The sequence below is a fragment of the Paraburkholderia sp. EG287B genome, from assembly GCF_040965595.1.
GTDB lineage: Bacteria > Pseudomonadota > Gammaproteobacteria > Burkholderiales > Burkholderiaceae > Paraburkholderia.
In genome coordinates, this window is the sequence record NZ_JBFRCG010000008.1 from 166,672 (window position 1) to 221,985 (window position 55,314).

The window sequence follows — 55,314 nt, forward strand, 5'->3', positions numbered from 1 at the left end:
TCACAAGTGCGATCTTCGCGCAATATCCAGCCTGCATATTTTCCAGAAACCAACGGTGTGTCCCACCGTCTGCACTCGTAACATCTTAGTTACACATTGCCCTGTTACAGGTCGTCAGGGTCGAAACATCTGTTACAAACTCAATAGTCATAGGTATTAATCCGCAGAGCCGTATTTTTTACCTGTCAACCCAACTCCTTTCTAAACGTTTATTCCACCGGGCGGCGTTTTTCGTCCTTCGGCGATTCGTTGCGCAGGCCCCGTCGATCTGGCGAAAACCCTGATAAACCAAGGTGCTACGGCCTGTTTGAGCGCCCCCGCCAGTGTCGCGAGGGCGCGTCGCCAGCCTGGTATCAAATTGCAGCAAAACTTACCGAAAATAATTTACAACAGTACGATTATTTTTGATCCGAGGGATTGATTTCTGAGATAAGCCCTCATACAATTCCCTCCAAGGTTGTTACGAGATGTAACAACCTGTATCAAAGAGTCAGATCGAGCCAAAGAGCGAAGATCGACCACAAGACCAGAAAAGATACAACGGCGAAAAAGCCGGGGGGTTAAATTCGGGGCTTCGGAAACTAGAGAAATGGACCGCAGCAGCGAGACGCTGGAATCTATCCGCGAAATTAATTTGTCGTATCTGATGCTCGCACAGCGCATGCTGCGCGAGGACAAGCCAGTCGGCATGTTCCGACTGGGACTGTCGTCGGAACTGGCCGATCTGCTTGGCGCTCTGTCGCTCGCGCAGATCGTCAGGTTGGCCTCTTCCGACCAACTTCTCTGTTTTTTCCGCTTCGACGATCATGCGATGTTGTCCGCGCTCACGCAGACTTCCAGGCATGCCGACGTGGCGGCTACCCATGCGGCCATCCTGCTTGCGGGACAGCCGGCTGGTCAATACGCCTGAGGGTGACGTCCATGACTACGCGGCGCAGCCTCACCGAAGACGCTCAGGAAGTATTCCGCGCGATCGCACTGATCGAGCTGGGCGCACGCATGCAGGTGCTCGAAAGCGAACTCACGCTCTCGCGCGACCGCATGATCCGCCTGTATCGCGAGATCCGTGGCGTATCGCCGCCCAAAGGTATGCTGCCGTTCTCGGCGGACTGGTACATGACGTGGCTGGCCAACATCCACGCCTCGCTGTTCTATAACACGTACCTGTTCCTCAAGAACGAAGCGCGTTGCTCGCATCTCGACGCGCTCACCAAGGGGTTCCGGCTGTATCTGGAACACTGCCGCCACAGCGGGGCCGAGCCGGCGCTCGACCTCACGCGTGCGTGGACCCTGGTGCGATTTTTCGATGCCGATATTCTGCAGTTGACGCCTTGCTGCCGTTGCGGCGGTAAGTTCGTCGCGCATCGCCACGACCTTCAGCACAACGTCGTGTGCGGCGCATGCCAGCCTCCTTCGCGAGCCGGCAAGACGAAAAAGGCGGCTGCAGCGCGACGGGGCGCCGAGCAGACCGAGAGCGACCTTCCGGTAGTTGTAACATCGGATGGCATTGCCGAGGCTGCGTAAGCGTAGGAGAGCAGATCCGGACTAACCGGACGCGAGACCAAGACGCGAACCCGTCCGGTGCCTGAGCGCACCGGACGGCGAAGCGCTTTCTGATTGCCGCCTTTGCTTGCCGCCTGCATGGCGCGCGCCTGTTACATCTTTCCCTTCTTTAGCTTCCGCTGAACGTCTGCCAGACGAGCCACAGGTTCGCCGCCGAGATCACGACGAACAGGAACCACGCCAGCAACCGCGTGGGCAGCCGGTTCACGAACTCGCCCATCAGCGCACGATCGTTCGTCATGCGAATGAGCGGCCAGAGCGCGAACGGCAGCTGCAGACTCAGCACCACCTGGCTTGCCACCAGCAGCTTGCCCACCGCGCCGTTGCCGAGCAGCGCGACGCCCGCGAAGGCGGGAATCAGCGCGAGCACGCGCGTAATGAGTCGCCGCTGGTAGCACGGAATCTTCATCCTTAGGAAGCCTTCCATGATGACCTGGCCCGCCACGGTGCCCGTGAAGGTCGAGCTTTGCCCGGAGGCAAGCAGCGTGATCGCGAACAGCACCGCCGCCGCGCCCGTGCCGACGATCGGGGCGAGCAGCTTGTAGGCCTGTTCGATATCGGTGACCTGGGTGTGCCCGTTGGCGTGAAAGGCCGCCGCGGCCAGTATCAGGATGGCCGCGTTGATGAGCAGCGCGATCAGCAGCGAGACGATCGTGTCGAGGCGCGACAGGCCGATGGCCTGTGCGAGGCTCGCACGGTCGCGCTTGACGGCGCGCGTCTGCACGATCGACGAATGCAGGTAGAGGTTGTGCGGCATGATGGTCGCGCCGAGAATGCCGATCGCCAGATACAGCGGCTCCGCCGAGGAAATGGCGTGCCACGACGGCACCGCGCCCGCGAACACCGACGGCCAGTGCGGCTTCACGAGCGCGAGCTGGATCACGTAGCCCAAGCCTATCGTGGCGATGAGTCCGGCCATGATCGCCTCGAGCGAGCGGAAGTTCTTGCCCTTCAAGCCCAGCACGATGAGCGTGTCAAACGCCGTGAGCACCACGCCCACCATCAGCGAGCAGCCCAGCAGCAGGTGGAACGCGAGCGCGCCGCCCAGCACCTCGGCAAGATCGCAGGCGATGATCGAAAGCTCGGCGAGCACCCACTGGCCGAGCACCACGGGCCTTGAATAGCGCTCGCGCGAAAGCTCCGCGAGATCGCGCTGCGTGACGATGCCAAGACGCATGGAAAGGCATTGCAGCGCGATCGCCGCGAGGCTCGAGAGCACGACCACGAACAACAGGCTGTAACCGAAGCGCGAGCCCGCCTCGATGTCGGTGGCCCAGTTGCCCGGGTCCATGTAGCCGATCGACACCAGCAGGCCGGGGCCCGCGAATTGCCAGAACTTCTTCCAGAACGGCGCGCGCGGCGAAAACTCGATGCTGCCCTGCACTTCGGACGGGCAGAACGGCGCCGTCGCCGTAGTCGGTAGTCGGAATTCCAACGCTTCGATCCTCAAGGGTTGACGCGTCGCGGCACGTGACGCGATCGGGCCCTCAAGTGTACAGCGTCGGCTGCGGCACTTCTCTCAAGAGCGTATAGCGGCCCACGTCGCGCAGGCGATAGTCGAGCGGATCGTGCAGCGTATGCACGCGCGCATTGCGCCAGAAACGGTCGAGTGCGAGCGCCGCGCCCGTGGCGCGCGCGCCGCACGCCTCGAAGAGCTGCTCGCCGCCCTGGAGCGCGGCGCGGTGCGCGACGATCTTCGCCTCCGAAATCGCGAGCGAGACTTCGGCGCGCGTAATCGTGCTCAACGCCTCGCCTTCGTCCCACGCGGCGTCGAGCAGTGCGCCCGCACGATCGGCCAGCACCGCCGCCGCGAGCGACTGCACGCGCATTTCGCCGAAGCGCTGCTGCAGAAACGGGTCGTCGGCCACGTGCTGCACGCCCGAATTGACCCACGGGCGGCCGTTCGCGAGCACGTAGGCGCGCGCTTCCTCGAGCGCGCCTTCGGCGAGGCCCACGAACAGATTCGTCAGCACGCCTTGCGAGACCAGCGTGCGCAGCGTGGCGCGCGGCGTGTCGGGGCGCTGCAGCACTTCGGCGGCGCGCACTTCCACATTCTCGAACGACACCGTGCCGCTATCGGTCTGACGCTGGCCAATCGGGTCCCAGTCGTCGTGCACCGTGATCCCGGCGCGCGTGGTGGGCACGACCGCGAACACCGGGCTGCCCGTGGCAGGATCGTGCGCGCTCACGGTCATCATCTGCGAACCGTAGGTCCCCGAACAGAATCCCTTCCTGCCATGCAGACGCCAGCCGCCTTCCCTGTCCGGCTGCGCGACGAGCCGCGTGTCGATGGGATTCACGGCATTGCCCCACCACCAGCGATGCTCGACGGTGCCTTGTAGCCAGGTCGCGCGCTGCGCGGCGCTGCCCCACAATGCGACGCTCGCCACCTGCAGGCACTGAAAGCCGAGCAGATGCGCAAGCGCACTGTCGACGCGAGCGAGCGCGCGGATCGTCGCGTAGATCTCGCTCCAGCGCACGCCATCCTGGCCGAACGGCCCGCCGAATTCGCGCGGCACGGCGAGCGTGAGCAGCCCGGCATCGGCAATGCGCTGCTTTTCGGCGGCTGCGTGGCCGCCTGCGAGATCGCGTTGCGCCGCGTTCGCGCGCAGCGCTTCGAGTAGCGCGGCGAAACGCGCGTCCTGTTCCTGCCCGCGTGGGCGCTGTGCTTCGTTCATACCCATAGTTCCCGAATGTGATGCCCGAAAAGCGAAGCGCGCAGCAAGCGGGCTGCGCGCGTCATGTCGAACGGCTCGCGCCGCTCAAGTTCGCCGCAAAAGACGCCGCACCAGCGCGTCGCCCGTGAACTGCACTACCGCGACGATCGCGATCAGCAGCACGATCACGGTGACCATGACCGTCGTGTCGAAGCGCTGATAGCCGTAGCGTATCGCGAGATCGCCGAGACCACCCGCGCCGACGGCGCCCGCCATCGCCGAGGAGCCGATCATCGCCACCACGGTGATCGTGAAGCCGCCGAGCATGCCGGGCAGCGCCTCGGGCAACAGCACATGCCAGACGATATGGCGGCGCTGCGCGCCCATGGCCTGGGCCGCCTCGATCAAACCGCGATCGACTTCGCGCAAGCTCACCTCGGCCACGCGCGCGAAGAACGGAATGGCCGCAATGGAAAGCGGCACCACGGCGGCCCACACGCCGATCGTCGTACCCACGAGCAAGCGCGTGAGCGGCAGCAGCGCGACCAGCAGGATGATGAAAGGCGTGGAGCGGAACGCATTGACGAGCGCCCCCAGCGTGGTGTTGAGCGCGGGCCGCTCCAGGATGCCGCCGCGCGCGGTCGTGACGAGCAGCAACGCGATGGGAATACCGATCAGGAGTGCGAATATCGCCGATACGCCGACCATCAGCAATGTGTCGCGTATTCCTGCGAGGAGTTCGGTGATCCACACGTCAGACATAGCCCAGCACCTCCACGCGGCTCGCATGACCACGCGCGCGCTCGGCAAGCGAAGCGGCCTCGGCGGCGTTCTGCGCCGGCGCGCTGATAACTAGCCGCCCTTGCGCACGCCCCTGGATCCGCTCGATACCGCCATGCACGAAGCGCACGCCCTGCGCGCCGAACGCCTGTGCGAGCGTGGCGAGGTCGGGCTCTTGCGCCTCGTCGCCGGTGAAGCGCACGTCGAACAGTGCGTGCGCGCCCGCTTGCGGTTCAGCGTGAATACGCGCCGCCAGATCGTCGGGCAACTCGTGGCCGGGCGTGTGCAGGAGCGCGCGCGTCGCTTCGTGCCGGGGATCGCCGAACACGCGCCACACGGGCCCCTGCTCCACCACCTCGCCGCGCTCGATCACCGCAACCGTGTCGCAAACGTCGCGTATCACCTCCATCTCGTGCGTGATGAGCACGATCGTGACGCCGAGCCGCCGGTTGATGTCGCGCAGCAGCGCGAGAATGGCGCGCGTGGTTTCCGGGTCGAGCGCCGACGTCGCCTCATCGCAGAGCAGGATATCGGGCTCGTGCACGAGCGCGCGTGCAATGCCCACGCGCTGCTTCTGGCCACCGGAAAGGCGCGCGGGCCACGCGTCGCGTCGTTCGCTCAAGCCGACGAGATCGAGCAGCACGTTCACGCGCGCCTCGATGTCGACCTTCGGCACACCCGCGATTTTCAGCGGCAGTGCGATGTTGTCGTGCACGGTCTTGGCGGAAAGCAGATTGAAGTGCTGGAACACCATGCCGATGCGCCGCCGCAGCGCCACCAGAGCACGCTCGTCGAGCGCACCTACGTCCACGCCGTTCACCCGTACGCCGCCGCTCGTGGGCTTTTCGAGCCCGTTCACGAGCCGCAGCAGCGTGGACTTGCCCGCGCCGCTGCGCCCGATGATGCCGAAAACTTCGCCGCGCACCACCTGCAAGCCGACGCCCGCTAGCGCCGCCTGCACGCCTGGCGCATAAGTCTTGCCGACGTTTTCGAACACCACCGCAGGCTGCGATGCATCGGCATTGCTCTGCCCCTCCCCCGCCGCCGGCCCCGCCTCGATAAAGCGCGCCGCTCCGAACCATTTCATCATCGCTGCTCCTCTTGCGTGAATTGCGCGCGTTACCAGGCGACCGCGTAGAGGTTGCCGAAGGCCTTGTCGAGTTCCTTGCGCACGGCCGGCGAATGCTGATAGATGTCGATGAACTTGCGGATGCGCGGATCGTTCACGCTCTCGGGCCGCACCACGAACTGGATCGCGAACGCCTTGTTCTCCACGCCATCGAACAGCAGCGCGCTATTCGGATCGGTGGTGCCCGCGAGCTTGATGAAGCTCGGGTAGCCTTGCGCGAGATCGACGTCGTCGAGCGAGCGCACCAGTTGCGACGCTTCGAGCTGCACGATCTTGAGGTGTTTGGGATTGGCAACGATGTCGAGCGTCGTGGCGCGATAGTCCACGCCCGGCTTGAGCTTGATGAGGCCCGCGCGCTGCAGCAGCAGGAGGCCGCGGCCGCCGTTCACGGGATCGTTCGCGATGGCGACCGTCGCGCCATCCTTCAGGCCTTCGAAGCGTTTCACCTTCTTCGAATACAGGCCGATCTTCATGATCGTGCCCGGCGCGATGGCGACGAACCTGTAGCCGCCCTGCTGTTCGGCGTTTTCCAGAAACGGCTTGTGCTGGAAGTAGTTGGCGTCGATATCCTTGTTCGCCAGCGCGGCGTTGGGCGTATTCCAGTCGGTGAATTCGATGATCTTCACGTCTACACCCTGCGCCTTCGCCTCGCGCGCCGCTTCCTGGAGCGCGGGCGTTTGCGGCGTGGTGGCAATGCCGATCTTGAGCGTCGCAGTGTCGGCGTGCGCGTCGAGCGCCGCTGCCGCAAGCGACACGGCGATTGCCGTCAGCAGACCGAAGCGCTGGAAAAAGGAAGGGCGCCCCACGGCGCGCACGGCACGGATCATCGCTTTCCCCGGATGGAAGTTGGACTTCGTTCAGTGAGGAGCGACGCGATGAGGGCCCATCGCGTTGGCTCCAGATGGGTCCAGACGATGATAGGGGCGCGGCGGGGCCGGGTCTACGAAGCGATTGCGCAAAGGAAATCGCCGCCTGCGATATGCACAGGCGGCGAGCGTTTTGGCTTCTTACCGGGGGTTAGCGCGCGGTTCAACGCGGTTTAACGCGCCGCGAGCGGCGCCGGCGGTGTCGGCGTACCGTCGCCGGGCTTCGCGTCGCCCCAGCCGCCGCCCAGCGCGCGGATCAGGTTGACGGTCGCCACGGCCTGCGAACCCTGCAGATGGCTGGCCTGCAATTGCGACACGAGCACCGTCCGTTCGCTGTCGATCACGTTCAGATAGCTGACCTCGCCTTCTTCATACTGCGTACGCGAAAGCGACGCCGACTGCTGCGAGGCGCTCACCGCGTCGTTCTGCTCGCGGATCTGGTCGTCGAGCAGGCGCAGGTCGGATAGATTGTCCTCGACATCGCGGAACGCCACGAGCACCTGTTGCCGGTATTGCGCAACGTCTTCGTCGTACTTGGCGCGCGCCTGTGCAAGATTCGCCTTGCGCCGGCCACCGTCGAACAGCGGCAGCGTGAGCGCCGTGCCCGCGAGCGGCCCGAGCAGGAACGCGCGGCTCGACCACATGAACAGGTCGCCGAGCGTGGCCGACTCGAAGCCAGCTGCACCCGTGATGTTGAGCTGCGGGAAGAACGCCGACTTTGCGAGACCCACGCGCGCGTTTGCGGCCGCCATCGCACGCTCGGCCGCGGCAACGTCAGGGCGGCGTTCCAGCAACGTGGAAGGCAGGCCCGGCGGCACTTGCACGAGCACGGGCGCGAGCGGCGTTTCGGGGAACGTGAAGTCGGCGGGCGCCTTGCCGAGCAGGATTGCGAGGCTGTGCTCCGAAGCCGCGCGCTGACGCGCGACGCCCACCGCGTCGGCACGCGCGCTCGCGAGTTCGTTGCGCGCCTGTGCCACGTCCAGCGCGCTGATGTCGCCTTCCTTGAAGCGGCGCTCGACGAGCTTGAGCGCGTCTTCACGCAGCGTCACCGTGCGGCGGTACAGATCGACGTCCGAGTCGAACTGGCGCAGCTGGAAGTAGTTCTGTGCAACGTCGGCCTGCAACGCGAGCAGCACTGAGAGGTACAAGGCTTCGCTCTGCTGGGCGTCTGCCTGGGAGGCGTGAACGTTCGAACTCACGCGGCCGAACAAGTCGACTTCATAGCTTGCCGTAGCCTGTGCGCGCCACAGCGTTTGAGCGGGCACGTTGTAGTTTTGCGGGAAATACAGCGAAGCCGGCGAGGCACGCTGATACGTCGGGCCGAAGCCCGCATCGATCGACGGGAACCACGAGGCGCGCGCGGCCTGCGTCACGGCGCGCGCCTGCTGCACGCGCGCGGCGGCCGCCTTGAGGTCCTGGTTCGCTTCGAGCGCCTGTTGCTCGAGCTTGTCGAGCGTCGCGTCGCCGAACACCGTCCACCATTCGCCGCGATGGGTGTCGTCGGCGGGCTGCGCGGGCGTCCACGCGCCCACGTCGTGCGGATTCGTGCTCTGCGTTTGCTGCGGCGTTTCCTTGTAGGCCGCTGGCACGGCGGCGTCGGGCACTTTGTAGGTCGGCTCGACCGAGCATGCCGCGAGCCAGGCAAAGAGCGCGACGCTCGCCGCGATTCGGGTGATACGCGCGAGATGCCCGCCTCCCGGCGCGGCATTCGCGCTAGAGCGCAAGATGGATTCGTTAGTCATGTTGATCATTTTCCCTTGTCGCTTTACGCGTCGACCATCGACTGCGGCTTGCGCGCATTGTCCTTCTGCGCGACGTGAATCTTGCCGCCCGCGAGCGTGCGCAGCACCACATAGAACACCGGCGTCAGCAACAGGCCGAACGCGGTCACGCCGAGCATGCCGAAGAACACGGCCACGCCCATTGCATGACGCATTTCCGAACCCGCGCCGCTCGAGAGCACGAGCGGCACCACGCCCATGATGAACGCGATGGACGTCATCAGGATCGGGCGCAGACGCAGACGGCTCGCCTCGATGGCAGCGGTAAGCGGCGTGTGTCCGTCATGCTCCAGCTCGCGCGCAAACTCGACGATCAGGATCGCGTTCTTCGAAGCGAGCCCCACCAGCACCATCAGGCCGATCTGCGTGAAGATGTTGTTGTCGCCCTGCGTGAGCCACACGCCCGTCAATGCACACAGCACGCTCATCGGCACGATCAGGATCACGGCGAGCGGCAGCGTCAGGCTCTCGTAGAGCGCCGCCAGCACGAGGAACACGAGCAGCACGCTGATCGGGAACACCCAGATGCCCGCATTGCCCGCCAGCACCTGCTGGTACGTGAGGTCGGTCCACTCGAACTTCACGCCGCGCGGCAGCACTTCAGCCGCGATGCGTTCCGCCGCTGCCTGCGCCTGGCCCGACGAATAACCGGGCGCCGGGCCGCCGTTGATGTCGGCCGCGGTGTAGCCGTTGTAGCGCACCACCATCTCGGGGCCATACGTGGGCGTGACCGTGACGAGCGACGAGAGCGGCACCATTTCGCCTGCGGCGTTGCGCGTCTTCAGTTGCAGGATGTCGTCGGCCCGCTGGCGGAACGGCGCATCGGCCTGCACGCGCACCTGATACACGCGCCCGAAGCGGTTGAAGTCGTTCACGTAGAGCGAACCCAGATAGATCTGCATCGTGTCGAACACGTCCGTGACCGGCACGCCGAGCTGCTTCGCCTTCGTGCGGTCGAGATCGACGTTCAGCTGCGGCACGTTGATCTGATAGTTCGTGAACGTCGGGCCCAGCTCCCGCGTTTGCGCCGCGCGCTTGACGAAGTCCTGGGTCGCACGGTTGAGCGCCTCATAGCCGAGCGCACCATGATCCTCCAACTGCATCTTGAAGCCGCCCAGCGTACCGAGGCCGAGCACCGGCGGCGGTGGGAACACGGCGATGAACGAATCCTTGATGCCGGCGTACTGCTGGTTCAGCGCACCCGCAATCGCACCTGCGGAAAGCGCCTTGCCCTTGCGCTCCTTGAACGGCTTGAGCGTGACGAACACGATGCCCGCACTCGAACTATTCGTGAAGCCGTTCACCGAAAGGCCCGGGAACGCCACGGCGCTTTCCACGCCGGGCTGCTTGAGCGCGATGGCGCTCATGTCGCGAATCACGTTCTCGGTGCGGTCGAGCGCGGCGCCGTTGGGCAGTTGCGCGAACGCGATCAGATACTCCTTGTCCTGCGCGGGCACGAAACCGCCCGGCACCACACGCGCCATCAGCACCGTGGCGGCGATCAGCACCACATAGACCGCGAGCATCGCGCCCTTGTGGCGCAGCACGCCGTTCACGCCGCGCCCATAGCTTTCCGAGCCGCGATGGAACACCTGGTTGAAGCGGCGGAAAAAGCCGCCCAGCACGAGGTTCATCCCACGCGTGAGCCAGTCTTCCTTCTCGCCGTGACCGCGCAGCAGCAGCGCCGAAAGCGCGGGCGAAAGCGTGAGCGAGTTGAACGCCGAGATCACCGTGGAAATCGCGATGGTCATCGCGAACTGCTTGTAGAACTGGCCCGTGAGACCGCTCATGAACGCGAGCGGCACGAACACGGCCACGAGCGTGAGCGCAATGGCGATGATCGGTCCGCTCACCTCCTGCATGGCCTTGTACGTCGCGTCGCGCGCGGATAACCCGCTGGCGATATTGCGCTCCACGTTTTCCACCACCACGATCGCATCGTCGACCACGATCCCGATGGCGAGCACCATCCCGAACAGCGATAGCGCGTTGATCGAGAACCCGAACGCGAGCAGCAGCGAGAACGTCCCGACGATCGACACCGGCACCGCGATCAACGGAATGATCGAGGCACGCCATGTTTGCAGGAACACGATCACCACGATCACCACGAGCGCGATCGCTTCGAGCAGCGTATGCACCACGGCTTCGATACTGGAGCGCACGAACTGCGTGGGGTCGTAGACAATCTTGTAATCCACGCCCGCCGGCATGTCCTGCTTGAGCTCCTTCATCGCCGCGCGCACCTGGTCCGAAATCGCGAGCGAGTTCGCACCAGGCGCCTGGTTGATGGCGAGCGCTACGGCCGGCTTGTTGTCGAGCAGCGAGCGCAGGCCGTATTCGGAGGCCGCCAGCTCGATACGCGCAATATCGCGCAAGTAGGTCACGCCGCCATCGGGATTCGTCTTGACGATGATGTTGCCGAACTCGCTTTCCGTGCGCAGACGGCCGCGCGCATTGACGTTGAGCTGGAACGGCGTGCCGGGGACGCTCGGCGACGCGCCGATCACGCCCGCCGCCACCTGCACGTTCTGCTCGCGAATCGCGTTGACCACGTCGTTCGCGGTGAGGTTGCGCTGCGCCACCTTCTGCGGATCGAGCCAGATGCGCATCGCGTAGTCGCCCGAGCCCCACAGCTGCACCTCGCCCACGCCCTGGATGTTCGAGAGGCGGTCCTTCACGTTGAGCAGCGCGTAATTGCGCAGGTACGTCATGTCGTACCGGTTGTCCGGCGAGATCAGGTGCACCACCATCGTGAGCGTAGGCGAGCTCTTGATGGTCGTGATGCCGAGACGCTGCACGTCTTCCGGCAGGCGCGGCAGCGCCTGGTTCACGCGGTTCTGCACGAGCTGCGTGGCCTTGTCCGGGTCGGTGCCGAGACGAAACGTGACCGTGAGCGTGAGATTGCCGTCGCTATTGGCTTGCGACTGCATGTACAGCATGTTCTCGACGCCGTTGATCTGCTCTTCGAGCGGCGCGGCGACGGCTTCGGCGATCACCTTCGGGTTCGCACCCGGATACTGCGCGTGGACCACCACCGAAGGCGGCACGACCTCGGGATACTCGGAGATCGGCAACTGGAACAGCGCGATCACGCCGGCCAGCAGGATCAGCACGGACAGCACGCCCGCGAAGATCGGCCGGTCGATGAAGAATTTCGATATGTTCATGGGTTGCTCTTGTTCATGACGCTCAATTTGACGCGAATCTTGCTGCTTAGGCCTCCTGATGGACGTACAGGCGCAGGCTGCGATCGCCTGCGCCCGCCGCCCGTCAGGACGTTTTCGCTGCCTTGGCGCCGGGGTTCGCTGCCGTATTGGTCGAATCGGCGTCGGGGTCGCCGTTCATCGGCACCATGTGCGAGCGCACGGCTTCACCGGGGCGTACGCGCTGTGTGCCGTTCACCACTACGTGGTCGCCCGCCTTCAGGCCGTCCAGAATCACGCGCAGGTTGCCCTGCTGGCCCCCCGTTTGCACCGTGCGGTAAGCGATCTTGCCGCTGTTATCCACGACGTAAACAAACTTCTTGTCCTGGTCGGTGCCGATGGCGGCGTCGTCCACGAGCAGCGCCGGGTGCGGGGCGCTGCCGCTCACCTTGATGCGTGCGTAAAGCCCCGGCACCAGCGCGCCGTCGGCGTTGTCGAAGCGCGCGCGCACGCGGATCGTGCCCGAGGTGGTGTCGAGACGGTTGTCCACCGACTCGATCGTGCCCGTGCGCGAATAGCCCGATTCGTTCGCCAGACCCAGTTCCACCGGCACCTTCGAGCCATTCTTCATGTGGCTGATGTAGTCGAGATAGGTCTGCTCGTCGGCGTCGAACTCGGCGTAGATGGGCGAAACGGAAACGAGCGTCGTGAGCGGCGCGGCGCTCGCACCGGCGGATACGACGTTGCCCACCGTGATCTCGGCGCGCGACACACGCCCGGCAACCGGCGCGACGATGCGCGTGTAGCCCAGGTTGATCTGCGCGGCTTCGAGCGCGGCCTGCGCGGCCTTGAGATTAGCGTTTGCTTCGCGCGAGGCGTTCTGCTTCTCGTCGTAATCGCGCTTGGCGATGGCGTTGTCGCCAATCAGACGCTGCGCGCGCTCCCAGTCGCTTTGCGCGTAGCCCGTGCGCGCCTGGGCGGCGGCAAGCTGCGCCGCGGCCTGATCGACGGCCGCCTGGTACGGCCGCGGGTCGATCACGAACAGGGTCTCGCCCTGCTTCACGAGCGCGCCGTCACGGAAGTTCACGGAGACGATCGTGCCGGAAACCTGCGGACGTATCTCCACTTTCTCGACGGCGGCCATGCGGCCCGAGTAGGTCTGCCAGTCGGTGATCGTGCGGTTGAGCACGGGTGCGACATCGACCTCCGGTGCGGGCGGCGCTTCAGCGGCAACGGCAGGGTGCGAGTCGAGGCGGATGGCACCGAGGGTGCCGAGGCCCGCGACCACCAGCACGCCAATGACCGCTAGCGCGATACGGGTTCGGGATTGCGAAAAAAGTGACATGTCGGACTCCAGAAATAATGGTTGATTGTTCTTCACTGGTTCGGCAGCACCGCCGCAAGGGTGCTTCGTCTATGACGCCCCCGCGTCGAAGCAACATTGGAAAAACCGTACGGCTTCGCTGAGCGCGGCCGGATGCGCCGCGAGGTTCGCGTGCGAAACGCTCGGGTAGCGCACCACCTGGGTGCGCACGCCCGCGTCGATCAGGCGGCTCGCGTACTTCTCCGCTTCGATGTGCAGCACGTCGTTCTGTGCGGTCACGATGAGCGTGGGCGGCAAGCCGCCAAGACGCAGCGATTCGAGCGGCGCGGCGTACGGATGCATGCGCTGCGTCGCATCGGGCAGATACGCGCGATAACACGCCGCGCATTCGCTTGCGGTGATATCCGAGCCAAGGCGCGCCTCATCGCCAAGACGCGTGAGGCTCGGGTCGAGCATCGGCGCAAACAGGGCCTGCGCCGCGAGCTTTACGTCGCCGCGATCGCGGCCCATGAAGGCGAGCACGTTGGCGATCTGGCCGCCCGCGTCGTGGCCCGCCGCGATCACGCGCTTCGGACTGCCGCCGAACGCGCGGGCCCGCGTGAGCGCCCACAGCGCCGCGCGATGCGCATCTTCGGGTGCGGCGGGAAACGGGTGCTTCGGCGCGAGCGAATACCCCACGCTCACCACGAGCGCTGGTAAGCGTTCTGCGAGAAACCGGCCCACCGCATCCGCTTCCTCGATGGACCCGCGCACGAAGCCGCCGCCGTGGAAATACAGCAACACCGGCAGGCCATTCGCGGCTTCGGGGCGGTACAGGCGCAGCGGAATCTGCTGGGCGTAGCCTTCGATCACGACGTCGGTCGTGAGCAGCGCGCGCACCTTGCCAGGCTTGGCGGACGCGGTATCGGGCAGGGCCGCTGGCACTTCGGCCAGCGGCGCTTCCTCCGCGGAGGTCCAAGACGTTGGGCGTTTAAAGACATCCATGTCAAATCGGCGCAATGCGCGAGAGTAGATTCGAATGAGGCGAATTGTGGGTTCGGCAGACTTGCAAATAAATGCCTATAATCCGGCAACACAATTCGGCGCACCTGAACAATCTGTCTCCTCTTTCTGCGCGGGCGTTTCTTTCGAATGCCGCGCGCCGTGCGACCGAAGCTTTTTGGAGAGTGGCAATGGACCGCCTTCAGGCCATGCAGGTGTTCACCCGCGTCGTCGATACCAACAGCTTCACGCGTGCTGCCGAAACGCTCGACATGCCGCGTGCTTCGGTCACGACGATCATTCAGAATCTCGAAGCGTTTCTCGGCGTGCGCCTCATGCATCGCACCACGCGCCGTCTGTCGCTCACGCCCGATGGCGCGGCGTACTACGAGCGCTGCGTGCGCATTCTCGCGGACGTCGAAGAAACGGAAACCACATTCCAGGATCGCAACCGCAAACCGCACGGCAAACTGCGCATCGACATGCCCGGCTCGATCGGGCGGCTCATCGTAATTCCGTCGCTGTGCGAATTCCACGGCCGCTATCCGGACATCGACCTGCAACTCGGGCTATCCGATCGCCCCGTGGACTTGCTGCAGGAAGGCGTGGACTGCGTGGTGCGCGTGGGGGCGCTGCAGGATTCGTCGCTGGTCGCGCGGCGCATCGGCATTTTCGAAGGCGTGTCGTGCGCGTCGCCGTCGTATCTGGAGCGCCACGGCACGCCGCAAACGCTCGAAGAACTGGCCGAGCATCGCGCCGTGAACTACTTCTCGTCGCGCACGGGACGCGTGATGGACTGGGCGTTTCTCGTCGACGGCAAGGAAGTGGAGGTCAAGCTCAAGAGCATGGTCTCGGTGAACGACGCGGACGCTTACGTGACCTGCGGCATCGAAGGCTTCGGCCTGATTCAGGGGCCGCGCTACATGGTGCTGCCGCACCTGAAGTCGGGCGCGCTCGTCGAGGTGCTGCCCGATTACAAGCCGCTGCCCATGCCGATCTCGGCCGTCTATCCGCACAGCCGCCATCTGTCACCCAAAGTGCGCGTGTTCGTGGACTGGATCGCAGAAGTGTTCGACCGCTGCCCGCTCCTGAGCGGCCGCGCCTCGCTCGACAAGGCCTGCACGATGCGCACGCTCGAAGAGCGCGAAAACGCGCCGTCACTCGAAACGCCCGTTATCTCCGAGTGGGCCGCATAGGCCGGGTCGCGTAACGCCGTCGCGCTGCGCCAACCCTCGAAGCCGCGCCCGCAAAGGCTTGCGCGGGCGCGGCGCAGCGATTGTTCCGGATTTTCGACAATTGCTTTCGCGTTCGAGCCGTTTATCGCAAACGGCTGCGCAACTACATTTGCTCCTGTCGCCGCGACCCACGTGGCACCAGTACAAAAGGAGCAGATCATGAAACGCACTCTCGCAACCGCCATTGGCGCCACGCTCGTTCTCTCGCTCGCCGCCAGCGCTTCGGTCTTCGCCCAGGACAACAGCGCCCCGAAAACCCGCGCCGAAGTGAAGGCGGAAATCGCCGCCGCGTACCGCGACGGCACGCTGCCCTCGCTGAACAAGACGAGCTACCCCGAGCAAAGCCTGATCGGCCGCACGCAAGCGCAACGCATCGCGCTGCAGGAAAGCCGCGCGAACAACGCCCAGCGCGTTGCGCAGACTGGCGAATAAGCCCGCAAGACGCATCGGCATTTCGATTGCAAGACGAAAAACGTAGGAGTCCAACATGAATCCCAGCGTACCTTCCGAACTCGAGCAGTGGGGCAACACCACGCCCGTGTGGACGCCGTTTCGGCATTGAAATGTGAAGCGCGCGTGAAGATGTGAAATGTGTGCAAGGGCCCGGCGGTTTATGCAACCGCCGGGCCCTTGCATTACCGGTTCACGAAATCCGGCTCGAAAAACACCCAGCGCACGAGGGGAAAGCGCGCCTGCAGATCGGCTTCGATCTCGTTGATCGCTTCGACCATGGTGCGGCTGTGGTCGTACTCGAGCATTTCGCACTGCACCGCCACCATCACCTCCTTGCCCCATTGCAGGGTAATGAGGCTGATGATGCTGCGAATCTCGGGCCGCGCGCGCAGGAACGATTCGATATCGCGCCGCATTTCCGGGCTGGCCGATTCGCCGACGATCATCGACTTCACTTCGCGCGCGATGAACCACGCGATCAGCATGAGCAGAATGCCCACGCCGATCGAGCCGCAGGCATCCCATACGGGATTGCCCGTGATGACCGTGAGCAGCACGGCGGCGAATGCAATGGCGAGACCCGCCAGCGCTGCGATGTCCTCGCCCGCCACGACGAGCAGGTCGGAATCGCGCGTTTCTCGCGCCCAGCGCCACAGCGATTTGGTGGGCGCGCCCTTGCGAATCTCGCGCATCGCGCCGTAAAGCGAAAACGCTTCGAGCACCACCGAAATGCCGAGGACGACGAGCGCCACATAAACGAATCGCAACGGCTCGCGAGCGATCAGCCGATGCACGCCCTCGTAGACCGAGAACGCGCCGCCCACGAAAAACAGCAGCAGCGCCACGAGCAGCGAATAGAAGTTGATCGCGCGGCCCGTGCCCATGGGATGCAGCGGCGTGGGCGGCTCGCGCGACTGGCGCAGGCCGAACAGCAAAAGCAGCTGGTTGCCGCAGTCGGCCGTGGAGTGAATCGCCTCCGCGAACATCGATCCCGAGCCCGTGAACGCCGCGGCAGCGTACTTGCAGACCGCTATGCCGAAGTTCGCAGCGAGCGCGTAGAAGATGGCTTTCGGCGATTCTCCGCTCATACGGCCCTCACGCGACGTCCACGCGTGCCGGGCCTTCGCTCAGTTCGCCGATCACGCGCGCGTCGCCAAAGCCTTCCGTGCGGAAGATCGCCAGCACGTCGTCGACGCTTGCCGGCGCGCAGGCCACGAGCAGGCCGCCTGAGGTTTGCGGGTCGGTGAGCAGCGTGCGCGCGCTTTCGGGCAGGCTGGACGCGAGCGTGACGGCGTCGCCGTACGAGGCCCAGTTGCGGCCCGAGGCGCCCGTGTACACGCCGTCATCGACGAACTTCTGCACGCCCGGCAGCCACGGCAGCTCGGCGTAATGCACGCGCGCGGTGAGATTCGCGCCGCGCGCAATTTCGAGCGTGTGGCCGAGTAGGCCGAAGCCCGTCACGTCGGTCATGGCGTGCACGCCCGGCAGTTCCGCCAGCGTCGCTCCCGGCTTGTTGAGCAGGGTCGCGGCGGCCACCATCGCCTTGTAGCCCGCGTCGCCGAGCATTTCCTTCTTGAGCGCGGCGGACAGCACGCCCACGCCCAGAGGCTTGCCGAGCACGAGCACGTCGCCGGCTTGTGCCGACGCGTTGCGCTTCACGCGCTCGGGATGCACCACGCCGAGCGCCGCAAGGCCGTAGATGGGCTCCACCGAGTCGATCGAATGGCCGCCCGCCACGGGAATGCCCGCGGCTGCGCACACGTCTTCGCCGCCGCGCAGCACCTGCGCGATCACGTCGTGCGGCAGCACGTTGATCGGCATGCCCACGAGCGCCAGCGCGAGGATCGGCTTGCCGCCCATGGCGTAGACGTCCGAGAGCGCGTTGGTCGCGGCGATGCGGCCGAAGTCGTACGGGTCGTCGACGATCGGCATGAAAAAGTCCGTCGTCGCGACGATGGCCTGCTCGTCGTTGAGCTTGTAGACGGCAGCGTCGTCGGCGGTCTCGGTGCCGACCAGCAGGTTCGGAAACGCGGTGGTGAGCGGCGTGCTGCGGGCGAGCAGCGCGGAAAGCACGCCCGGCGCGATCTTGCAGCCGCAGCCGCCGCCGTGCGAAAGGCTCGTGAGGCGCGGCACGGCGGCGCCAATGGCGGGTTTGTCGTTCATGTCTGGAAATCGTCCTGAAAGTGCCGGATGAGTTTTCGTATTATGGGGCAATCGCCGGACTGGCGATGCGGGCGGCGCGCACGCGCCGCGGCACCGCTCAGCCGCGGCCGGCGGCCCGGCTCGCGGGATTCGCGGCGACGTCGCCCGCGTGGAGCGTATCGACGAGCCATTGCGGATCGTCGTGCGGCAGATCGTGCCCCGCCCACGGATGCGCCACGTGCGGCGCACCCCAGGCCCGCGCGAGCCGCGCCGAGCACACCGGGTTCACGAGCCGGTCGCCGCGCGACGACACCACGAGCACCGCACAGCGCGGCACGGCGCGCGCCTTGAAGCGCGCGGCGGCGGCCAGCTGGCGCAGCGCGTTCACGCGGCTCACGTGGGCGCTCGCGCGGATCGCGCCCCACGCTTCGAGGTCGGCCGCGAGCGTGTCGCGACGCGCGCAGGTGAGCCCGTGGATCAGCGTCTCGGCAATGTTGCCGCTGTCGCCGCCATCCCAATGCCGCGCCACGCGCAGGAGCGCGGGCCACGCCGAGGGCCGCAAGCGCTCGTCCACGCGGCTATGCGGCCGCATGCTCGTGTTCACGAGCACCAGCCGCCCGACTTCTTCGGGGTATCGCAGCGCCCACGCCGTCGCCACCATGCCGCCGAGCGACATTGCCAGCACGCGGTAAGGCGCGCGTGCGCCGTGCCGCTGCGCCTCGGCACGCAGCGCGTCCACGTAGTCGTCCACCGCGAGCGGCGAGCGTACGTGCGCCGCCGTGCCGTTGCCCGGCAGGTCGATGGGCAGCACGCCGTCGCGCGCCGCGAGCAGCGTGGCGAACGCGCCCCAGTGGCGCGATTCGCGCGTGAGGCCGCGCAGCAGGATCCACGGTTCGCTCATGTGCCCGGCTTGCGATACCAGTGCCCGATCGCGCTTTTCAGCACCTCGTCGCGGATCACGCCCTCGGGCAGCCAGCGCTGCGAGGAATACGCGGCGCGCGTCAGAAACTCGAACAAGTTCGCGTGACGCCGCAATACACGCGCGGTGCGATGCTGCAGGAGCGGATTGAACATGCCCTGGCGCGAAAAGATCTGGCGCGGGTTCTTCTTGATCCACAGCCACGAGCCCAGTTCGAGTGTGAGCGGCAGGAAGATGTTGCTGTCGGGCGCGCGATCGTACGCGCAATCCCACAAGTCGCCGTGCAGCAGATATTGATGGCTCTGCGGTTCGAAGGTGTAGCCGTGGTGCGGATGCGCGCGCTCGAACATCGTCTTGAGCACGTACATTTCGGGCAGATGGCGGATGAGACGGCGCGTGCGCGCGTACGGAAACCAGATGCTGTCGGTCCAGCCGTAACCGGAATGGCAGTCGAGCGCGAAGGAAAGCGGGCGCCGCGTGAGTTCTTCGTCGACGATCTTCAGGAGCGCCTGCGCCTCGATCTCCATGGCCGCGCCGCGCCGCCCCCGATACCACGGCAGCCACGAGCCGACGCGCTGGCCGCCCGCGAGAAAGGGCACGCGCTCGTCGGCGTCCTGCGGCGCGTTGCGCATGAGGTCCACGCCGTTCGGATTCGCGCGCGTCGCAAGCCACATGCCGCCGGGATTGAGGATCGGCGCGAACACGATGCGCACGGACTCGAGCTGGCGCAGGAGCAGTTCGTCCCAGGCGAGACGCCCCACCAGCGCGCGCATGTAGTCGAGCACGAGCTGCGAGCCAATGCGCTCGAGCCCATGGATGCCGCCGAAAAAACCAATGCCGGGCGCGGCCGGATCGCGCGAGCCGATTGCCGCCACATAGAGCGGAAACGTGCGGCCGCGCACCTCGACTTCGCCCTCGCTGCGAATGTCGAGCCAGCGTGCGCCGGCATCGAGGATCATCTTGAGGTCCTCGTATTCCTCGAAGCTGTCGGGTAGGAAGCTATACATAAGGCGATTTACACCCACGGCGAGGTAGGGTTGATAGGCCTTAAAGCCAAGCCCCGTGGGGCTTGGCCGGATTCTCGCACAACCTTGTGACACCGGCGCTTTTCGTTCCATAACGTGTTGCTGGTGCGTGGAACCCCCGATTGGCAGGCCAGCAGGAGCCTTGCGCGCCTCTTGCCTTGCCTGCGCACACAACGACCCTCTCCTGCCCCGTAGCGGGCCGAATTGCCCTGCTGGCATCGATCCTCCTGTGTTGCGCTTGCCTCCCGATCTGGAGGCGCATCGGCAAAAAGCAGCAGGCAGGAAGGCATGGGGCGCTGGCAGATGTCTCAGGATCGCGCTCGGAGGGTTTAGCACTCTGGAAGCCGCTGGAAGCGGTCTACCCCTTGTTTGGGGCACCAGGAAGCCTGTGAGCGCCGTGCGAACGCGGCGGAGCGGCGCAGGGCGTGCCGTTCGGGAACAGTGCTAGGATGGCGGCCACGAATCGAGTTCGGTGCTTTCAACGAAGAAAAATTCCATGATCGATCAGACATTGCCCTACAAACCGAAGGCACCGGATATTTTGTTGCACGAGCATTGGCTGGCCGTCCGTGAACGATTCCTCGCGCGTCACGAGAAAGCCCTCGCAGATGTCGGAACGCTTTATCACTACACAACGGCGGATGGTCTTAAGTCAATACTGGCTAGCCGAGATTTTTGGGCGACGAGCATCACGCATCTAAACGATTCGTCGGAGCTAGAGTATGGTTTGAAGCTGTTCCTTCATCGCGTAGCTAGACTCAAGGACGAGCGGAAAAATGAGGCGATATCGCAATTTGCAGCAGCGATAGATGAACGCTTCAAGTTCCCAACCGGGCTGCTATTTCCGGCTTACGTCGTGTGCTTCTGCGAAAACGGAAACCTACTGAGCCAGTGGCGGGGCTACGGAAGCGGCGGCGGCGGTTATTCGATCGGTCTGTCGCCGACCGTCGGGGCATCGCTTGAGGGAAAGTCGATGACTCTCGACCAGGGAATCCTTCATCTCCGGCAAGTGATTTACGACACCTCAGAGCAAACAGCGTTATTGGACGAACTACTGCACGGACTAGTGCCAGTTTTGGAGCAATGTGGTGCTTCCATGCACCCGGAGCAGTTCCGTGTAGAGGTTATAGAAGGCGCGATCATAGATCTTCAAATGGCTCTAGCCGACTTGCTTCCGTGTTTCAAGAGTCACACGTTTAGTGAAGAGCAGGAGTGGCGATATGTCTATTTCGCGGCCCGAGAGCCAATGAGAAACAGGCAATTTCGTGTTCGAGGCGGCAACTTCGTACCCTACGTATCGCTTCGCTTGCTGGACTCCGATCAGGGCCCGCTCGAAGTTTCAGAGGTAGTTTGCGGCCCGACATTGAACAGCGAGTTGACAACTCACACGGTTTGGCAATTGACCAGTGCATACGGGCATGAAAAGGTGAACGTTCTAGCCTCGGGGATTCCGCTGCGCTTCTGAAGCAATTGCAACACGGGCAGTTGTGAAGTTATGCCCCGAGATAGTTGAGCAGGTCGTTGCCGGCTCGCTCGGGCTGGCGGCGCGGCGGCGCTGTGCCTCTGCGTAGGCAGCGGACAGTGCCATCGAACCGTCTATCACCAGATCAACGAGGTGCGGGCACTTGTGCAGGACTACGCGTGCTTCACGCAGGCGCTGCACAGCAAACGCGCCAGATTTGGCGAGTTTGTGCGATTGGCCCTTTTTGCCTCGACCGCCTTCGCCGTCATCATCGGGATAGCGCTTCGCTACAAGCATGGCCTTCTGGCCTTTCGTGAGGTTACGGCGCTTGAGATTCACGCTCGCGATGTACGCATCCTGATCTCCCTGGATGCTTCCTGCCACCGAGACGCCTTGATGATCCAACCAATTGGTGGAGTTTTTCGGCAGGTACCGCAATGAATTTGCGACGTTCGAACTTGCAGTGATGCGCCGGTACGCCCCGCCACATTACGGGTGCGGCCTGCTTCCTTCTGTTGGTGCCCTGCGGCACCAACAGCGTTTTTCGCGCTTTTGAACGATGCAGTCTGCAGCGTGTGTGCCTTCTCGCGTTCAACGCTGAAGGCGTCAAGCCAACCGCTCATGATGGCCTGCTGTGAGGCTGTCATGCGGACCTGCACGGCGCGATAATGCAGCGCATCCATCACCGCCTCGGGAGAGCGCCATGAGCAGCGGATCGATCCCAACGATTATCTGGCTGAGCGATGTAGATCGGCGGCGCCTGCAGGAGTTGGCGACTTCGTGCAATGCCAGTCTTGAACGGATCGGCGGTCAAGTCCTGGGGAAAGGGCTCGATGTGTACCAGCGCGGATTCCAGTCGCTGCCCGAGCCGAAACAACCGTCCACCACCACGGCTCCGCGCGCACGAAAGAAAGAAGCGCAGTAGTCATCCGCCGCACGACACCCGAGTCACATCAAGCAGATGCACGCGGAGCCTGCACCTGGCAATCGTGAAAACAAGCGGCTGTCTGCGCTTGAGTCAACAGTGCCGCGCCTGAACTTCTGCCAGTGGGCGTGCGCGGTGAGGAATCGGTCGTTCGATACGACCGATTTTTTTCCGGGCTGCTGCGGCTCAATCACGTTCTTGTAGACCCGCGTGCGCCGGGAGGGACCGCCATCGCGTCCGCATGTGCTCGGGCGGGATGGCGCGCAGCCTGTTCGTGCTGGCCAATATTTGCGTCCGTGACCAGCGGCGGACGGCTCGGAGTAGCCGCCGGGTCTACTGGCGGTCTACCTGTGGTGCCTGGGCGATGTTCGCCCCCCTATGCGGGAAATGCGCCGCATCAAGCGAATCTGGGCACGCGGTTTTGCGAGCCGCCGGTCGTGCGACCGAACCGCCCCCCCTTCGTCGACCCCGTTCAACCGGCGCGATCCCGTCACGGAATGCGTCGCGTGTGGGTGATCTGCAGACGCACAACAGGCGGCGCAGGTCGGACGTCAGGCACCTGCGGTACCGGCTCGGCATAACGTACGGCCTTCGGAGCGGCCAGTGGCAACTGTCCATCGACAACCGCGCGCAGGCCCGCCTCGATAAGCTTGCCCAGACACTCGCGCCGGTCGATCCGTAGCGCGCGCGCCAGCGAGTCGCAGCGGTCGAGCGTGTCAGTATCGAGCCACGCGGTGCAGGCGCGTTCGTCGGCGCTCACGCAGCCATCCTGAAAGCAGGCCGCGCGAGTTTCGCGATGTGTTCCGAGCCGTCCGACAACCAAAGGAAGACGCGGTCGCCTGCCGTCATGAAGTCCACGAGGTCCGCGCGGTGCGGCGCGAGCAGCGTGGCGAATTCGATCGCACGCGGTGATGCGTTGCCGGGTTCGCCGTTCAGTACGTCGAGCACCTGCCATTCAAGAGCAGACGCGGAGGCCTGCCGTGCGCGTTCTTCGCGGTATTGCTGCTTGGAGCCGTAGCAGGCGCAATGCGCGCCGGTAGAACAGATGCACATGATTGCCTCCGTCACTTCGCGCCGCGCGCAGCCTTCACCTTCAGCGTGTCGGCAATCTTCGTGGTGCCCGCGTCCGAGATCCATACGGCGCAGCCAGGCAACGGCCACCAGTTGCAGAAGCGTTCGGCGCGCAGGCCAACGCAGTTGTGCTGCCACAGCGAAAACAATTGCGTGCCTGACGTTCCATCGTCGATCTGCACAACTGCCTCCGTGCTGCTGCCCGGAACGAGATCGCCTTCGAACATCAGCACGCGCTGCGCGTCGATGAGCGCCAGCGTGCTGTCCCGCATCCCGGGCACGCCAATCGCCGGGACACCTGCGACGAATCCGCCACGCACGCCACAGACCTGATCGTGACCGGAGAATGCGAAGCCGACACCAGTGCGCGGGGACATCAGCAGCACGGCTGACGCGAGATCGCCTTCGAACGCATCGACGAGCGCGACCACGTCGCCGTCGAGCGAGCCGGTGGAAGGGATCGGCGTCACGCCCTGCAGTAGCCCACCGGGACTTGAATCGTCGGCGACATCGTTGGAGACGAGCGTGGCGTTCAGGCCGTCGCTGATCGCGCGGGCGAGGTCTCGCTGCAGGGCGAGATCGGTCGCCTCGTCAAGCGTGCGGACGAGTTCAACCGAAGCGACGAGCAGGGCCGTGATCTTTTTCACGCCGAGGCGCGTAACGTGGAACGCGTTGTCCGCGTCGATCACCTTCAGCGCGGCCTCTTTCGTCCACGACGCTACGACGCCTTCGTCCTCAATGACGAGTGGCACGAATGGACGCACGCGCCGGAAGCCTGCACCGCCAAGCGCTTGATCGATCAGCGTGACGACGCTTCTCCGTTGCACGAGCCCAACGAAATCACCGTCGCGCAGCGAGAGCGGCGGCGCGTTCGGATCGGTGATCGTGGTCGTGTCGAGCAGTTGGGAGGCCCTGGCGAAGTAGTCAACGAGTTCGCTGCGCACGCCGTAGCTCGCCTGCGCGTACTGTCTCGCGTTGCTCACGTCGCTCGTCAGCGCGAGGCTCTTGCACGCGCGGATGAAATCCAGTCGGGCCATTGCCGCTCTCCTCTCGACGCCGCTGCCGGTTGCAGGAGAAGCATCGCGCAGCGTGTATCACGATGCCAGGCGGAACCGTTCGTTTCGTTCGTTCTGCGCGTTCTGCTCGAAATTCCGAGCATTTCGGGACGAGACCAATTGGACCCGTTCATTCGTCAAGCGCGCGCCGCTGCGCAGCGACGTGCGCGGCCACAATGTCGTCGAAGCGGTAGCGACGGTGGATGCCGTGGATGGAGGAAGGCCGCACCGGCGCACGCCCCTCTGCAACCTGCTGCCGCAACGTGCTTACGGGCAGCCCGAGCAACGCCGCCGTCGCGACCTCCGACACCTCCTGAACCGAGGAAATACGGATGCCGTGTTCCGCGCTGAACGCACGCAGCATGGCGTCGGTTTTGGCGTAGGCGTCGTTCACGCTATCTGCCTGTCGCTGTCGAATATGGTCGCGGGCTAGTGCCGCGTATCGTTCCCCAGCATGCAGATGCCCGCCGCGGCGGGCCGGTCAAAAAAATCTTCATTGTCCTCACGTGTCACATCGCCAAAGCACTCCTGCGTCATGCGGAACATGGCGCTCGTGATTGAGGCGCCGCTGGGACGCCTCGTCTTTGCGACACGCTTCTGCGCGATGGGGAGCGCTTCACGCACCATGTCGGCGGTCGCGCCACGCTCACGGATCAGGCGTGCGAAGTCATGGCACATGCGGCTGCGCTGTACGTGATTGGCGGTCCACGTGCATAGCCCCTGGTCGCAGAGCGCCTTGAACGCCGCGACCAGATCCGCGACAGTCGCCTGTTTCGGCATCGGCGTTTGCGCTGCACCGGCCACACCGCTCCCGGTGATATCGGCCGACCTTTGCGATGCAATGTCGGCCCCTATAATTCCCTCGGTTTTATATCCCTCTGTTAACCCTCTTAACCCCTTGTCCCCAACCACTGGGGAAGTTCGGGCTGCCGATTGGGGAGCGTCGATACCCGGATTAGGGAGCGTCGCCGCGTTGATTGGGGAGCGTGGGCGTACCGATTGGGGAGCGTCGATATCGTTGGCGTTAGTGACGCTCCCTAACTGTTGGGAAATTGCGCGTCGCGACTTCCTAACCATTGGGGAGCGTTGCGCCTGCTCCTGCAACAAGCGCTCGCGCACCTCCTTCCACGGCTCACGTGCCGCATGGACCTCTTGAAGTCGCTCGTGGTCAAAGATGTAGACGTGGGAACCGCCCCGGCCTTCGGTTGCGACGAGCCGCAGCACGCCGTACTCGCGCAGCGTCTTGATGGTCGCCTCAATGGTGCCGTGACTGTAGCCCGTGCGGTACACGAGAAAAGCCACGGAGGGGTGGACCTCAAAACTCTCGTCCTTTACGAGCCGCGCAAGTGTGATGGTGACATGGCGCTGCGTGGGAGTGCCCCAGTGATCCTCGGCTGCACGCGTGGCCGTTTCTCGCGGACTCAGGAACCCGTCGTCGCTCATAACGCACCTCGCCAGACGATGGACTGCAGCGATGGCAGGAGCGACCTCCACGATGCTTGTGCATGAACGTGTGGCGAGCTACGATGAGCCTGATGTCCATAGGTGTCACTCAGGCCTGCCGCCACGCAGGCCTTTTCTTTGGTGTTCACGATCTACCTCCGCTTCGTTAAGTAGAAGGCGCGCACGACGACGCGACCGGCAGGCCTATCGGCCCGGTCCGTTTTACCCTCAAGTCAGCGGATGTCGGTTTTACCCTCAAGTCAGCGGATTGGATTGGCAGGATGCCTGGCTAACGCAGGCTTTATGTGCTGCAGCGTTACTGTGCTTCGGCGTCTGGCGCCTTGCCGGTAAGCAGGTCGAACACGAACACGTCGGCCCGTTCGACGTCCACGATGATCTCGGCGCGGGTGGAGCTGCGACGGCTGATATCCTGCCCGGCCAGCGTCTCGCCGTGCTCCTGATGAAAGTGATTCCACGAGGTACGCGTGCCTGACATGCCGAGTTCCGGGTGCAGTTCAGTGCAGAATCGCCCCCACCACGCTCGGCCCTTGCCCCACTTCGATTTGCTCGGCATATTGTATCGCTCCAGTGTGCAGCAGATATAGATACAATTTAGTCCTGTGCGCAGATAGTGAAAGTCTCAGAAATACCTATCCGTCGATTTTTGTTAGTATGCGCTAACGATGCAGCGCAGCATGCCGGAATGCCATGCGCGGCAATCGTTTGAGGCATTTCGGCACAGGTTAAGGTTGTCACCCTTGTGGAAGTGCCACAGCGGCAGAATATTTGGAACATAAATGTTCCATTGTTCCCACGCACGAGCGCCACGTAGCACCGCTGTTGCGCCTCGAAAAGGAAGATGACCGCGCGAGCGCGCTGTGTGAACGACGCGTAAAACGGTTCGTCGGCATGCTCAAAAAGTTCTCACAGAACGGGCTGACGGAGTGATCAAAGTGCAGTTAAATACCGTGCCGAAATCGCCACTTTCGTTCGGAAAAAGGTAGTGCTTAGGCGGCTTCTAATCCGTGGGGACAAATAAAATGACAAGTAATTGGGACGTTGCCTCCAGATTAATTTTTCCAATCATCGTCGCTATATTGGTAGCATTGATAAATAGAAAGATCGAGTACAGGTCCAAGGTCATCACCTACGTAGCGCACGCGGCGGGTTTTTCTCCGCCACCTCTGCCGCCCGCGCTAGGCGCTCCAAATCCACAGGCTCCCCAGCTCGTCACCACGCCTTTCAACACCCACAGCACAATCCTTCGAAACGCTGGCAAGAAGACGGCATTCAATGTTCGGATTGGGCATAGTGCTTCTGTGCACGTCTATGTGTTGGAGCCTTCAGTACAACACGAGGTAAAGTCCGACCCATCTGGAGCATGGGAGATTATCCTGCCGGCATTGGTCCCGAATGAGCAGGTGATGGTCTCGTATCTCTACTATCCTCCATTGACTTGGCGCCAAATTAACAGCTACGCAAAATCCGACGAAGGTTTCGCGAAATACCTAAACGTCTTGCCGACGCCGCAACCACCGCGTTGGGCTTTGATTATTGCGACGACTTTCTTCTATTTGGGGGTTGTTGCGGTCGCCTATGGAATTGTTGCGACGACGCAATGGGCGTTGACTGTGAGCCACGTTGTGGCGCAAGTGCATTAGACATGCGCCTAGAGTGAGCGCGGCCACGCCTGCCTGCGAAGCCTGCCGAAGGGCAGGCTCTCATCAGGACGGGGGACGAGCGGCTGTGCCTACGCAGCCTTCTTCGCGGTAGTCTTGCGCGCTCGCGTTGCGGGCTTCGTTGCCTTCGCCTGCGCTTCGGCGTCGGCCTTGTCTTTGAGCGCTCGCAGCAAGCGCGAAACCTCAGCGAGGTCCACGTCACGTACCTCCAGCAGGTCACCGGTCTTGCGGTCGATTGCGAGTTCTCGACTGATACCCTTCTTGCTCAGCAGGTGCAAACGGATGACCTCGCCGTTATCGCCATGCTCGTAGCCACGCATGAATACCGTGACTTTCGCAAAGGTCTCGCCAATGAGCTTCCGCACTTTCATGCGCGCAGCGGGGTCGAGCGCGAGCGCGGCTGCGGCGAGTTTCGCCCAAGTGTCAGCGCTCGCTGGTGTCGCATGCTGGCGCACGGAAAGCTCACGCTTCAGCCGCTCCACCTGCTCCTGCTGCTCGCGCATCTGCTTCTCGAGCTTGCGAGTTGCCTGCAGGAAGGTTTGAGGGGCGTTATCGTCCTCGTCGGCCTCTAGGGCCTTCGCAATCTTCGCGAGTTGGCGTTCGGTAGCAGCGAGACGCTTGTGTGCTGCCGCGAGCGCCTGCGCAACCGGTTCGTCAGAATCACCGCTTGCGAAGAGGCTACTCAGGTCCATTTGATTGCTGCAGAAGCGCAAGATCGCCGCCTCGATGGGTACGATGTTGCAGGAGGTATGCGGGCACTTAGGCAAGCGCTTCGACCCGCTACAAAGAAGGCGCCGCTGCGCTTTGTAGATTGTGCCCGATGCGCCCACACTTGGACGCATGTTCTGCGCGGTCATGGCCGCGCCGCAATGCCCACATACCGTCACCCCGAAGCCTGTCACGATACCTACGATATCGCCCTTCGCCTGCCGCCTTCCGCGTTGCGTGCGCAGGTGTTGAATCTCGTCGTAGGTAGCGTGGTCGATCAACGGCGGGTAGTAGCCTTCGAGTGCGTACGCCTTACCACGAACGGTAATGGTTCGCGTGCCGATAAGCGTTTCCTTCGCAAGTAGCTGGTTGACGCGGCTCTCGTTGGACAGTCCCTTCGGCACCCTGCCTCCTTCAGCCGTTGCAATCTCAAGCGCCTTCATCGCACCATAGCCCTCGCGCCAGAGTTCGATCACACGGCGCACAGCGCGCGCCGCATCCGCGTCGAGTTCAAAGCACCCAGCTTTCGCGTTGTGCCGTACCCATGATGGGTCGGTTCCGGGGCCGACCTTTTTCCCAGTGCGTTTGCCTAAGATCCAGCCCTCGCATGCTCGCACAATTGCATCCGTCACGCGCCCTGCCTTGTCGCTGCTCTCGCTGTGTGCCTTCATCATGAGCGTGATGCTGATGATGAGATCGGTTGGATTCTTGCGCACGCTTGCGATGCTGTACTCACGTTCATCAACGGCAGTGACGATGCGAATGCCGCCGTGGATGATGTTAAGCAATTGCGCGAGCGCGATGTCCACCTCTGCTCGCGAGAGACGATCAAGGTGCTCCACGACGAGCACAGAACCCTGGGGCACCCTGCCATCCTCAACCGCTTTGAGGAAAACGCCGAGCGCTCCCTTCTTGACGTGCGTTCCCTTGTACGCGGACAAGCCCTCGTCGCGCATGGTGAGCGACGTATCCAGCTCAAGCTTGTGCTTTGCCGCCCACTGCGCTGCGAGGTCTGCCTGACGCGCAAGGCTTGCGCCCGTTGCCTGCCTGGCATGGGAAAAGCGTTGATAGGAGAAAACTTTGGGAGTGTTCATACCCTTTGACTCCCGGGGGAAACCCGAAAGCTAGAGTATAAATTCACTTATGCGAAGAAAGCTCAGTGCCTGCATATGGCGCCGGGTTTCGTCGCTCGTTCGGATGGGGCCGCCCAGGTCGGGCCGCCCAGGTCGGGTCGCGCAGACTGCGGCCGCCGCGTGCGGCCGCATTGTCTACAACTGCCTTGCGAGTGCCGCCCCTGTCGACAATGAGTCAGCAACAAGTCAGGAAAACCAGGGACAGCACGTACGTTGCCCCTCAATATAGCCGCTTCCCATGATATTGAGCGTGACAGATGTTTGGCGTCATGCCTCTGTCACATCTCCTGCGATTTTTTCCGCCGCGGGAAGGTCGAAAGACATGTAGTCGTCTAGACGTCGCGACACCTTCACTCAACCGTCACAGTCGCTTCCTAGAATGACCCCTCGACTACACAGCGACGGATTGTTATGGACGCCATACGCATCGAACGCCTCTCGAAAAGCTTCGACAGCGGCCGCAAGGCACTCGACGAAATCAACCTGCGCGTAGGCGTTGGTGAGATGGTCGCGCTGATCGGCGCATCGGGCTCAGGCAAATCGACCCTGCTCCGCCATATTGCGGGCTTCACGGCTTCCGACCCGCAGCCTTCGCGCATCGAGATTCTTGGTCGTCCTATTCAGCAGGACGGCCGCATCGTGCGCGAAGTGCGCCGCATTCGCCGCGACATCGGCTTCGTGTTTCAGCAGTTCAACCTCGTACATCGCCTCACGGTCGAAACGAATGTGCTGATCGGCGCGCTGTCGCGGCTGCCGTTGTGGCGACGCCTCACGGGCCGCTTTCCGCGCGCCGAGCGCGAGCTGATGCTGGCCGCGCTCGGCGAAGTCGGCATCGCGCACAAGGCCGCCGAGCGCGCCTCGAATCTCTCGGGCGGCCAGCAGCAGCGCGCGGCGCTCGCCCGTGCGCTCGTGCAGCGCGCGCGCCTGATTCTCGCCGACGAACCCATCGCCTCGCTCGACCCCGCATCGTCGCGCCGTGTGATGGACATGATGCGCATGCTCAACCGCGATCACGGCTTGACGGTGGTCGTCTCGCTGCATCAGGTGGATATCGCCATGGAGTACTGCCCGCGCACCATCGCGCTGCGCGACGGGCGCGTGGTGTACGACGGCGCATCGTCGGCGCTCACGCCCGCCCTGTTGCAACAGCTTTATGGCAACGCCGCGCGCGAGCTGCTCGAACCCGATGCTGCACCGTCCGCGGCAACGCGCTTCGGCGCGCAGCCGCGCGCGGCCTGATCACGCAAGCCAACCCTTTTCCAACCCGCAACCTTTCACCTCACCACGGACCGCCCCAATGAAACTGTTCCGCTCCATGCTCTCCTGGTGCGCCGCCGGCGCCGTCGCGTTTGCCTCGCTCGGCAGCGCGGCCGCTCACGCGGAAGACCTCAGCTTCGGCATCATCTCGACCGACTCGTCGGCCGTGCTCAAGCAACGCTGGCAACCGTTCATCGACGACCTGAACAAGCAGACCGGCCTGCACGTGAATGCGTTCTTCGCCACCGACTACTCGGGCATCATCGAAGCCATGCGCTTCAACAAGGTGCAGATCGGCTACTTCGGCAACGCTTCGGCCATGGAAGCCGTGGATCGCTCGAATGGCGAAATCTTCGCGAAGGTGCTCTACGCGAACGGCGACGCGGGTTACAAGTCGGTGCTCATCACCAACGTGAACAGCCGCGTGAAGTCGATCGACGATGTGTTCAAGAATACCAAGGATCTCACGCTCGGCTGGGGTGACCCCAATTCGACCTCGGGCACGCTGATTCCGGGCTATTACCTCTTTGCGAAGCGCGGCATTTCGGTGAACGCGACGAACTTCAAGACCGTGCTGCCTTCGAGCCATGAAGCGAACCTGCTTGCCGTGGTGAACAACAAGGTGGATATCGCCACGAACAACACCATCGAGCTTTCCACGCTCCAGCAAAAGCACCCGGAGCGCTTTGCCCAGGTGCGCGTACTGTGGACCTCGCCGCTCATTCCGTCCGATCCGCTCGTGTATCGCAAGGATCTGCCTGAAGCCACCAAGCAGAAGCTGCGCGACTTCTTCTATCACTACGCCAAGACCGATCCGCGCGAGAAGAAGATCATGGCCGACATCACCGGCTATGCAGGCTTCGCGCCCGCCACCGACGAGCAGCTCCTGCCGATCCGCCAGGTCGCGCTGTTCCAGCAGAAAGAGAAGATCGCCGCCGACACGCATCTCTCCGACGACGACCGCAAGAGCCAGATCGCGGCCATCGACGCAAAGATCGGCGCGCTCGCCGCACCTGCGAAGCAGTAATGGGCGCAATGGATTTCGACAGCTCACGCGCCGTGCCGCAGTCAGAAGCCGCAAGGCCCGCTGCCGGGCCGGCGGCGGCGCCCAACGTCGCCGCCGCGCCGCAAGCGGCCGCCCTTGCGGCGAGCGGCCTGGCAGGCAAGCGCAGCTGGTCCTCGCTCGCGCTCTGGGCCATCGTGTTCGTGCTGCTCGGCGTGGCGTGGCAAGGCGCCGACATGCGCCCGCTCGACCTGTTCACCGACTCTGCGAACATGGGCACGTTCGCGCGCGGCTTCTTCCCGCCGAACTTCTCGGAATGGCGCACGTATGCCCACGAAATGTGGGTCACGCTCGCGGTGGCGCTGTGGGGCACGGCGCTCGCCATCGTCTGCGCGGTGCCGTTCGGGCTCATGTCGGCGCACAATCTCGCGCCCGCGTGGGTGCTGCATCCCGTGCGGCGTTTGATGGACGCATGCCGCGCCATCAACGAGATGGTGTTCGCGATGCTCTTCATCGTGGCCGTGGGCCTCGGGCCGTTCGCCGGCGTGCTCGCCTTGTGGGTGCACACCACCGGCGTGCTCGCGAAGCTCTTTGCCGAAGCGGTGGAAGCCATCGACCCGCGCCCCGTGGAAGGCGTGCGCGCGACGGGCGCCTCGCCGCTCGACGAGATCATCTACGGCGTGCTGCCCCAGGTCATGCCGCTGTGGATCTCGTATGCGCTCTACCGGTTCGAGTCGAATGTGCGCTCGGCGATGGTGGTGGGCATGGTGGGCGCTGGCGGCATCGGCGTCGTGCTGTATGAGGAAATCCGCTCGTTCGATTATCAGCAGACCAGCGCCGTGCTCATCATGGTGATCGTCGTCGTCACGGCCATCGATCTCATCTCCGCAAGACTGCGCGCGCGCGTGATCTGACGCGTTCCCCCAAAGCCGCGCGAGCCGAATAGAAACCCAACCACGGCTCGCGCGGCTTTTCCCTATTTCTGCGCCCACACGCGTTCGCTGGAATAATCACACGATTGCGGCCGCAACGGCCCGCGTCTCCAACACACCATTCGATTCGCAATCCCGATGGCCAGTTTCGTCGTTCTGCTGGTCCTGCTCTCGGCACTCATGCACGCGAGCTGGAACGCCTTCCTCCATCTTTCGGGCGACCGCCTCTGGCTGCTCGGCATGTTCTCGGTGCCGTACATCGTCGTGAGCGCGATCGCCGTGTGCGTGCTGCCGCTGCCCGCGCAGGCGAGCTGGCCGTATATCGCCGCTTCGGTGGTGCTGGAGTTCGTGTACTGCTTCACGCTGATCCGCGCCTATCGCAGCGGCGACTTCGGGCAGATCTACCCGATCGCGCGCGGGCTTTCGCCGCTGCTCGTATTCGGGGGCGCGCTCGTGTTCGCGCACGAAGACCTGCATGCGCTCGCGGCCACCGGCGTCGCGCTCGTATCGCTCGGCATCATGTCGCTCGCCTTCCGGCGCGGCATGCGCTTTTCGGGCGAGAGCGTGCCATACGCGCTGCTCACGGGCCTTTTCATCGCGATGTATTCGGTCGTCGACGGCCTCGGCGCGCGCCTCGCCGGCAACGGCATCAGCTACATCATGTGGGTGTATCTGCTCTGGAACGTCCCGCAGTTTCTCGTGGTCTGCAAACTGCGCGGCGGCGCGGCGCGGATGTTCACGTCGAAGTCCGCGGTCGCGCGCGGCATGCTCGCGGGCGTGCTCGCGCTCACGGCGTATTGCCTCGTGATCGAGGCGTTCCGCTATTTGCCTATCGCGATGGTTTCCGCGCTGCGCGAACTCTCGTCGATCTTCGCCGTGCTGATCGGCTGGCTCTTCATGAACGAGAAGCTCACGGCGCGCCGCATGGTGGCGTGCGCGCTCGTGACTTGCGGGGCGGTGCTGATCCGGCTGTGAGCGAAGCCGTCGCGACGGCTTCGCTCACACGAATGCGGGTAAGGTCGTATCGATCGCCTCGGCAAGCGTGTCGAACGCCGGCGCGATCTCCTCGTCGGGCACGCAGGCATAGCCGATCAGCAAGCCCGGGTTCGCGCTCCCGCGCGACGAGTAATAACCCGAAAGCGGCCGCACCACGATATTGCGCGCGAGCGCGGCTTCGGCCACGGCGCGGTCGTCGCTGCCCTCGGGCAGCTGCATCACGACGTGCAGGCCAGCGTCGCCGCCAATCGCGGGCAACGCGTCGCCGTAGCGGCGCGCAACGGCGTCCAGCAACACCTGGCGGCGCTGGCCGTAGAGCGCACGCATCTTGCGGATATGCGAGGTGAAGTGCCCTTCGGCGATGAACTCTGCGAGCACAGCCTGCTGCAGCAATTGCCCCTCGCGATACAGCTCGGCGCTCGCGGTCGCGAAGCTTTCCGCCAGCGCTTCCGGCGCGACGAGATAACCCACGCGCAGGCCCGGAAACAGCGTCTTGCCGAAGCTGCCCACGTAGATCACCTGCCCTGCCGTATCGAGCCCCTGCAATGACGCGAGCGGACGGCTGCCGTAACGGAACTCGCTGTCGTAGTCGTCCTCGATGATCCAGCACTGATGCTGGCGCGCGTACTCGAGCAACATGCGCCGGCGTGCGAGGCTCATCACCATGCCGAGCGGGTACTGGTGCGAAGGCGTGACGAGCATGAGCCGCGGCGGCGGCGCGGCGAAGTCGCCGGCCGACGGGTTGAGCCCTTCGCTGTCCACGGCGATCGGTCGCGTATTGAGGCCCGAGACGTGCAGCACGCTGCGCACGCCCCAGTAGCAGGGGTCTTCGGTCCAGATGGTGTCGCCGGGGTCGGAGAGCAGACGCACGGCAAGGTCGATGGACTGGTGAATACCTGTCGTGATGATGATCTGCTCCGGCGAGCAGCGCACCGAACGAGAGGTGCGCAGATAGTCGGCCAGCACGTGGCGCAGCAGCGCGAGACCGCCGCCGGGCGCGTAGGTCAGCAGGTCCGGGCGCAGGCTGCGCCAGTACTTGTTGTGCAGACGGGTCCATACGCGCGCGGGGAAGCGGGAGACATCGGGCACGCCGGGCATGAACGCGCCGCCCTGGCGCTTCGATACGCCCGCGCTGGTAATCAGGCGCGTGCCGCGTGCCGAGAGTGCGCGCGCTATGGGGCGCTGCGCCAGCGTGGCGGCTTCCAGTCCGCTTGTCGCAGCGGCTGCGGGTGCCCCCGCAGCAGGCGTTTCCGTGCCCTGCGCGCGGGAGCTGTTAGTTGCAACGTCTCCCGCAGGCAGCACGGCTCCTGACTCGCGGCTATTTTTCCGCGTTTGCATAGAGCCAATTTCCGTCGCCCCGACAATCTCGTCGGGTGACGTGTCCGCCACGAAAGTGCCGCGCCCCGTCGCCGACGTGACATAGCCTTCGAGCACCAATTGTTCGTAGACCTGGGTCACGGTATTGCGCGCAATCCCCAGTTCGGCCGCCAGCAGGCGCGACGACGGCACCCGCGCCCCGGCCGGCAGCTCGCGCGACAGGATCGCCTGCTGCAACAGCTTGTGCAGTTGCCGGTACACCGGCTGGGCGCTGCCGCGGTCGAGCCGTTGCGCCAGCCAATCAGACAGAACACTCGCACCCATCTAAATTGGCTCCTAAAGATTGCACTGAATGGCTCTGAAAATTAGAGCCAAACGTGAGTATAGTCGCGACATGGACTGCTTGCCGGTCCGCCAGCCAACTTCAGAACTGACACCGATTCCACAGGAGATGAACGTGAGCAAGAACGCCGATCTGCAAAGCCGCAAGAACGCCATTACCCCGCGCGGCGTGGGCGTGATGTGCGACTTCTACGCCGAGCGCGCCGAAAACGCGGAGCTGTGGGACGTGGAAGGCCGCCGCTTCATCGACTTTGCCGCCGGTATCGCCGTGTGCAACACGGGCCACCGCCATCCGAAGATCGTCGCCGCCATCAAGGCGCAGCTCGACCAGTTCACGCACACGGCCTACCAGATCGTGCCGTACGAGTCGTACGTCTCGTTGGCCGAAAAGGTCGCCCAGCGCGCGCCGGGCAGCTTCGCCAAGAAGGCCGCCTTCTTCACGACGGGCGCCGAAGCCGTCGAAAACGCCGTCAAGATCGCTCGCGCCCACACGGGCCGTCCGGGCGTAATCGCCTTCGCGGGCGGCTTCCACGGCCGTACGCTGATGGGCATGGCGCTCACGGGCAAGGTCGCCCCCTACAAGCTCGCGTTCGGCCCGTTCCCGGCCGACGTGTACCACGCCCCGTACCCGAACTCGGTCCACGGCATCAGCACGGCCGACTCGCTCAAGCACATCGAGATGCTGTTCAAGGCCGACATCGATCCGAAGCGCGTCGCCGCGATCATCTTCGAACCGGTGCAGGGCGAAGGCGGCTTCTACCAGGCACCGGCCGACTTCGTGCGCGGCCTGCGCAAGATCTGCGACACGCACGGCATCCTGCTGATCGCCGACGAAGTGCAAACGGGCTTCGCGCGCACCGGCAAGCTGTTCGCGATGGAACACTACGACGTCACGCCTGACCTCATGACGATCGCCAAGAGCCTGGCAGGCGGCATGCCCCTCTCGGGCGTGGTGGGCCGCGCGGAAGTCATGGACGCGGCAGCGCCCGGCGGTCTCGGCGGCACGTACGCGGGCAACCCGCTGGCCGTGGCGTCGGCGCACGCGGTGATCGAGATCATCGAAGAAGAAAAGCTCTGCGAGCGCGCCACGAAACTCGGCGACAAGCTCAAGGCCAGGCTCAACGCGATGAAGGCCGACGTGCCGCAAATCGCCGACGTGCGCGGCCCCGGCGCGATGAACGCGGTTGAGTTCTGCAAGCCGGGCACAAACGAAGCCGACGCCGACTTCACGAAGCGCGTGCAGACCGCCGCGCTGAACCGCGGTCTGCTGCTGCTCGTGTGCGGCGTGTACTCGAACGTCGTGCGCTTCCTGTTCCCGCTGACGATCCAGGACACCGTGTTCGACGAAGCGCTCGCGATCCTCGAAGAGTCGGTCAAGGAAGCCGTGGGCGTGCCGGCGTAAGCCTCCACCACCTGCTGGCCCGCGAGCAGCGGGCCATCCGCGAAACGGCACACCGGCGCTTGCCGCTGTGCCGTTCGTCGTTCTAAATGAATCGAAGTCAGTCCGGAGTGCAAGCATGAATCTGAAAGACGCATCGCTGCTGCAAACCAGCGCCTTTATCAACGGCGAATGGCAAGGCGCCGAAGACGGCGCCACGTTCGAAGTGAAGAACCCCGCCACCGGTGCGGTCATCGGCACGGTGCCGCGCATGGGCGCCGCCGAAACGCGCCGCGCGATCGCCGCCGCGAACGCCGCCTGGCCCGCCTGGCGCGCGAAGACCGCGAAGGAGCGCAGCGTCATCCTGCGCAAGTGGCACGACCTGATGATGGAAAACGCCGACGACCTGGCGCTCATCCTCACCACGGAACAAGGCAAGCCGCTCGCCGAGGCGAAGGGGGAGATCGGCTACGCCGCATCGTTCCTCGAATGGTTCGCGGAGGAAGGCAAGCGTATTTACGGCGACACGATCCCCACGCCCGCCAACGACAAGCGCATCGTCGTGACGAAGGAACCCGTGGGCGTGTGCGCCGCGATCACGCCGTGGAATTTCCCCGCCGCGATGATCACGCGCAAGGTCGGCCCCGCGCTCGCGGCTGGCTGCCCGATCGTGCTCAAGCCCGCCGAAGCTACGCCGTTCTCGGCACTCGCGCTGGCCGTGCTGGCCGAGCGCGCGGGCGTGCCGCGCGGTGTGTTCAGCGTCGTGACGGGCGACCCGAAGGCAATTGGCGGCGAGCTCACGAGCAACCCCACGGTGCGCAAGCTCTCGTTCACGGGTTCGACGCCGGTGGGCCGCCTGCTCATGAGCCAGTGCGCCTCGACGGTCAAGAAAGTCTCGCTGGAACTGGGCGGCAACGCGCCGTTCATCGTGTTCGAAGACGCCGATCTCGATGCGGCCGTCGCCGGCGCCATCGCCTCGAAGTATCGCAACAGCGGCCAGACCTGCGTGTGCACGAACCGCTTCTACGTGCACGACGCCGTGTACGACGCGTTCGCGGCCAAACTGCGCGACGCGGTGGAAAAACTCAAGGTCGGCCTCGGCACGGAGGCGGGCGTGACGCAAGGCCCGCTCATCAACGAAGCGGCCGTGCTGAAGGTGGAATCGCATATCGAAGATGCGCTCGCCAAAGGCGCTCAGGTGACCACGGGCGGCAAGCGCCACGCGCTCGGCCACGGCTTTTTCGAGCCGACCATCCTCACCGGCGTCACACCCGCGATGAAGGTGGCGCGCGACGAAACCTTCGGGCCGCTCGCGCCGCTGTTCCGCTTCTCGTCCGATGAAGAAGTGATCAGGATGGCGAACGATACCGAGTTCGGCCTCGCCGCCTACTTCTACAGCCGCGACATCGGCCGCGTGTGGCGCGTGGCCGAAGCGCTCGAATATGGCATGGTGGGCATCAACACCGGCCTGATCTCGAACGAAGTCGCGCCGTTTGGCGGCGTGAAGCAGTCCGGCCTGGGCCGCGAAGGCTCCCACTACGGCGTGGACGACTACGTGGTGATCAAGTACATGTGCATGGCGGGCATGTAACGACCAGACGAAAAACGGGCACCTTCTGAGGCGCCCGTTCGGATCGTAACAAGAAGCCGGCGCCGCGATGCGCCGGCCTTTTTTTTGCGCGCTTACTGCGTGGCGGCAACCGGTGTCACCTGCGTCGCATAAGCGGAAACGAACACGGCGTGAACCGTGTCGCCGACTTTCAGGGTCTTGAGGTCGATATCGGGCGTGGCTTGCAGCGTGACGGTCTGATACGCGCCGCGCAGCGTCACCTCGCGCTTCTTCGCGTTGATATGCTGCACCGTGGCCTGGACTTCGACCTGGCGCGCGGCGTCGTAGCCCGACGACGCGGGCAGATACACGTTGGTATCCACACGCTTGCGAATACCCTTGTCCTTGCCCGTTACCTTTTCGGCCGTCATGAGGAGCGCGTTCTTGTAGAGCACGTCGACGGTGTCGCCCACGTTGAGCTGGTCGAAGTTGCTGACCTGCGGGCTGAGCGCGATATCGACATCATTGCCGCGCGGCCCCCGCAGCGTGACGACGCGCGCAGCGCGATCGATGCCGACGATCTTCGCGTGGATATGCACCGGCTCTGCGTTGGCAATCACTTCCTGCGCCGCGCTGGTGAGCGCGGTTTGTCCCTGCGGCGCCGAAGCAGGCGCGTCGTTTTGCGCAAACGCCCCCTGCGAAAGGCCAACGCCCACCACCCATGCCGCCGCCAGAATCGCTGCTTTCGTCATTCACATTCTCCTCGTCAAACGGGTTTGAACTGATTGCCGTATTTGCATCGGCGTGTGGCGCCGAAGTGCGGCCGATTCTACGCGCGGCTTTTAAAGCGCGGACGCTACCTGGCCGGAAGCGGGTCAAGTTACCGCCAACAAATACGGCTGATTGCCGAGGGGTTTGCTGAGGCGCAAATTCTTGTGCGATTGTGGGTTGAAACAGATCGCGCAATTGTTGCCAGGCGCGAAATGCTTGCTCTTTGCGTGGCGTTGCCAACTGCATCTGCAGGACAGACTCGATACAGCACTTACAGACGATTACACATGGGGCACACCCGGCGATCGACGCTGCTCATACAATCGACGCGTCGAAAGTCCTGGGGGAGACGAGAGTGAGGAAAGCACGAACGATCATTGCAGCAGCGGCCTGCGTGCTGGCTTGCGCATCGGTTACGGCTTACGCGCACGGCGGCGGCAATGGTGGCGGTAGCGGCGGCGGCAACGGCGGCGGAAATGGCAATGGCGCCGCACCGGGTGCGGGCGTCGGCGTTGGACACTCGGATGTTGGCCACATGGACGGGATGTCGCTGGGCCATATGAGCCATGTGGGATTCAGCAACACGAACAGCCACGTTTCGGCGGACCGTGACAGGGGGCTGGCCCGAGCGGGCGACCGGGCGGGGCATCACGCACGCGGCCACAGTTTGCATGCGGACGGCAGGTCGGCGAGCCATATGAGCGAGAGGGGCTTGAGCGAAACGAACAGCCACATCTCGGCCGACCGCGACAAGGGCCTTGCGCGGGCGGCAGACCGTTCGGCGTTGCCGTCGCAACCGCACGCAGGCGACCCAACCTGAACGAGAGCCCCACAAGGGAAGACGAGGGCGCGCAGCAAAACAAAAAAGCCGTGGAGCAAATCGATCCGCGGCTTTTTCAATTCAGGGCGACCAGATATCAGACACGCTCGATAGCGATCGCAATCCCCTGCCCCACGCCGATACACATCGTGCAAAGCGCAAAGCGCCCTTGCGTGCGATGCAGCTGATACGTGGCGGTCGTCACGAGCCGCGCGCCGCTCATGCCGAGCGGATGCCCAAGCGCAATCGCGCCGCCGTTCGGGTTGACGCGAGGATCATCATCGGCAACGCCGAGCATGCGCAGCACGGCGAGCCCTTGCGAAGCAAACGCTTCGTTCAACTCGATCACATCGAACTGGTCGATGGTCATGTTCAGACGCGCGAGGAGCTTCTGCGTAGCCGGCGCGGGGCCGATACCCATCACGCGCGGCGCGACGCCAGCCGTCGCGATGCCGAGCACGCGCGCACGCGGCACGAGCCCGAAGCGCTTCGCGTTTTCCTCGTTGGCGAGGAGCAGCGCGCAAGCGCCGTCATTTACGCCCGAAGCGTTGCCAGCCGTCACCGAGCCATCCGGGCGCACGACGCCCTTGAGCTTGGCCAGCGCCTCGAGGCTCGTCTCACGCGGATGCTCGTCGCGCGAGAAAACAATCGGATCGCCCTTCTTCTGCGCAATCGTCACCGCGACGATCTCCTGCGCGAGCGTGCCATCCGCCTGTGCACGAGCGGCCTTCTGCTGGCTGCGAACCGCGAACGCATCCTGATCGGCGCGGCTCACGTTGTAGTCGACGGCGACGTTTTCGCCCGTTTCCGGCATCGAGTCCACGCCGTACTGCTGCTTCATCAGCGGATTGACGAAGCGCCAGCCAATCGTCGTGTCGTAGATCGCGGCGTCGCGAGCAAAGGCGCTCGCCGACTTGCCCATGACGAACGGCGCGCGGCTCATGCTCTCCACGCCGCCCGCAATCATCAGCCCGGTTTCGCCCGACTTGAGCGCGCGCGCGGCAATGCCCACGGCGTCCATGCCGGAGCCGCACAGGCGGTTCACCGTCGAGCCCGGCACGGCCTGCGGCAAGCCCGCCAGCAGCGACGACATGCGCGCGACGTTACGGTTGTCCTCGCCCGCCTGGTTCGCGCAGCCGTAAATGACGTCGTCGATCGCCGTCCAGTCCACGTCCTTGTTGCGCTCCATCAGCGCCTTGAGCGGCACGGCGCCGAGGTCGTCGGCGCGAACCTGGGAAAGGGCGCCCGCGTAGCGGCCGATAGGCGTGCGAACCGCGTCGCAGATGAATGCTTCCGTCATGTGAGTCTCCTTTCGATCGCAGGCACTTGATGCGATCCCATGCAAAGATGATTGAGATTGACGGACTGCGCGGGCGAAAATGGCAGATCGAACGCGCACGTCCTCGTGCGATTTGTTCGACTGTCGAACCGATGATCGTTAATCGAACAATTTGACGGCCATAATAGGCGCGTCCTGGGACGAGTGTCAAGCACACGGACCTGGCTCCAAAAACGAAAAAGCCGCACAGGCCGGGTGCCGGTGCGGCTTCGCGAGTTCAGGCGGGCGCGAGGCGCCAGCCAGTGAGGCGAACGCTTAACGCGACATCATGAGCGCGCCGACGTTGTGCATCACCCAGATGGTGCCGAAGATCAGGAACGCGGCGGCCAGCACCGTGTACGCGAGCGACAGCACGTTCCAGCCCTGCCCCGGCGACGTGTTCAGATGCAGGAAGAACACGAGGTGCACGACCACCTGCACGAAAGCGAGCACCGCGATCACGATCATGGCCGTGGTGGCATCGAGCGTACCGTGCAGTACGACGCCGAATGCGCCAGCGGTAAGCAGCACCGAAAGAATGAAGCCCGCCACATAGCTGCCGAGGCTGCCGTGCAACTCTGCATGAGTTTGAGCCATTTAGAGCACGCTCCCGAGATAGACAAAAGTAAACACGCAAATCCACACGACGTCGAGAAAGTGCCAGAAGAGGCTCAGGCACGTGAGGCGGCGGACTTCCTGCTCGCCCAGTTCGCGCGTGCGCACCACCTGGATCATCATCACGAGCATCCAGAGCAGGCCGAAGAACACATGCAGCCCGTGCGTGGCGACCAGCGTGAAGAACGACGACAGGAACGCGCTGCGCTGCGGGCCGGCGCCTTCGGCGATCAGGTGCGAGAACTCGCGCAGTTCGAGCACGAGGAACGACGCACCCAGAATGAAGGTGACGGCGAGCCAGCCGAGCACCACGCCGTTCTTGCGCTGGTGCGCGCCGAGCATCGCGAAGCCGTACGTGATGCTCGAAAGCAGCAGCACGGCCGTTTCGAGCGCCACGCCCTGAATATCGAACAGGTCCTTGCCCGTGGGGCCGCCCGCGAACTGCTGGCTCAGCACGCCGAACGTGGCGAACAGCGCCGCGAACAGCAGGCAGTCGGTCATCAGGTAGACCCAGAAGCCGAATACCGAGTGCGACTGCGGGTGATCGTGGTGATCGAGTTCGGCAAGGGTTGCCGCATTGGTTTTCTGTAACATCAGACTGCCTCCTCGGCGACCAGGTCGCGCTTGGCCACGGCGGCGCCGGTGCCAAAGCGGCTTTCTTCGATCTCGCGGACCTTCGCGGCCGGAATGTAATAACCGTCGTTGTTGCCGAAGCTCTTGAGGATCACCGTCAGCACGACGCCAATGAACCCAAGCACCGCCAGCCACGTGATGTGCCACACGGCCGCGAAACCCAGCACGAGGCTGAACACGCCGATGAAGAGGCCGGCCGACGTGTTCGACGGCATGTGGATGTCACTGTATTTCGCGGCGAGGCCCGGAGCGCGGCCCGTTTCCTTCATGTGCGCGAAAGCGTCGATGTCGTCCACATGCGGAATGACCGCGAAGTTATAGACCGCCGGCGGCGACGACGTTGCCCATTCGAGCGTGCGGCCGTCCCACGGATCGCCGGTCACGTCCTTGCATGCGGCCTTGTTGCGGTTCACGAAGGCCATGACCCACAAGAGGACCTGGAACACGATGCCGAGCGCGATGATCGCAGAGCCAATGGCGGCGACGACGAAGTACGGATGCCACTCGGGCACGTCGTAGTGGTTGGTACGACGCGTGGCGCCCATGAAACCGAGCACGTAGAGCGGCACGAAGGCCACGTAGAAGCCGACGAACCAGCACCAGAACGACGCCTTGCCGAGCTTTTCACTGGGCTTCAAGCCGAACACCTTCGGGAACCAGTACTGCAGGCCGGCGAGGTAGCCGAACACCACGCCGCCGATAATCGCGTTGTGGAAGTGAGCGATCAGGAAGAGCGAGTTGTGGAGCACGAAGTCCGCGCCCGGAATCGCGAGCATCACGCCCGTCATGCCGGCGATTGAGAACGTCACCATGAAGCCGACGGTCCAGAGCACGGGTGCGGTGAAGTGCACGCGGCCGCGATACATCGTGAACAGCCAGTTGAAGATCTTCACGCCGGTGGGAATGGCGATGATCATCGTCGCGATACCGAAGAACGCGTTGACGTCGGCGCCCGCACCCATCGTGAAGAAGTGGTGCGCCCACACGAGAAACGCCAGCACCATGATCGCGCACGAGGCGTAGACCATCGTCTTGTAGCCGAACAGCGGCTTCTTGCAGAACGTGGCCATCACTTCCGAATAGATGCCGAACGCAGGCAGCACGAGGATGTACACCTCGGGGTGGCCCCACGCCCAGATCAGGTTCAGATACAGCATGGCGTTGCCGCCAAGCTCGTTCGTGAAGAAGTGCGTGCCGACGTAGCGGTCGAGGCCGAGCAGCGCGACCGCGATCGTGAGGATCGGGAACGTGGCCATGATGAGCACGTTCGAGCACAGCGCCGTCCACGTGAACACGGGCATCTTCATGAGCGTCATGCCGGGCGCGCGCATCTTGATGATCGTGACGAAGAAGTTCACGGCCGTGATCAAGGTGCCGACACCGGAGAGCTGAACCGACCAGATGTAGTAGTCCACCCCCACGTCTGGACTGAACTGCAGTTCAGAGAGCGGCGGATACGCGAGCCAGCCCACCTTCGCGAACTCGCCGATCACGAGCGAGAGGTTGATGAGGATCGCGCTGATCGCCGTCATCCAGAAGGAGAGCGAGTTCAGGAACGGGAACGCCACGTCGCGCGCGCCGATCTGCAGGGGCACGACGAGGTTGAAGAAACCGACCATGAGCGCCATCGCCATGAAGAAGATCATGATGACGCCATGCGCCGTGAAGATCTGGTCGAAGTGATGCGGCGGCAGATAGCCGGGCGAATCGAACGCCATGGCCTGCTGGATACGCATCATGACCGCGTCGGCGAAGCCGCGCACGAGCATGAGCACCGCCACGATCATGTACATCACGCCGATGCGTTTGTGGTCCACGCTCGTGAGCCACTCGGTCCAGATGTACTTCCACTTGCCGGTCACGGTAACGAGACCGAGCACGCCGACGACGATCAGCGCCATGAACGCCGCCGCGCCCATGATGATGGGCTGATCGAACGGGATCGCCTCTAATGTGAGTTTTCCGAACATGCTGCTTACCCCTTGGTCACGCAGGACGGGTCGAAATTCGTGACGTGCCCGTTGTTGTACTTCGCGATGATGTTATTGAAGAGCTTCGGGTCGACGGTCGAGAAGTACTGCACCGGCGCCTTCTCCTGCGGCTTCGCGACCGTTGCGTACTCGTCCATCGAAAGCTGGATGGACGACGTCTTCACCTTCTGCACCCACGCGTCGAAGTCCTGCTGGCTCGTGGCGAGCGTGCGGAACTTCATGTCCGAGAAACCCTTGCCGCTGTAGTTGGACGAGAGACCGTCGAAATCGCCCGCTTCGTCGGCGATCAGGTGCAGACGCGTTTGCATGCCCGCCATGGCGTAGACCTGGGTGCCCAGCTGCGGGATGAAGAACGAGTTCATCACCGAGTCCGACGTGATGCGGAAGTTGACCGGCGTGCCGACCGGCACGGCGAGCTGGTTCACCGAGGCAATGCCGAGATCGGGGTAGATGAAGAGCCACTTCCAGTCGAGCGCGACGACCTCGACGTTGATGGGCTTCACGCTCGACTCCAGCGGCTTGTAGGGGTCGAGCTCGTGCGAGGTGCGCCACGTGAGGATGGCGAGGAACAGGATGATCGCGGCCGGAATGGCCCAGACCACCACTTCGATCGCCGTGGAGTGGGCCCACTTCGGCGCGTAGGTCGCGTTGCGGTTCGAGGCGCGGTAGCGCCACGCGAACAGGAGCGTCAGGATGATGACGGGCACCACGACCAGCAGCATGGCCCATGTGGCCGTGAGGATGAGCGACTTCTCGGCCGCGCCCACGCTGCCCTTCGGGTCCAGCACGGCAAAATTGCCGCTGCACCCCGCAAGAGAAACGAGCAGCCCGCTGCCGAGGGGGATTAACCACCTTTTAAAGGCTTTTCTGTCTTTCATGTTTGCCTGTTCTTCCGTTGTCCACCAAAACGCGTAACACCCAACACATTTGCATCGCAAATTCGCCACGCAAAATGCACCCGTATCGTATTCAGCGCGATTCTACGGAATGCACCAATCTCAAAATTTGATCTTTGCTAAGGATTAGCCAGCGGGACAAAGCTCGCCCAGGCGAGCGCGACGGAAAGCCGCAAATATCTTTCCAATAGCTTTCACCGCGCAAACACTTACTGTGTGAAGGTTTCGGCGTGATGGACAGCGCGCGTGCACGCGAAGACAGGGCGCGAAGATACGCGCGCGGCACAATCGAAGAATGGTCGAAAAATGCGCCGATTCATTCGAATTTCGACATCACTTTTATTTCTTTGTAAATTCGGGCCCCGTCGATATTCGGCTTTTTAACAATCGATTCACACGACAATCATTTTTTGGCCACAATGAATTGACTATAATCAAATAACTGAATATCGAATGATCTGGCGCGCGCATTTGACGCATGTCATGCCACGCGGCACTATCGATGTCGACGCGGGCGCCCTGCCGCGAAAGTGTGCGCCAGCCTCGCCCTCGCCGCCTTTGCCGCTTGTTGGCGAAACCGATCGCTTGGGTTATCTTGATAGGTTCTTCAAGCGCCGCAGCAAGACCGAACGCCACGCCCATGAATTCTGCTTCCAGTGCCTCGCCAGACCGCTCCGCCGACCAGCAGGAGATTCCCGAAAAACCGGGCGACTCCTATGTGCAGTCGTTCGCGCGCGGGCTTTCGGTGATCCGCGCGTTCAACGCCGAGCATCCCGAGCAGACCCTCACCGACGTCGCCGCTGCCACGGGCCTCACGCGCGCCGGGGCGCGCCGCATTCTGCTCACGCTGCAGACGCTCGGCTACGTCGAAGCCGAGGGACGGCTCTTTCGCCTCACCCCGCGCATTCTCGATCTGGGCTTCGCTTACCTCACGTCGATGCCGTTCTGGAATCTCGCCGAGCCGGTCATGGAAGAGCTGTCGCAGGAAGTGCACGAGAGCTGCTCGGCGGCCGTGCTCGACCGCACCGAGATCGTCTATGTGCTGCGCGTGCCCACGCACAAGATCATGACGATCAACCTCTCGATCGGCAGCCGCCTGCCCGCCTACTGCACCTCCATGGGGCGCGTGCTGCTCGCCTCGCTCGACGACGCCGCACTCGACGAAACGCTCGGCTCCTCGCCGCTCTATGCGCATACGGGGCGCACGGTCACCGACGTCGGCGAACTCAAGAAGATCATCGCCCAGGTGCGCCAGCAGGGCTGGGCCATCGTCGATCAGGAACTGGAAGGCGGGCTCATCTCGATCTCCGCGCCGATCCGCAACCGGCAGGGCCGCGTGATCGCCGCGATGAACATCAGCGGCAACGCGCAGCGCACCTCGGCGAAGCAGATGGTGAAGACCTTCCTCGATCCGCTTCAGCAAGCCGCGGCGCGTGTGTCCGGCATGGTCGCGCGGCGCACGTAAAGGCAACTGACCGCAACCGGGCGCGACCGGGCGAACCGCCCCGGCGTGCTCGAGCCGTTTCAGGCAACCTCGGCAAACACCTGTACGAGCCAGTCGGCGAAAGCGCGCACGCGCAGCGACAACTGGCGGTTCTGCGGATACAGCACCGAGACCGGCAAAGGCGGCGGCGGATGAGCGGGCAGCACGACGCACAGTTCGCCGTTGGCGAGCAGGTCGCGCACGCGGTAGCGCGGCACCTGCACGATGCCGAGCCCCGCCAGCGCGCCCGCCGCATAGAGTTCGGCGCCGTTGACGGCCACCGGACCCGGCAGCGTCACGCGGGCGATGCCGTCGGCGGTCGTGAATTCGAGCGGGAGCGCGCGGCCCGTGGCCGGCGAAACATAATTCACGGCACGATGGCCGGGCCGGCCCGGATTGTCCGCGTGCGTGCCTGCGAGTGCCTCGATCGACCCCGGGTCGCCATGCCGTTCGAGATACGCGGGGCTCGCGCAGGTCACCTGCTCGAGCAGCGCCACGCGCCGCGCGATCATCGAAGAGTCGGCCAGCTCGCCCGCGCGCAGCACACAGTCCACGCCCTCGCGCACGAGATCGACGAAGTGGTCGCCCGAGCCGATGAAAAGCTCGACGCGCGGATAGCGCGCGAGAAAGTCGGGCAGGCGCGGCATCACGAAATACTGCGTGAGGGTGCCCTGCATGTTCACGCGCAAGCGCCCCTGCGGATCGGTGTCGCGAAACGCCTCCTCGGTTTCCTCGAGGTCGGCGAGCAGGCGCATGCAGCGCTGGTAGTAGGCGTCGCCGTCGAGCGTCGGCTTGACCTGGCGGGTGGTGCGTTCGAGCAGGCGCACGCCGAGGCGCGCTTCGAGACGCTTGATCGAGTTGGTGACCGTCGCGCGCGGCAGGTTCAGATCCTCGGCCGCCTGCGTGAAGCTGCGGCGGTCGACGATGCGCGTGAAAATCTGCATCTCCTGGAAACGGTCCAAGGGCATTCTCATTGAGTTCTCGGGTCGCCTGCATCTTCTCACGGCAACCGCACCCAACCAAAAATCCCCCGGCCCGTTCGAGCCCTCAAGCGGCTGTTAAGCGGTGCTCGAGGACGGCGCCGAGACTATCCGGCCGCCACCTGCAGTACGAGCTTGACGAACGCCCCGCCCGCCTCCTCCAGGTGCCCCGAGTTGTCGATGCGCGCGAACGCGGCGCCCGACGGCACCTCGAACGGCGCGCGCCGCGCGAGACGCAGCGCGACCTGCTCGGGCGTTTCGCGCGCCCGGGAAGCGAGGCGCGCAGCGAGCACGTGCTGCGCGGCCTCGACATGCACGAGCGTCATGCGCGGGTAGCGCTCGAACGCCTCGCCCGCGTAGGCGCGCGAACCATTCACCACGACGGTGCAGCCAAGCGCCATCCATTGGTCGATCTCCACGCCCACGCCATAGCGCAGCGCGTGGCTGCGCCATTGCAACGCGAACAGGCCGCGCTGCGAACGCGCCTCGAATTCGGCCTCGGTGAGTGCGATGTGGTTCTCGCCGCCGCTGTCTTCGCGCGTGATGTAGCGATGCGCGAAGACGACGTCTTCGCCGGACAGGCGCTCGCGCGCGTAACGCAGCAGCGTGTCCTTGCCCGCGCCCGAAGGCCCCATTACGTAGATCAGGCCGCCCTTCATGCGCGGCCCCCCGCGAACGGCAAGCGGCGCCACAGCGCGAATGGCGCGCCCGGCCCGGGCTCGACGAAGAGCGCCGCGCCGTCCACCGGCAGCGGGTTGGCATCGTGCATCTGCCTGTTCCAGGCATCGACGAGTTGCGCGCACGTGTGCGCGTCGTTCAGCGAATCGGATAGCGTCATGTGAAAGCGGAATTCTTCGAACACGTACGGATAGCCCCATGTTTCGACATAAACGCGCTGACGCTGCGTGAGCGGCGCGTCGAGGCGCTTCGCGAGTTCGGCGGGCGTTTGCGGGGCGCGCAGCGAGCCGAGCGCGCGCAGTGCGTTGGCGGCCAGCTCGCGCAGCGCGGTTTCAGCGGCATCGTCGGCGGGGCGCAGCGCCACGAAGCGGCCGAGCAGCGCTGCTTCGACACTGGCTTCGAAGCGCGCCTGCCCCTGCGCCCACTGCTGCGCGGCGGCCAGCAGCGCGGCTGGCGTCACGCCCGGCGCGAGACGGAACGGCGGCACGAGGGTGCCGTGCCAGCCGTAGCGGCGTGGCGCGACCGTGAGCGTTTCCAGCGGCTGCGCCAGGCCTGCGAGCCACGACGGCGGTGCGAGGGTGTCGCCCGTCTCCGGATCGCGGCCAAGCCACGCGCAGCCCGCCCGCCACCACGTCGACTCGCGCGGCGGCGCATAGTAAAGCGCGAAGCGCGTGGCTTCGTTCCAGTCTTCGTGCAGCACGCTCATATGTCGTGCTCCACCATCAGCTGCACGCGGTCGGCGGCGAAGTGCGTGATGCCGTACTTGATCGGCACGCCATCAAGGTCGACGTCGACGTTTTCGACCCACAGCACCGGCTGCTGCCGGTTGATGTTCAGGCGCCGCGCCACCTCGGCCTCGGGCAGCACGCTGCCGATCCGGCTCCACTTGCGCAGATAGTCGGTCACGCCGAATTCGGCGAGCGCCTTCGACGTGCTGTCGACGCGCTCCATGACCACGGGCAAATCGGCGAAGCGCGCGGCGGGATACCAGCTGCGCGCGTAAGTGAGCGGCACGCCGTCCGATTCATGCAGCGTTTCGAGCCGGTAGACGAGCGCGCCCGCGCGCAGGCCCAGGGCCTTGGCGACCGTGGGGTCGGCCTTGCCACGCGAGGACGACAGCAGCTTGCCCGCCGCAGAATGCTGATGGCGCTTCAGGTTCTCGGTAAAACGCGTGCGCTTGCCGATGGTGTAGTCGATCGCGCCGGGCTGCACGAAGGTGCCGCGCCCCTGCTCCACGCTCACGAGCCCCAACGCCGCCAGACCCAGCATCGCGCGCCGCACCGTGTGGCGGTTCACGTCGAAGCGGCGCGCAAGCTCGCCTTCGCTAGGCAGCCGGCCGTCTTCGCCGAAGCCCTTCGCGGCGATCTCGGCCGCAAGGATCTGCTCGATCTGCCGCCACACCGCCACACCCGCGCCGCGCTCAAGCAGACTGGACGGCGCCTCGTCGTTCGATGTCATGGTGCTGTCATTCCTCTCGGTTCCAATAGCGTTTTGTGCATTGTAGTGCGCAGGGCGTGATGGAAATATGAAAACCTTCATTGCGTCCGAACTGGACGACTGTACCACTAAACGTCTAGACGTTTAGATGAATAGATGGTTCAATCGAGGTCCAGACAAGGCTGTTCGAAAGGCGCAGTTGCCATGTCCGTTCTCCCCCGTTCACGACACAGGAACTCCGATGAACGCTTCCTCCACCCCATCCTCCGCACCGGCGAGCCGGCGCGCATGGATGGCCGTTCTCGCGCATACCCCGCGCGCCGAGCTTGAAGCGGCGCTGAGCGCCGCGCTCGCCGGTGCGCCCGAGCCCGCCTTCGACTGGCTGCGTCCGCCACAAACCGGACTGGCCATGGTACGCGGGCGCATTGGCGGCACCGGCGACGCCTTCAATCTGGGCGAAGCCACCGTCACGCGCGCCACGCTGCGCCTGCGCGCCTCAAGCACTGAACGCACCGAAGGCGGCGATGCCGGCCAGTCCGGCCCGGTCGGCGTGGCCTGCCATCTGGGCCGCGACAAGCGTCGCGCCGAGCTGGCCGCGCTCGCCGACGCGCTGCTGCAGCTCCCCGCGCGCCACGACCAGTTGCACGCCAGCTTGATCGAGCCGCTCGCCGCGCGTCTCGCCGCACAGCGCGACGCGCGCCGCGCCGACGCCGCCAGCACGCGGGTCGAGTTCTTCACGATGGTTCGAGGTGACGCATGAGCGACCAACGCAATGCCATGACGCCCGATCTGCTCGCGGCGCTCGCGCCGGGCTTCGGCGATCCGGTTCACGACACGCAGACGGTGTTCCGCACGCTGCTCGACGCGCTCGCGCGCCCCGGCACGATCGGCGTGGTCGAAACCCCGTTGCCGGCGGCCACGGCGGCGGATGCGTCCCCCGCGCGCGCCGGCCTCGCCGCCTTCGCCTCGCTGCTCGCACTCGCAGACTACGCCACGCCGGTGTGGCTCGCTCAGCCCGACGCCGCACTCGCGGCCGCGCTGCGCTTTCACGCAGGTGCGCCGCTTGCACAGCAAGCGCGCGAAGCCGCGTTCGCCTATGTGCACGACGCCGCCGCCCTGCCGCCGCTCGACGCCTTCGCGAGCGGCACGCCCGAGTCGCCGGAGCAGTCGGCCACGGTGTTCGTGCGCGTCGATTCGCTCGCCGGCGGCGCACCGCTCACGCTGCGCGGCCCCGGCATCGAAACGACCTGCAGCATCGCGCCCGTCGGCCTGCCCGAGCGCTTCTGGCGCGAACGCGCCGCCCTCGCGCCGCACTTTCCGTGCGGCATCGACTTCTATCTCGTGTGCGGCGACCGCCTGATGGGCCTGCCGCGCACCACTCTCGTGGAGATGCACTGATGTACGTCGCCGTCAAAGGTGGAGAGCGCGCGATCGAAGCGTCGTGGCGTCTGCTCGACGAGGCGCGCCGCGGCGATACGCGCGTGCCCGAGCTGAGCGTCGCGCAGATCCGCGAACAGATGCGTCTTGCCGTGGCGCGTGTGATGGCCGAAGGTTCGGTCTACGACGAGGAACTTGCCGCGCTCGCGATCAAGCAGGCCGCCGGCGATCTCGTCGAAGCGATCTTTCTGCTGCGCGCGTATCGCACCACGCTGCCGCGTTTTGGTTACACGCAGCCGGTCGAAACGGAGAACATGGTGGTGGAGCGCCGCATTTCCGCGACCTTCAAGGACGTGCCCGGCGGCCAGGTGCTCGGCGCGACCTACGATTACACGCAGCGCCTGCTCGACTTCGCGCTGCTCGCCGAAGGCGACGATGCCGCGAGCGCCGCGCCCCAGGCGCCGCGAGCAACCCCGCCTGAAGAAGCGATGCCGCGCGTGGTCTCCCTGCTCGACAAGGAAGGCCTGATCGAGCAGGAAACGCGCTCGCCGCAGGCGCGCGAGCCCGGCGACCTCTCGCGCGAACCGCTAGCGTTCCCCGCCGACCGCACCGTGCGCCTGCAGAATCTCGCACGCGGCGACGAGGGTTTCCTGCTCGCGATGGGCTATGCGACGCAGCGCGGCTACGCGCATTCGCACCCGTTCGCGGGCGAGATCCGCTTTGGTTCGGTGTGCGTAGAAATGATGCTGGACGAACTCGATGAAGCCGTGGAAATCGGCGAGATCGAATTGACCGAGTGCCAGATGATCAACCAGTTCGCGGGCGCGAAAGACGTGCCGCCGCAATTCACGCAAGGCTACGGTCTCGCGTTCGGCCACGCGGAACGCAAGGCCATGGCGATGGCGCTGGTGGATCGCGCGCTGCGCGCCGAGGAGCTGGGCGAGACGATCGCCTCGCCGACTCAGGACATCGAATTCATGCTCTCGCACAGCGACAACGTGGAAGCCTCGGGCTTCGTACAACACCTGAAGCTGCCACATTACGTGGACTTCCAGGCCGAGCTGGAACTCGTGCGCAAGCTGCGCGCGCAGCACGAAAACGGCACCGGCACCGGCACCGATGCCGACGCGCAAAACAGGGAGGCCGCATGAACGCGCCCGATACCTTGCAATCCACCGCAGCCGAAGTCGCGTCGCACGAAACGCAGGCCGTCTCGGGCTACAACTTCGCCTACCTCGACGAGCAGACCAAGCGCATGCTGCGCCGCGCGCTCCTCAAGGCCGTCGCCGTGCCGGGCTACCAGGTGCCGTTCGCCTCGCGCGAAATGCCGCTGCCGTATGGCTGGGGCACGGGCGGCATCCAGGTGACGGCGGCGATCATCGGCGCGAAGGACACGCTCAAGGTGATCGACCAGGGCTCGGACGACACCACGAACGCCGTGAACATCCGCCGCTTCTTCGCGCGCACCACGGGTGTGGCCACCACGCGCCGCACGAGCGAGGCGTCGATCGTCCAGACGCGGCACCGCATTCCCGAAACGCCGCTCACGGACAAGCAGATCCTCGTGTACCAGGTGCCGATGCCCGAGCCGCTGTTCCGGCTCGAGCCGCGCGTGGCCGAATGCAAGAAGCTGCATGCGCTGGCCGACTATGGCCTCATCAGCGTGAAGCTTTATGAGGACATCGTGCAGCACGGCAGCATCGCCACGACGTATGACTACCCGGTGACCGTGAACGGCCGATATCTCACGTCGCCCTCGCCGATTCCGAAGTTCGACAACCCCAAGCTGCATATGAACGCCGCGCTGCAGCTGTTCGGCGCGGGCCGCGAGCGCCGCATCTACGCGATTCCGCCGTACACGCCGGTGAAGAGCCTCGACTTCGACGACCATCCGTTCGAAGTGCAGCGCTGGGAGCACGCGTGCGCCCTGTGCGGCTCGCGCGAGAGCTTCCTCGACGAGATGATCGTCGACGACGCAGGCAAACGCATGTTCGTCTGCTCGGACAGCGACTATTGCCACGACCGGCGCGAACAGATCGATGCGCACGCAACGAAAGAAGCAGGAGAGAACGCATGACGCCGCTGTTAAGCGCAAGATCGCTCACGAAGCAGTATGGCGGCCGCAACGGCTGCCGCGACGTGAGCTTCGACCTGTATCCCGGCGAGGTGCTGTGCATCGTCGGCGAATCGGGCTCGGGCAAGACCACGCTGCTCAACACGCTCGCGCTGCGCACCGAGTCCGACTCGGGCGCGCTGCACTACACGAGCGCGAACGGCGAAACGCTCGACCTGCGCACGCTTTCCGAGCCGCGCCGGCGCCTGCTCGCGCGCACCGAATGGGGCTTCGTGCAGCAGAATCCGCGCGACGGGCTGCGTGCGGGCGTCTCGGCCGGCGCCAATATCGGCGAGCCGCTGATGGCCGTCGGTGCGCGCCACTACGGGCAAATCCGCAGCACGGCGCAGCAGTGGATGCAGCGCGTGGAGCTGGACGCCATGCGCATCGACGAATTGCCCTCGGCGTTTTCGGGCGGCATGCAACAGCGCCTGCAAATCGCGCGCAATCTCGTTACGGGCCCGCGCCTCGTGTTCATGGACGAGCCCACGGCGGGTCTCGACGTGTCCGTGCAGGCGCGCCTGCTCGACTTGCTGCGCACGCTCACGACCAACCTGCATCTTTCGGTACTGATCGTCACGCACGACATCGGCGTGGCGCGCCTGCTCGCGCACCGTTTGATGGTGATGCAAGGCGGAACGGTGGTCGAATCGGGCCTGACCGACCAGGTGCTGGACGACCCGCAACACCCCTATACGCAGACGCTGGTGGCATCCGTGCTGCCGGTCTAGGATGAAAGACATGACTCTGAACTCATCAGCGGGCACGCGCGCGTTCCTCGAAAGACCGGCGCTCATGCTGCGCGCCGAAGACGTGCGCAAGACCTTCACGCTGCACGGCCAGGGCGGCATCGGCATCGAAGCGCTCGCGGGCGTTTCGCTCGACGTGGAGCGCGGCGAATGCATCGTGCTGGTCGGGCCCTCGGGCGCGGGCAAGAGCACCTTCCTGCGCTGCCTGTACGGCAACTATCTCGCCAGCGGCGGCTCGATTGCGATCCGCGACGAGGGCGCGCCGCTCGAGCATCTGGAGATCACGGGTGCGGCGCCTCACGACATCCTGCGCCTGCGCCGCAACGTGGTGGGCTACGTGAGCCAGTTTCTGCGCGTGATCCCGCGCGTGAGCGCGCTCGACATCGTGGCCGCGCCGCTCGTTTCGCGCGGCGTGGAGGAAAACGAGGCACGCGAGCGCGCGCAAACGCTGCTGGCACGCCTGAACGTGCCGCAGCGCCTCTGGCCGCTCGCACCCGCCACGTTTTCTGGCGGCGAGCAGCAGCGCGTGAACATCGCGCGGGGCCTGATCGCGCAGCACCGCGTGCTGTTGCTGGACGAACCCACGGCCTCGCTCGACGCGGAAAACCGCGAAGTCGTCGCGAGCCTGATTGGCGAGGCGCGCGAGCGCGGCGCAGCGATCGTCGGCGTATTCCACGACGAGGACACGCGCGAGCGCGTCGCCACCCGCGTACTCGAACTCAGCGCGCCGCGCGCGCAAGCGCCGCTCGGCGCCGCAGCCTGAAACCCGCCTGTACGGCGCAAACCGATATCTGATACGGAGCCTGACGATGTTGATCAAGAACGCTCGCATCGTGACGCGAGACGACGTTTTCACCGGCACGCTAAGCGTGGCAGACGGCAAGATCCGCGACATCTCGCGCGGCTCGACCGCCGCGCCCGAAGCCGAAGACTGGGAAGGCGACTTCCTGCTGCCCGGTCTCGTCGAACTGCACACCGACAACCTGGAAAAGCACCTCGCGCCGCGCCCCGGCGTGCACTGGAACACCGACGCCGCATTCGTCATTCACGACGCGCAGATCGCCGCTGCCGGCATCACCACGGTATTCGACGCGCTGGCCATCGGCACGCGCCTCGCCGTGGGCGTGCGCGGCCGCGACGTGCAGCTCGCGAGCGCCAGGGCGCTCACGCGCTTTTCCGAGCGCAACCTGCTGCGCGCCGAG

Annotated in this window: 56 protein-coding genes (1 of these 56 only partly in view); 22 read left to right on the forward strand and 34 right to left on the reverse strand. The window is 64.6% G+C overall.

Features of this window, described 5'->3' with window-relative positions; translation table 11 throughout:
* Nucleotides 1–589 precede the first annotated feature (589 nt).
* Together flhD and flhC are read left to right on the forward strand one after the other, a co-directional pair.
* Nucleotides 590–910: a flagellar transcriptional regulator FlhD gene (gene flhD / locus AB4Y40_RS16085; protein WP_368688552.1), complete on the forward strand. Its 321-nt coding sequence runs from the start codon at nt 590–592 to the stop codon at nt 908–910.
* 11 nt (nt 911–921) lie between these two features.
* The gene (gene flhC / locus AB4Y40_RS16090) at nt 922–1,524 is read left to right on the forward strand and encodes a flagellar transcriptional regulator FlhC (protein ID WP_051481243.1); all 603 of its coding nucleotides are present in this window, start codon (nt 922–924) and stop codon (nt 1,522–1,524) included.
* A gap of 148 nt (nt 1,525–1,672) precedes the next feature.
* Here the strand turns inward: flhC and AB4Y40_RS16095 are convergent, their stop codons facing one another.
* The 9 genes from AB4Y40_RS16095 to AB4Y40_RS16135 form a co-directional block, all read right to left on the reverse strand.
* Nucleotides 1,673–2,998: an Nramp family divalent metal transporter gene (locus AB4Y40_RS16095; protein WP_368688553.1), complete on the reverse strand. Its 1,326-nt coding sequence runs from the start codon at nt 2,996–2,998 to the stop codon at nt 1,673–1,675.
* A gap of 52 nt (nt 2,999–3,050) precedes the next feature.
* Complete coding sequence (locus tag AB4Y40_RS16100; RefSeq protein ID WP_368688554.1) at nt 3,051–4,241, reverse strand: acyl-CoA dehydrogenase family protein; 1,191 nt, start codon at nt 4,239–4,241, stop codon at nt 3,051–3,053.
* 84 nt (nt 4,242–4,325) lie between these two features.
* Complete coding sequence (locus tag AB4Y40_RS16105; protein WP_368688555.1) at nt 4,326–4,982, reverse strand: methionine ABC transporter permease; 657 nt, start codon at nt 4,980–4,982, stop codon at nt 4,326–4,328.
* Nucleotides 4,975–6,090, reverse strand: coding sequence for a methionine ABC transporter ATP-binding protein (locus AB4Y40_RS16110; RefSeq protein WP_368688556.1), 1,116 nt, complete (start codon nt 6,088–6,090; stop codon nt 4,975–4,977). The genes AB4Y40_RS16105 and AB4Y40_RS16110 overlap by 8 nt, the downstream gene beginning before the upstream one ends.
* A gap of 29 nt (nt 6,091–6,119) precedes the next feature.
* Nucleotides 6,120–6,956 carry a MetQ/NlpA family ABC transporter substrate-binding protein gene (locus tag AB4Y40_RS16115; protein WP_368688557.1) on the reverse strand — a complete coding sequence of 279 codons (837 nt, stop codon included), beginning with the start codon at nt 6,954–6,956 and terminating at the stop codon, nt 6,120–6,122.
* Nucleotides 6,957–7,168: 212 nt separating this feature from the next.
* A complete protein-coding gene (locus tag AB4Y40_RS16120) occupies nt 7,169–8,737 on the reverse strand; it encodes an efflux transporter outer membrane subunit (RefSeq protein WP_368688558.1) in 1,569 nt (522 codons plus the stop codon).
* 23 nt (nt 8,738–8,760) lie between these two features.
* Nucleotides 8,761–11,946 (reverse strand): efflux RND transporter permease subunit, encoded by a 3,186-nt coding sequence (locus AB4Y40_RS16125; protein WP_368688559.1) that lies wholly within the window; start codon nt 11,944–11,946, stop codon nt 8,761–8,763.
* Between the two features lie 103 nt (nt 11,947–12,049).
* Nucleotides 12,050–13,267 carry an efflux RND transporter periplasmic adaptor subunit gene (locus tag AB4Y40_RS16130; RefSeq protein WP_368688560.1) on the reverse strand — a complete coding sequence of 406 codons (1,218 nt, stop codon included), beginning with the start codon at nt 13,265–13,267 and terminating at the stop codon, nt 12,050–12,052.
* A gap of 69 nt (nt 13,268–13,336) precedes the next feature.
* Complete coding sequence (locus tag AB4Y40_RS16135; protein WP_368688561.1) at nt 13,337–14,230, reverse strand: alpha/beta hydrolase; 894 nt, start codon at nt 14,228–14,230, stop codon at nt 13,337–13,339.
* Nucleotides 14,231–14,418: 188 nt separating this feature from the next.
* Here AB4Y40_RS16135 and AB4Y40_RS16140 point away from each other — a divergent pair, with 188 nt between their 5' ends.
* Together AB4Y40_RS16140 and AB4Y40_RS16145 are read left to right on the forward strand one after the other, a co-directional pair.
* The gene (locus tag AB4Y40_RS16140; protein ID WP_368688562.1) at nt 14,419–15,423 is read left to right on the forward strand and encodes a LysR family transcriptional regulator; all 1,005 of its coding nucleotides are present in this window, start codon (nt 14,419–14,421) and stop codon (nt 15,421–15,423) included.
* Between the two features lie 198 nt (nt 15,424–15,621).
* A complete protein-coding gene (locus AB4Y40_RS16145) occupies nt 15,622–15,894 on the forward strand; it encodes a DUF4148 domain-containing protein (RefSeq protein WP_368688563.1) in 273 nt (90 codons plus the stop codon).
* Nucleotides 15,895–16,097: 203 nt separating this feature from the next.
* Here the strand turns inward: AB4Y40_RS16145 and AB4Y40_RS16150 are convergent, their stop codons facing one another.
* From AB4Y40_RS16150 to AB4Y40_RS16165, 4 genes are all read right to left on the reverse strand, one after another.
* Nucleotides 16,098–17,003 (reverse strand): cation diffusion facilitator family transporter, encoded by a 906-nt coding sequence (locus AB4Y40_RS16150; RefSeq protein ID WP_342919008.1) that lies wholly within the window; start codon nt 17,001–17,003, stop codon nt 16,098–16,100.
* A gap of 7 nt (nt 17,004–17,010) precedes the next feature.
* Nucleotides 17,011–18,078 carry a selenide, water dikinase SelD gene (gene selD, locus AB4Y40_RS16155; protein ID WP_368688564.1) on the reverse strand — a complete coding sequence of 356 codons (1,068 nt, stop codon included), beginning with the start codon at nt 18,076–18,078 and terminating at the stop codon, nt 17,011–17,013.
* A gap of 97 nt (nt 18,079–18,175) precedes the next feature.
* Entirely contained in the window at nt 18,176–18,958 is a 783-nt protein-coding gene (locus AB4Y40_RS16160) for an alpha/beta fold hydrolase (RefSeq protein ID WP_368688565.1), read from the reverse strand.
* Nucleotides 18,955–19,983: a M14 family zinc carboxypeptidase gene (locus AB4Y40_RS16165; RefSeq protein WP_368688566.1), complete on the reverse strand. Its 1,029-nt coding sequence runs from the start codon at nt 19,981–19,983 to the stop codon at nt 18,955–18,957. The genes AB4Y40_RS16160 and AB4Y40_RS16165 overlap by 4 nt, the downstream gene beginning before the upstream one ends.
* Nucleotides 19,984–20,497: 514 nt before the next feature.
* Here AB4Y40_RS16165 and AB4Y40_RS16170 point away from each other — a divergent pair.
* Nucleotides 20,498–21,466 carry a DUF2971 domain-containing protein gene (locus AB4Y40_RS16170; RefSeq protein ID WP_368688567.1) on the forward strand — a complete coding sequence of 323 codons (969 nt, stop codon included), beginning with the start codon at nt 20,498–20,500 and terminating at the stop codon, nt 21,464–21,466.
* Here the strand turns inward: AB4Y40_RS16170 and AB4Y40_RS16175 are convergent.
* On the reverse strand, nt 21,437–21,847 hold the full coding sequence (locus tag AB4Y40_RS16175) for a hypothetical protein (protein WP_368688568.1): 411 nt from the start codon (nt 21,845–21,847) through the stop codon (nt 21,437–21,439). The genes AB4Y40_RS16170 and AB4Y40_RS16175 overlap by 30 nt on opposite strands.
* On the reverse strand, nt 21,799–22,146 hold the full coding sequence (locus AB4Y40_RS16180) for a hypothetical protein (RefSeq protein WP_368688569.1): 348 nt from the start codon (nt 22,144–22,146) through the stop codon (nt 21,799–21,801). Before AB4Y40_RS16180 ends, AB4Y40_RS16175 begins: the two co-directional genes overlap by 49 nt.
* Nucleotides 22,147–22,166: 20 nt before the next feature.
* Between AB4Y40_RS16180 and AB4Y40_RS16185 the strand changes: the two genes are divergently transcribed.
* Nucleotides 22,167–22,388, forward strand: coding sequence for a hypothetical protein (locus AB4Y40_RS16185; protein ID WP_368688570.1), 222 nt, complete (start codon nt 22,167–22,169; stop codon nt 22,386–22,388).
* A gap of 490 nt (nt 22,389–22,878) precedes the next feature.
* Here AB4Y40_RS16185 and AB4Y40_RS16190 read toward each other — a convergent pair whose 3' ends face one another.
* The 6 genes from AB4Y40_RS16190 to AB4Y40_RS16215 all read right to left on the reverse strand — a co-directional run bounded on the left by AB4Y40_RS16190 (nt 22,879) and on the right by AB4Y40_RS16215 (nt 26,531).
* The gene (locus AB4Y40_RS16190) at nt 22,879–23,148 is read right to left on the reverse strand and encodes a hypothetical protein (protein ID WP_368688571.1); all 270 of its coding nucleotides are present in this window, start codon (nt 23,146–23,148) and stop codon (nt 22,879–22,881) included.
* Entirely contained in the window at nt 23,145–23,525 is a 381-nt protein-coding gene (locus tag AB4Y40_RS16195) for a hypothetical protein (RefSeq protein ID WP_368688572.1), read from the reverse strand. The genes AB4Y40_RS16190 and AB4Y40_RS16195 overlap by 4 nt, the downstream gene beginning before the upstream one ends.
* Nucleotides 23,453–24,496, reverse strand: coding sequence for a hypothetical protein (locus AB4Y40_RS16200; RefSeq protein WP_368688573.1), 1,044 nt, complete (start codon nt 24,494–24,496; stop codon nt 23,453–23,455). The genes AB4Y40_RS16195 and AB4Y40_RS16200 overlap by 73 nt, the downstream gene beginning before the upstream one ends.
* Nucleotides 24,497–24,644: 148 nt before the next feature.
* Nucleotides 24,645–24,908, reverse strand: coding sequence for a hypothetical protein (locus AB4Y40_RS16205; RefSeq protein WP_368688574.1), 264 nt, complete (start codon nt 24,906–24,908; stop codon nt 24,645–24,647).
* Between the two features lie 35 nt (nt 24,909–24,943).
* The gene (locus tag AB4Y40_RS16210) at nt 24,944–25,957 is read right to left on the reverse strand and encodes a hypothetical protein (protein ID WP_368688575.1); all 1,014 of its coding nucleotides are present in this window, start codon (nt 25,955–25,957) and stop codon (nt 24,944–24,946) included.
* Nucleotides 25,958–26,273: 316 nt separating this feature from the next.
* A complete protein-coding gene (locus AB4Y40_RS16215; protein WP_368688576.1) occupies nt 26,274–26,531 on the reverse strand; it encodes a hypothetical protein in 258 nt (85 codons plus the stop codon).
* A gap of 466 nt (nt 26,532–26,997) precedes the next feature.
* Here AB4Y40_RS16215 and AB4Y40_RS16220 point away from each other — a divergent pair, with 466 nt between their 5' ends.
* Nucleotides 26,998–27,618: a hypothetical protein gene (locus AB4Y40_RS16220; RefSeq protein ID WP_368688577.1), complete on the forward strand. Its 621-nt coding sequence runs from the start codon at nt 26,998–27,000 to the stop codon at nt 27,616–27,618.
* Between the two features lie 89 nt (nt 27,619–27,707).
* Here the strand turns inward: AB4Y40_RS16220 and AB4Y40_RS16225 are convergent, their stop codons facing one another.
* Entirely contained in the window at nt 27,708–29,438 is a 1,731-nt protein-coding gene (locus AB4Y40_RS16225) for a recombinase family protein (protein ID WP_368688578.1), read from the reverse strand.
* A gap of 450 nt (nt 29,439–29,888) precedes the next feature.
* Between AB4Y40_RS16225 and phnC the strand changes: the two genes are divergently transcribed.
* The 4 genes from phnC to AB4Y40_RS16245 all read left to right on the forward strand — a co-directional run bounded on the left by phnC (nt 29,889) and on the right by AB4Y40_RS16245 (nt 33,644).
* Entirely contained in the window at nt 29,889–30,716 is an 828-nt protein-coding gene (phnC, locus tag AB4Y40_RS16230; protein WP_254316685.1) for a phosphonate ABC transporter ATP-binding protein, read from the forward strand.
* Nucleotides 30,717–30,774: 58 nt separating this feature from the next.
* Complete coding sequence (gene phnD, locus AB4Y40_RS16235; RefSeq protein ID WP_368688579.1) at nt 30,775–31,761, forward strand: phosphonate ABC transporter substrate-binding protein; 987 nt, start codon at nt 30,775–30,777, stop codon at nt 31,759–31,761.
* A gap of 8 nt (nt 31,762–31,769) precedes the next feature.
* Entirely contained in the window at nt 31,770–32,651 is an 882-nt protein-coding gene (gene phnE / locus AB4Y40_RS16240; protein ID WP_368688580.1) for a phosphonate ABC transporter, permease protein PhnE, read from the forward strand.
* Between the two features lie 156 nt (nt 32,652–32,807).
* Complete coding sequence (locus AB4Y40_RS16245; protein ID WP_368688581.1) at nt 32,808–33,644, forward strand: EamA family transporter; 837 nt, start codon at nt 32,808–32,810, stop codon at nt 33,642–33,644.
* A 24-nt stretch (nt 33,645–33,668) separates the two neighbouring features.
* Here AB4Y40_RS16245 and AB4Y40_RS16250 read toward each other — a convergent pair whose 3' ends face one another.
* Nucleotides 33,669–35,306, reverse strand: a complete 1,638-nt coding sequence (locus AB4Y40_RS16250; RefSeq protein ID WP_368688582.1) for a PLP-dependent aminotransferase family protein — start codon at nt 35,304–35,306, stop codon at nt 33,669–33,671.
* A 127-nt stretch (nt 35,307–35,433) separates the two neighbouring features.
* Here AB4Y40_RS16250 and gabT point away from each other — a divergent pair, with 127 nt between their 5' ends.
* Nucleotides 35,434–36,726, forward strand: a complete 1,293-nt coding sequence (gabT, locus tag AB4Y40_RS16255) for a 4-aminobutyrate--2-oxoglutarate transaminase (protein WP_368688583.1) — start codon at nt 35,434–35,436, stop codon at nt 36,724–36,726.
* Nucleotides 36,727–36,841: 115 nt separating this feature from the next.
* A complete protein-coding gene (gene gabD, locus AB4Y40_RS16260; protein ID WP_133187796.1) occupies nt 36,842–38,293 on the forward strand; it encodes an NADP-dependent succinate-semialdehyde dehydrogenase in 1,452 nt (483 codons plus the stop codon).
* Between the two features lie 92 nt (nt 38,294–38,385).
* Here gabD and AB4Y40_RS16265 read toward each other — a convergent pair whose 3' ends face one another.
* Nucleotides 38,386–39,003, reverse strand: coding sequence for a hypothetical protein (locus AB4Y40_RS16265; protein ID WP_368688584.1), 618 nt, complete (start codon nt 39,001–39,003; stop codon nt 38,386–38,388).
* Between the two features lie 374 nt (nt 39,004–39,377).
* Here AB4Y40_RS16265 and AB4Y40_RS16270 point away from each other — a divergent pair, with 374 nt between their 5' ends.
* Nucleotides 39,378–39,842: a hypothetical protein gene (locus tag AB4Y40_RS16270; RefSeq protein WP_368688585.1), complete on the forward strand. Its 465-nt coding sequence runs from the start codon at nt 39,378–39,380 to the stop codon at nt 39,840–39,842.
* Between the two features lie 97 nt (nt 39,843–39,939).
* Here the strand turns inward: AB4Y40_RS16270 and pcaF are convergent, their stop codons facing one another.
* The 6 genes from pcaF to AB4Y40_RS16300 form a co-directional block, all read right to left on the reverse strand.
* Nucleotides 39,940–41,142 carry a 3-oxoadipyl-CoA thiolase gene (gene pcaF / locus AB4Y40_RS16275; protein WP_368688586.1) on the reverse strand — a complete coding sequence of 401 codons (1,203 nt, stop codon included), beginning with the start codon at nt 41,140–41,142 and terminating at the stop codon, nt 39,940–39,942.
* 294 nt (nt 41,143–41,436) lie between these two features.
* The gene (gene cyoD / locus AB4Y40_RS16280) at nt 41,437–41,757 is read right to left on the reverse strand and encodes a cytochrome o ubiquinol oxidase subunit IV (RefSeq protein ID WP_368688587.1); all 321 of its coding nucleotides are present in this window, start codon (nt 41,755–41,757) and stop codon (nt 41,437–41,439) included.
* Nucleotides 41,758–42,369 (reverse strand): cytochrome o ubiquinol oxidase subunit III, encoded by a 612-nt coding sequence (cyoC, locus tag AB4Y40_RS16285; RefSeq protein ID WP_368688588.1) that lies wholly within the window; start codon nt 42,367–42,369, stop codon nt 41,758–41,760.
* Nucleotides 42,369–44,378, reverse strand: coding sequence for a cytochrome o ubiquinol oxidase subunit I (gene cyoB / locus AB4Y40_RS16290; protein ID WP_368688589.1), 2,010 nt, complete (start codon nt 44,376–44,378; stop codon nt 42,369–42,371). Before cyoB ends, cyoC begins: the two co-directional genes overlap by 1 nt.
* 5 nt (nt 44,379–44,383) lie before the next feature.
* On the reverse strand, nt 44,384–45,277 hold the full coding sequence (gene cyoA / locus AB4Y40_RS16295; protein WP_368688590.1) for a ubiquinol oxidase subunit II: 894 nt from the start codon (nt 45,275–45,277) through the stop codon (nt 44,384–44,386).
* A 357-nt stretch (nt 45,278–45,634) separates the two neighbouring features.
* The gene (locus tag AB4Y40_RS16300) at nt 45,635–45,937 is read right to left on the reverse strand and encodes a hypothetical protein (RefSeq protein WP_368688591.1); all 303 of its coding nucleotides are present in this window, start codon (nt 45,935–45,937) and stop codon (nt 45,635–45,637) included.
* Here AB4Y40_RS16300 and AB4Y40_RS16305 point away from each other — a divergent pair.
* Nucleotides 45,936–46,760 (forward strand): IclR family transcriptional regulator, encoded by an 825-nt coding sequence (locus AB4Y40_RS16305; protein ID WP_254353659.1) that lies wholly within the window; start codon nt 45,936–45,938, stop codon nt 46,758–46,760. The genes AB4Y40_RS16300 and AB4Y40_RS16305 overlap by 2 nt on opposite strands.
* Nucleotides 46,761–46,819: 59 nt before the next feature.
* Here AB4Y40_RS16305 and AB4Y40_RS16310 read toward each other — a convergent pair whose 3' ends face one another.
* The 4 genes from AB4Y40_RS16310 to phnF all read right to left on the reverse strand — a co-directional run bounded on the left by AB4Y40_RS16310 (nt 46,820) and on the right by phnF (nt 49,894).
* Nucleotides 46,820–47,740: a LysR substrate-binding domain-containing protein gene (locus AB4Y40_RS16310; RefSeq protein ID WP_368688723.1), complete on the reverse strand. Its 921-nt coding sequence runs from the start codon at nt 47,738–47,740 to the stop codon at nt 46,820–46,822.
* A 125-nt stretch (nt 47,741–47,865) separates the two neighbouring features.
* Entirely contained in the window at nt 47,866–48,417 is a 552-nt protein-coding gene (gene phnN / locus AB4Y40_RS16315) for a phosphonate metabolism protein/1,5-bisphosphokinase (PRPP-forming) PhnN (RefSeq protein WP_368688592.1), read from the reverse strand.
* Nucleotides 48,414–49,142: a DUF1045 domain-containing protein gene (locus tag AB4Y40_RS16320; protein WP_368688593.1), complete on the reverse strand. Its 729-nt coding sequence runs from the start codon at nt 49,140–49,142 to the stop codon at nt 48,414–48,416. The genes phnN and AB4Y40_RS16320 overlap by 4 nt, the downstream gene beginning before the upstream one ends.
* On the reverse strand, nt 49,139–49,894 hold the full coding sequence (gene phnF / locus AB4Y40_RS16325) for a phosphonate metabolism transcriptional regulator PhnF (RefSeq protein ID WP_368688594.1): 756 nt from the start codon (nt 49,892–49,894) through the stop codon (nt 49,139–49,141). Before phnF ends, AB4Y40_RS16320 begins: the two co-directional genes overlap by 4 nt.
* Nucleotides 49,895–50,114: 220 nt before the next feature.
* Here phnF and phnG point away from each other — a divergent pair, with 220 nt between their 5' ends.
* The 7 genes in view from phnG to AB4Y40_RS16360 are tightly spaced (at most 46 nt apart) and all read left to right on the forward strand, a layout consistent with a single transcriptional unit that may run on beyond the window.
* Nucleotides 50,115–50,633: a phosphonate C-P lyase system protein PhnG gene (gene phnG, locus AB4Y40_RS16330; RefSeq protein ID WP_368688595.1), complete on the forward strand. Its 519-nt coding sequence runs from the start codon at nt 50,115–50,117 to the stop codon at nt 50,631–50,633.
* Nucleotides 50,630–51,271 (forward strand): phosphonate C-P lyase system protein PhnH, encoded by a 642-nt coding sequence (phnH, locus tag AB4Y40_RS16335; protein ID WP_342919028.1) that lies wholly within the window; start codon nt 50,630–50,632, stop codon nt 51,269–51,271. Before phnG ends, phnH begins: the two co-directional genes overlap by 4 nt.
* On the forward strand, nt 51,271–52,401 hold the full coding sequence (locus AB4Y40_RS16340) for a carbon-phosphorus lyase complex subunit PhnI (RefSeq protein ID WP_368688596.1): 1,131 nt from the start codon (nt 51,271–51,273) through the stop codon (nt 52,399–52,401). The genes phnH and AB4Y40_RS16340 overlap by 1 nt, the downstream gene beginning before the upstream one ends.
* Nucleotides 52,398–53,327 (forward strand): alpha-D-ribose 1-methylphosphonate 5-phosphate C-P-lyase PhnJ, encoded by a 930-nt coding sequence (locus tag AB4Y40_RS16345; protein WP_368688597.1) that lies wholly within the window; start codon nt 52,398–52,400, stop codon nt 53,325–53,327. Before AB4Y40_RS16340 ends, AB4Y40_RS16345 begins: the two co-directional genes overlap by 4 nt.
* Nucleotides 53,324–54,094, forward strand: a complete 771-nt coding sequence (gene phnK / locus AB4Y40_RS16350) for a phosphonate C-P lyase system protein PhnK (RefSeq protein ID WP_342919031.1) — start codon at nt 53,324–53,326, stop codon at nt 54,092–54,094. The genes AB4Y40_RS16345 and phnK overlap by 4 nt, the downstream gene beginning before the upstream one ends.
* Before the next feature lie 10 nt (nt 54,095–54,104).
* Nucleotides 54,105–54,875, forward strand: a complete 771-nt coding sequence (phnL, locus tag AB4Y40_RS16355) for a phosphonate C-P lyase system protein PhnL (RefSeq protein ID WP_368688598.1) — start codon at nt 54,105–54,107, stop codon at nt 54,873–54,875.
* 46 nt (nt 54,876–54,921) lie between these two features.
* Nucleotides 54,922–55,314, forward strand: partial view of an alpha-D-ribose 1-methylphosphonate 5-triphosphate diphosphatase gene (locus AB4Y40_RS16360; RefSeq protein ID WP_368688599.1) — the 5' end (the start) only. It continues 741 nt past the right edge of the window; only the first 393 of its 1,134 coding nucleotides appear in the window; it begins with the start codon at nt 54,922–54,924; the stop codon falls past the right edge of the window.

Bases quoted from the DNA above. Each gene is read 5' to 3' on its own strand.
- AB4Y40_RS16165 (WP_368688566.1), bottom strand. From the start codon at position 19,983: ATGTATAGCTTCCTACCCGACAGCTTCGAGGAATACGAGGACCTCAAG.
- AB4Y40_RS16195 (WP_368688572.1), bottom strand. From the start codon at position 23,525: ATGGATCTCGGACGCGGGCACCACGAAGATTGCCGACACGCTGAAGGT.
- phnL (WP_368688598.1), top strand. From the start codon at position 54,105: ATGACTCTGAACTCATCAGCGGGCACGCGCGCGTTCCTCGAAAGACCG.
- AB4Y40_RS16160 (WP_368688565.1), bottom strand. From the start codon at position 18,958: ATGAGCGAACCGTGGATCCTGCTGCGCGGCCTCACGCGCGAATCGCGC.
- AB4Y40_RS16250 (WP_368688582.1), bottom strand. From the start codon at position 35,306: ATGGGTGCGAGTGTTCTGTCTGATTGGCTGGCGCAACGGCTCGACCGC.
- cyoB (WP_368688589.1), bottom strand. From the start codon at position 44,378: ATGTTCGGAAAACTCACATTAGAGGCGATCCCGTTCGATCAGCCCATC.
- AB4Y40_RS16340 (WP_368688596.1), top strand. From the start codon at position 51,271: ATGTACGTCGCCGTCAAAGGTGGAGAGCGCGCGATCGAAGCGTCGTGG.
- AB4Y40_RS16180 (WP_368688569.1), bottom strand. From the start codon at position 22,146: ATGGATGCGCTGCATTATCGCGCCGTGCAGGTCCGCATGACAGCCTCA.
- cyoD (WP_368688587.1), bottom strand. From the start codon at position 41,757: ATGGCTCAAACTCATGCAGAGTTGCACGGCAGCCTCGGCAGCTATGTG.
- phnH (WP_342919028.1), top strand. From the start codon at position 50,630: ATGAGCGACCAACGCAATGCCATGACGCCCGATCTGCTCGCGGCGCTC.
- phnE (WP_368688580.1), top strand. From the start codon at position 31,770: ATGGATTTCGACAGCTCACGCGCCGTGCCGCAGTCAGAAGCCGCAAGG.
- AB4Y40_RS16120 (WP_368688558.1), bottom strand. From the start codon at position 8,737: ATGACTAACGAATCCATCTTGCGCTCTAGCGCGAATGCCGCGCCGGGA.
- AB4Y40_RS16115 (WP_368688557.1), bottom strand. From the start codon at position 6,956: ATGATCCGTGCCGTGCGCGCCGTGGGGCGCCCTTCCTTTTTCCAGCGC.
- AB4Y40_RS16265 (WP_368688584.1), bottom strand. From the start codon at position 39,003: ATGACGAAAGCAGCGATTCTGGCGGCGGCATGGGTGGTGGGCGTTGGC.
- pcaF (WP_368688586.1), bottom strand. From the start codon at position 41,142: ATGACGGAAGCATTCATCTGCGACGCGGTTCGCACGCCTATCGGCCGC.
- phnN (WP_368688592.1), bottom strand. From the start codon at position 48,417: ATGAAGGGCGGCCTGATCTACGTAATGGGGCCTTCGGGCGCGGGCAAG.
- AB4Y40_RS16210 (WP_368688575.1), bottom strand. From the start codon at position 25,957: ATGAGCGACGACGGGTTCCTGAGTCCGCGAGAAACGGCCACGCGTGCA.
- AB4Y40_RS16225 (WP_368688578.1), bottom strand. From the start codon at position 29,438: ATGAACACTCCCAAAGTTTTCTCCTATCAACGCTTTTCCCATGCCAGG.
- AB4Y40_RS16305 (WP_254353659.1), top strand. From the start codon at position 45,936: ATGAATTCTGCTTCCAGTGCCTCGCCAGACCGCTCCGCCGACCAGCAG.
- AB4Y40_RS16125 (WP_368688559.1), bottom strand. From the start codon at position 11,946: ATGAACATATCGAAATTCTTCATCGACCGGCCGATCTTCGCGGGCGTG.
- AB4Y40_RS16135 (WP_368688561.1), bottom strand. From the start codon at position 14,230: ATGGATGTCTTTAAACGCCCAACGTCTTGGACCTCCGCGGAGGAAGCG.
- AB4Y40_RS16105 (WP_368688555.1), bottom strand. From the start codon at position 4,982: ATGTCTGACGTGTGGATCACCGAACTCCTCGCAGGAATACGCGACACA.
- flhC (WP_051481243.1), top strand. From the start codon at position 922: ATGACTACGCGGCGCAGCCTCACCGAAGACGCTCAGGAAGTATTCCGC.
- AB4Y40_RS16110 (WP_368688556.1), bottom strand. From the start codon at position 6,090: ATGATGAAATGGTTCGGAGCGGCGCGCTTTATCGAGGCGGGGCCGGCG.
- phnG (WP_368688595.1), top strand. From the start codon at position 50,115: ATGAACGCTTCCTCCACCCCATCCTCCGCACCGGCGAGCCGGCGCGCA.
- selD (WP_368688564.1), bottom strand. From the start codon at position 18,078: ATGAACGACAAACCCGCCATTGGCGCCGCCGTGCCGCGCCTCACGAGC.
- AB4Y40_RS16185 (WP_368688570.1), top strand. From the start codon at position 22,167: ATGAGCAGCGGATCGATCCCAACGATTATCTGGCTGAGCGATGTAGAT.
- phnF (WP_368688594.1), bottom strand. From the start codon at position 49,894: ATGACATCGAACGACGAGGCGCCGTCCAGTCTGCTTGAGCGCGGCGCG.
- cyoA (WP_368688590.1), bottom strand. From the start codon at position 45,277: ATGAAAGACAGAAAAGCCTTTAAAAGGTGGTTAATCCCCCTCGGCAGC.
- phnD (WP_368688579.1), top strand. From the start codon at position 30,775: ATGAAACTGTTCCGCTCCATGCTCTCCTGGTGCGCCGCCGGCGCCGTC.
- AB4Y40_RS16100 (WP_368688554.1), bottom strand. From the start codon at position 4,241: ATGAACGAAGCACAGCGCCCACGCGGGCAGGAACAGGACGCGCGTTTC.
- AB4Y40_RS16220 (WP_368688577.1), top strand. From the start codon at position 26,998: ATGACAAGTAATTGGGACGTTGCCTCCAGATTAATTTTTCCAATCATC.
- gabT (WP_368688583.1), top strand. From the start codon at position 35,434: ATGAACGTGAGCAAGAACGCCGATCTGCAAAGCCGCAAGAACGCCATT.
- cyoC (WP_368688588.1), bottom strand. From the start codon at position 42,369: ATGTTACAGAAAACCAATGCGGCAACCCTTGCCGAACTCGATCACCAC.
- AB4Y40_RS16130 (WP_368688560.1), bottom strand. From the start codon at position 13,267: ATGTCACTTTTTTCGCAATCCCGAACCCGTATCGCGCTAGCGGTCATT.
- AB4Y40_RS16245 (WP_368688581.1), top strand. From the start codon at position 32,808: ATGGCCAGTTTCGTCGTTCTGCTGGTCCTGCTCTCGGCACTCATGCAC.
- AB4Y40_RS16150 (WP_342919008.1), bottom strand. From the start codon at position 17,003: ATGAGCGGAGAATCGCCGAAAGCCATCTTCTACGCGCTCGCTGCGAAC.
- AB4Y40_RS16170 (WP_368688567.1), top strand. From the start codon at position 20,498: ATGATCGATCAGACATTGCCCTACAAACCGAAGGCACCGGATATTTTG.
- AB4Y40_RS16320 (WP_368688593.1), bottom strand. From the start codon at position 49,142: ATGAGCGTGCTGCACGAAGACTGGAACGAAGCCACGCGCTTCGCGCTT.
- gabD (WP_133187796.1), top strand. From the start codon at position 36,842: ATGAATCTGAAAGACGCATCGCTGCTGCAAACCAGCGCCTTTATCAAC.
- AB4Y40_RS16215 (WP_368688576.1), bottom strand. From the start codon at position 26,531: ATGCCGAGCAAATCGAAGTGGGGCAAGGGCCGAGCGTGGTGGGGGCGA.
- AB4Y40_RS16145 (WP_368688563.1), top strand. From the start codon at position 15,622: ATGAAACGCACTCTCGCAACCGCCATTGGCGCCACGCTCGTTCTCTCG.
- flhD (WP_368688552.1), top strand. From the start codon at position 590: ATGGACCGCAGCAGCGAGACGCTGGAATCTATCCGCGAAATTAATTTG.
- AB4Y40_RS16200 (WP_368688573.1), bottom strand. From the start codon at position 24,496: ATGGCCCGACTGGATTTCATCCGCGCGTGCAAGAGCCTCGCGCTGACG.
- AB4Y40_RS16300 (WP_368688591.1), bottom strand. From the start codon at position 45,937: ATGGGCGTGGCGTTCGGTCTTGCTGCGGCGCTTGAAGAACCTATCAAG.
- phnK (WP_342919031.1), top strand. From the start codon at position 53,324: ATGACGCCGCTGTTAAGCGCAAGATCGCTCACGAAGCAGTATGGCGGC.
- phnC (WP_254316685.1), top strand. From the start codon at position 29,889: ATGGACGCCATACGCATCGAACGCCTCTCGAAAAGCTTCGACAGCGGC.
- AB4Y40_RS16140 (WP_368688562.1), top strand. From the start codon at position 14,419: ATGGACCGCCTTCAGGCCATGCAGGTGTTCACCCGCGTCGTCGATACC.
- AB4Y40_RS16345 (WP_368688597.1), top strand. From the start codon at position 52,398: ATGAACGCGCCCGATACCTTGCAATCCACCGCAGCCGAAGTCGCGTCG.